Source organism: Modestobacter lapidis (assembly GCF_054780755.1).
This window is the reverse complement of sequence record NZ_BAAGVS010000032.1, coordinates 1-42,249: the sequence shown is the minus strand read 5'-3', so window position 1 is coordinate 42,249 and position 42,249 is coordinate 1. Positions and strand designations below refer to the sequence as shown.

The window sequence follows — 42,249 nt, the reverse complement described above, 5'->3', positions numbered from 1 at the left end:
GCCAGCTCGGCATCGATCCGGTTCTTCGCGGCCAGCAACTCCGCGGCACGATCCAACAGCTGCGGGCCGAACATCGGCTTCAGATCATCGGCCGCCAGCGCGTCCAGGGCCGAGGTCAACTCACCCATGACACCTCCCGCGGCATTCGAACTGATGTTCGAAGCATACCGCCAGGCAAAGCCCTGCACAAGCTGAAATAGCAGGTCAGCGCCTTGTTACGCGACCGCCACGCGCCGTCGCCAGCCTCTCCGGGCACGTGCGCGGGCCGGGGCTGCCCCCTTCGGTGGAGAAGCCGGCCAGGAGTGTCGGTGAGCAGTGGAGAATGCCTGCCATGACCCATGTGCTCGACCCCGACGCGCTGTCGCGCGAGAGCCGACCGGTCCCCGCGCCGCTGGAGCCGTTCGCCGACGTCACCCGCTCGGACGCCGCCTTCCGCGCCTTCCTGCACGGCCTGCCCGGGGTCGACCAGGTCGGCGCCGAGGCGCGCGCGAAGGTGCTCGGCACCCGCTCGATCAAGACGACGGCCAAGGCCTGGGCGATCGACACCGCGATCTCGATGGTCGACCTGACCACGCTGGAGGGGTCGGACACCCCCGGCAAGGTCCGCAGCCTGGCCGCCAAGGCCCGCCGCCCCGACCCGGCGGACCTGACCTGCCCGTCGGTCGCCGCGGTGTGCGTCTACGGCGACCTGGCCGGGATCGCGAAGGATGCGCTGGCCGGCACCGGCATCAACGTCGCCGCCGTCGCCACCGCCTTCCCCAGCGGCCGGGCGAGCCGGGCGGTCAAGCTCGCCGACGTCCGGGACGCCGTCGCGAACGGCGCCGACGAGATCGACATGGTCATCGACCGCGGCGCGTTCCTGGCCGGCCGCTACCTCGACGTGTTCGAGGAGATCGTCGCCGTCAAGGAGGTCTGCACGCGCCGAGAAGGGGGGTCCGCGCACCTCAAGGTCATCCTGGAGACCGGCGAGCTGGTCACCCTGGACAACGTCCGCCGCGCCTCCTGGCTGGCGATGCTCGCCGGCGGCGACTTCATCAAGACCTCCACCGGCAAGGTCTCCCCCGCGGCCACCCTGCCGGTCTGCCTGGTGATGCTCGAGGCGGTCCGCGACTTCCGCGCCGCCACCGGCCGGCAGGTCGGCGTCAAGCCCGCCGGCGGCATCCGGACGACGAAGGACGCCGTCAAGCACCTGGTGCTCATCAACGAGACCGCCGGCGCCGACTGGCTGTCCCCCGACTGGTTCCGGTTCGGCGCCTCCAGCCTGCTCAACGACCTGCTCCTGCAGCGGCAGAAGCTCCGCACCGGGCACTACAGCGGCCCCGACCACGTATCGGTGGACTGACCGATGACCAGCCCGTTCGAGTACGCCCCGGCCCCCGAGTCCCGCTCGATCCTCGACCTGAAGCCCAGCTACGGGCTGTTCGTCGACGGCGAGTTCACCGACGGCACCGGCGCTCCGATGAAAACCCTCAACCCGGCCACCGAGGAGGTGCTCGCCGAGGTCGCCACCGGCAGCGAGGCCGACGTCGACCGGGCGGTGCGCGCCGCCCGGCGGGCGTTCACCCGGGCGTGGGGCCCCATGCGGCCGGCCGACCGCGGCAAGTACCTGTTCCGCATCGCCCGGCTGCTGCAGGAACGCGCCCGCGAGTTCGCCGTCCTGGAGTCCCTGGACAACGGCAAGCCGATCCGCGAGTCCCGGGACGTCGACGTCCCGCTCGCCGCGGCGCACTTCTTCTACCACGCCGGCTGGGCCGACAAGCTCGAGCACGCGGGCCTCGGGCCGGCCCCGCGGCCGCTGGGCGTGGCCGGGCAGGTCATCCCCTGGAACTTCCCGCTGCTCATGCTGGCGTGGAAGATCGCCCCGGCGCTGGCCACCGGCAACACCGTCGTCCTCAAGCCGGCCGAGACCACCCCGCTGACCGCGCTGCTGTTCGCCGAGGTGTGCCAGCAGGCCGATCTCCCGCCGGGCGTGGTGAACATCGTGACCGGTGCCGGCGACACCGGCCGGGCCGTGATCAACCACCCGGACGTCGACAAGGTGGCCTTCACCGGCTCCACCGCGGTCGGCCAGTCGATCGCCCGGGCCGTCGCCGGAACGCACAAGCGGCTGACCCTGGAACTCGGCGGCAAGGCGGCGAACATCGTCTTCGACGACGCCCCGGTCGACCAGGCCGTCGAGGGCATCGTGCGCGGCATCTTCTTCAACCAGGGCCACGTGTGCTGCGCCGGCTCCCGGCTGCTGGTGCAGGAGTCGGTGCACGACGAGGTGGTGGCCTCGCTGCAGCGCCGGATCGGCACCCTGCGGGTCGGCGACCCGCTGGACAAGAACACCGATCTCGGCGCGATCAACTCCGCCGAGCAGCTGGAACGGATCCGGGAGCTGGTGGACGTCGGCGAGGCGGAGGGCGCGCACCGCTGGCAGCCGGACGGCGAGCTGCCCGACCGCGGATTCTGGTTCAAGCCCACCGTCTTCACCGATGTCTCCCCCGCCCACCGGATCGCCCGCGACGAGGTGTTCGGCCCGGTGCTGTCGGTGCTGACCTTCCGCACTCCCGACGAGGCCGTCGCGAAGGCCAACAACACCACCTACGGCCTGTCCGCGGGGGTCTGGTCGGAGAAGGGATCGCGCATCCTGGCGATCACCGACCAGCTGCGGGCCGGCGTCGTGTGGGCCAACACCTTCAACGAGTTCGACCCGACCTCGCCGTTCGGCGGCTACAAGCAGTCCGGCTACGGCCGCGAGGGCGGCCGGCAAGGCCTGGCGGCCTACCTCAAGGGAGCTGAGCAGTGAGCACCGACCGGCTTCCCGTGCGCAAGACCTACAAGCTGTACCTGGGTGGCGCCTTCCCCCGCTCGGAGTCCGGCCGCACGTACGAGGTGCACGACACCAAGGGGCACTTCCTGGCCAACGCCGCCCGGGCCTCCCGCAAGGATGCCCGGGACGCCGTCGTCGCCGCCCGCGGCGCCTTCTGGAAGTGGTCGGGCGCCACCGCCTACAACCGCGGCCAGGTGCTCTACCGGGTGGCGGAGGTGATGGAGGGCCGTGCGGCCCAGTTCGCCGAGGAGGTCGCCGCCGGCGAGGGCCTGTCGGCCACCCGGGCGCGGGCCGCCGTGGATGCCGCGATCGACCGGTGGGTCTGGTACGCGGGCTGGACCGACAAGCTCGCCGCCGTGCTGGGCAGCAGCAACCCGGTCGCCGGGCCGTACTTCGGCTTCTCGACGCCCGAGCCGACCGGGGTGGTCGCCGTCCTCGCCCCGCAGCGCAGCTCGCTGCTCGGCCTGGTCAGCGTGCTCGGCCCGGTGCTGGCCGGCGGCAACACCGCCGTCGTCGTCACGTCGAAGGACCGGCCGCTGCCGGCCGTCACCCTCGGTGAGGTGCTGGCCACCTCCGACGTCCCCGGCGGGGTGGTCAACCTGCTCACCGGGGACGCCGCGGAGATCGGCCCCTGGCTGGCCGAGCACGCCGACGTCGACGGCATCGACCTGGCCGGCACCACCGCCGGGGGGCTCGCCATGGAGCTGGAGCGATCGGCCGCCGGCACGGTCAAGCGGGTGCTGCGGGCGGCGGCCGAGGAGCCGGACTGGACCGCCGACCCGGGGCTGACCCGGATGACGCCGTTCCTGGAGACCAAGTCGGTGTGGCACCCGATCGGCGTGTGAACAGCAGGACCGGAACCGGCCTGCGAGCTTCCGGGCAGACCGGGCAGGATGGGCGGGTGGCCAGGCCCAGCATCGTCCCCATCGCCCTCACCCTCGACGACCGCACGGGCTACACGCTCTGGGCGCCGCCCTGGGAGGAGGACGGCGAGGAGTGGCAGGCGTTCCTCGGCAGCACCGACGAGGACGCCGAGAACGGACCCGTCGCGCGGGTCCACCTCTTCCCGTCGGTCTCCGCACTCGCCGCGTTCTGCCGGGTCAACACCGACCACGACCTGGCCGACCACCCGGTGTGGCCGGTCGTCACCGGCCTCGGCCCGGCCGACCTCACGCCCGACGAGGACCACCGCTACGACCTCGACGGGGTCTACGACATCGTCGCCGAGGCGCCCGACCGCTGGGCCGTCGACGAGCTGGCCGCCGTCCTGGACATCGTCGGCCGGCTGGCCGACTGCTGCGACACCAGCGACGACGAGGACGACGACGAGGACGACGAGGACGACAGCACCTTCGAGTCGGTCGCCGACCTGGTCGCCCGCCCCGAGGTGGCCGCGCTGGGCCTGGGCGTCGACGCCTTCGTCGGCCGCGACGGCGAGGAGAGCTGGTCCCGGCTGGGCACCGCCGTCGACGAGCTCTGGGAGGACGTGCTCGAGGAGCTCGACGAGCACCTCGACTGGACCGGGGCGGGCACCGTCACGGTCGCGGCCTACCCGTCGGCGGCCGAGGAGGCCGAGGCGCGCAGCGCGCTGTCCCGCGGGGACGACGACGAGGACGACGAGGACGACGACATCGAGATGGTCGACACCGCGGCCGCGCGGGGCGTGGCCCGGCCGGCCGGCGGCGCTCCCTCGGCCGTACCGGCCGACGCGGCCGCCGGGGGTACCAGCACCATCCGGGGCGCCAGCCGGCTCTCCGCCAGCCCCACCGCAGTCGCCGCGGCGCAGGAGTTCTGGGAGGCCGTCGGCATCCTGCCGGTCGAGCTGGTCGTGCCGGAGGGCGCCGGGCTCACCCTGCGCTGCTACGTGGAGGACCGGGCACGCTTCCTGGGCCGCGACGGCGAGGTGTTCCTGTTCGCCACCCCGGCGGAGCTCGCCCGCTTCTGCGCCGGCGACGAACCGCACGATCTCACCGAGATCGCCTCGTGGCCGGAGGTCGCCGACACCGACACCCTGCCGCTGCCGGCCGACCAGGACCGCTATGACCTCACCGAACTGGCCGACGTGCTGGGCGAGGTGGCCGACGGCGCGGGCGGCCTGGTACAGCACCGGTCCCTGCTGCAGCCGGTCGAGGGCGCCCGGGACCTGGCGGAGTACGCCGGGCTGACGCGGGTCGAGGGCCTGCTGGCTCCCGGCGCACCACTGGGGCAGGCGGTCACCCGCGCGGAGGCCGAGCCCACCGCGTCGCTGCGCGCCGAGGACGCCGCCGTCCTGGTCGGCGCCTGGGACGAGGTCGTCACCGAGGTCGGCACGGCGCTGGTCTTCCGCGACTGAAGAAGGACCCCGTCCCACCCACCCTTCGCAAGCTCAGGGCGGTGCCCTGGACGGGGCCTGACTGCCCCCCACCACTCGCACGCTCGCGGCGGGACCCTGCAGCGGGGCCGGAACGGCCAACGGCCGGCCCCCGCAGTGCGGGGGCCGGCCGTTGCCGTGGTGCCGTGCCGTCAGAAGGAGCGCGCGGGGCGCGGCGGGCGACCGCCGGACCCCTGGCCCCCGCGGTAGCCGCCGGAGCGACCCCCGGCCGGGGCGCGATCCCGGTCGCCGTAGGAACGCTCACCCGAGGGGCGGCTTCCGTACGAGCGATCGCGGTCGCTGAAGGTGCGCTCGCCGCCGGTGCGATCCCGGTCGCCGTAGGAGCGCTCGCCCGTGGGGCGGTCTCCGTACGTGCGATCGCGGTCGCCGGAGGGACGGCGCGGGCCGCTGCCGTAGCCGCCGGGGCGGTCACCGTCCCGACGGGGACGACGGACACCCGGACCACCGGCGCCCGCGGGCCGGCGCGACTCGCGCACCGGACGCACGACCGGCTCGACGAACGTGCCGCCGGCGACGAGCTCCGCGACCGGGGCGTCGCCCGGACGGATCCGCGTCACCGGGGTGTCGATGGCGGCCTGGCGGAACCGGCGCTTGGCCTGTCCCACCTGGTCGGGCAGCAGCAGGGAGACCACGACACCCGCGGCGCCGGCCCGGGCGGTACGGCCGGAGCGGTGCAGGTAGGTCTTGTGGTCTGCCGGCGGGTCGTAGTGCAGGACCAGCGAGACGTCGTCGACGTGGATGCCGCGGGCGGCGACGTCGGTGGCGACCAGCACCGGGCTGCGGGCGTCGGTGAACGCCTCCAGCGCGCGGCGGCGGGCCGCCTGCGGCAGGCCGCCGTGGATGGGCTCGGCGGCGATGCCGACGCGCTGCAGGTTGTCGGCCAGCCGGTCGGCGCCGTGCTGGGTGCGCACGAAGATGATGATCCGGCCCGGGCGGGCGGCCATCGCCTCGGTGACCTTCAGCTTGTCCGGGAAGGACACGCTGTAGGCCAGGTGCTCGGCCGGCGGCGCGGAGTCGGCGGCGGTGACCACCGAGTGCCGGGCCGGGTCCTTGAGGTAGCGACGGACCAGGCTGTCGACCTCGCCGTCCAGCGTGGCCGAGAAGAGCAGACGCTGACCGTCGTTGCGGGTCTGGTCGAGCAGCTCCTTGACCACCGGCAGGAAGCCGAGGTCGGACATGAAATCGGCCTCGTCGATGACCGACAGGCTGACCTCGTCCAGCGAGCACTCACGCTGGTTGATCAGGTCCTGCAGCCGGCCCGGGGTGGCGATGACGACGTCCACACCACGGCGCAGCTGCTGGATCTGGCGGTACATCGAGGCACCGCCGTACACCGCGGCCAACTGGACGCCGATGGACTGGCCGAGGGGGGCCAGCGCGTCGTGCACCTGCTGCGCGAGCTCCCGGGTCGGGACCAGGATCAGCCCGCGGGGGTTGCGCCGGCCCTGGCCGGGCTCGGCACCGAGGCGGGCGAGCAGCGGCAGGCCGAAGGCCAGCGTCTTGCCCGACCCGGTGGCCGCCTTGCCCAGCACGTCGCGCCCGGCGAGGGCGTCGGGCAGGGCGACGGTCTGGATGGCGAACGGGTGGCTGATCCCCTTGCGCTCCAGCGCGGTGACCAGCGGCTGGGGCAGGCCCAGCTGGGCGAAGCTCGGGCCCGTGGGCTCCGGGGCGACCTCGACGGCGGGCGCCTCGGCGGGAACGGCCGCGGAGGTGCGGGCCTCGGTGGTGTTCTGAGCGATGAACTGGGCGTCGACAGAGTCGAACGATGACAAGCGGGGACTCCGATACAGATCGGCGCGCGTCCCGTGGTGATGCTGGCGCCGGGTGCCCGGCGTCTTCACTGGAGATCGGCGGCGTCTGCAGTGACGCGTGATCTGCACGGATGCGCATGTGCCCGGACAGGACCGTCCGGGAGGATGACCGACATTCGCCGGTACGTCCAGATTAGCAGCGCCGGGCCCCACATGATTCCCCCACCGGAGGTGTGCGGCGTCACTGCTCCCCCGGCGTCAGTTCCGGAGGGCCGCGTACCCCGGGCGGACGACGTCGGCCAGCAGCCGCGCCCGCACGTCGGCGTCGACGAATGCCCCGGCCAGCGCCCGCTCGGTCACCGTCTGGACGTCGTTCCAGCCCCAGTGGAACGTCGCCGCCACATCGGCCAGCTCGCTGGTGGCCGACACCCCGCTCATCAGCCGGTTGTCGGTGTTGACCGTGACCGCGAAGCCGATCCGGTGCAGGCGGTCGACCGGGTGCGCGGCCAGCGAGGGGTAGGCGCCGGTCTGCACGTTGGACGACGGGGCGATCTCCAGCGGCACCTGCTCGTCCAGCACCCGCTGCGCGACCGCGCCGAGGCCGCCGTCCCCGCCCACCTCGTCGGCGATCCGCACGCCGTGGCCGAACCGCTCCGCCCGGGCGCCGTCCAGCGCCGCCCGGATCGAGGGGATGCCGGCGGCCTCCCCCGCGTGCACCGTGCGGTGCGCCCCTGCCCGGTCCAGCACGGCGATGGCCTCGGGGATGCGGTCGGGTGGGAAGCCGTCCTCCGGGCCGGCGAGGTCGAAGCCGACCACGCCGGCGTCCCGGTGCCGGACGACGGCCTCGGCCACCTCCACCCAGCGGTCGGTCTGGCGCATCGCGCACAGCAGCGTGCCGACGACGATCGGTCGGCCGGCCGCCGCGGCCTCCCGGCTGCCCTGCGCGTACCCGTCGAGCATCGCCTCGACGGCGGTGTCCAGGGGCATGGCCGTGAGCAGCTCCGGCGCCATGCGCACCTCGGCATAGACGACACCGTCGGCGGCCAGGTCGAGGGCGCACTCGCGGGCGACCCGCTGCACCGCCTCGGGCCGCTGCATCACCGCCACCGTGTGGGCGAACGTGAGCAGGTAGCGGTCCAGCGAGCCGGAGTCCGCCGAGGCCCGGAACCAGCGGCCGAGCTCGTCGGGGTCGGCGGTGGGCAGCTCGCGGTAGCCCGCCTCGTCGGCCAGCTCGAGGATCGTCCGCGGCCGCAGCCCGCCGTCCAGGTGGTCGTGCAGCAGCACCTTGGGCGCGGCGGCGAGAGAGGCGGCGTTGAGCGGAGCAGGCACGGACGAACGGTACTGACCGTTGCTACGGCACCACACGGCACGCCCGCAAGGGCGTTCCGTGGCGACGTCGCGGGGCCGGAGGCTCCCGACGGAGACGCGGGCAGCGGCTCAGCGCAAACCGGGCACGGCACCGCCCGGAACGGGCTCCGTGGCCAAGGCGCGGGGCCCGGAGGGCTCCCGCCGCGGACGCGGGAAACGGCTCAACGCCAACCGGGCACGGCACCTGGCGGCGGTGTCGTCCGGAGGGCGACGGCGTGCACCGCTCAGTCCTGCCACCGGAAGGTCCGCACGCACAGCACCAGCCCGACGACGCACCAGATGCCCAGCACCAGCGCGACCCGGCCCAGCTCCCAGCTGCCGGCCGGTTCCTGGGCGGCGAGTGCGTCGGGCAGGAACACCGACCGCAGGCCCTGGGCCATCCACTTCAGCGGGAACAACGCGGCCACCGTCTGCAGCCAGGTCGGGACCTCGCTGAACTGGAAGAAGACACCGGAGATGAACTGCAGCACCAGCGCGACAGGAGTGACCGTGGCCGAGGCCGACCGGCCGTTGCGGGCCAGACTGGAGATGGCGATGCCCAACAGCGTGCAGGCCGCCGAACCCAGCGCGGCGACCCAGGCGAAGGTCAGCCACTCGCTGCCTGTGGGCAGCGCGATGTCGTAGAACACCGTGCCGATGGCCAGCAGGATCACCACGATCGCCACCGTGACGACGAGGACCTGGACCACCTTGCCCACGAAGAAGGCGCTCTTCGGCATCGGGGTGCCGGCCAGGCCCTTCAGGGTGCCGTCCGAGCGCTCGGTGGCGATGCTGATCGCCATGTTCTGCAGGCTGGCCCCGAGGATCCCGGCGGCGATCACCCCGGCCATGAAGTACTGGGTGAACGAGACCCCGCTGCCCAGGTCGTAGTCGAGCACCGCCCCGAAGACCAGCAGCAGGATCACCGGGAACATCAGCGTGAAGACGACGGACTCCCGCTGCCGGAAGAACTCCTTGAGCTCCACCCCGGCGCGGGTGCGGCAGACGCTCGCCACCGACGGCAGCACCCGCCCGGTCACCGCGGTCATGAGAGGTCCTCCCCGATCATCCGCAGGTACACGTCTTCCAGGGTCGGCCGGGCGACCGCGAGGTCGGGCACCTCGCCCGGGAACCGGGTGGCCAGTTCACCGACGAACCCCGTCGGGGTGGCGGTCTCGGCGGTGCGCCGCACGCCGTGCTCGGTCCAGGTGACCACCGCCGGGGCCGAGCCGCGCCCACCGAGCTCGGCGGGCACGGCGACCTCGACCAGCCGGCCGCGGGCGATGACCCCCACCCGGTCGGCCAGCTCCTCGGCCTCGTCCAGGTAGTGGGTGGTCAGCAGCATCGTCGTCCCGAGGTCGCGCAGCGACCGGATCAGCGACCAGAACTGGCGGCGCGCCTCCGGGTCGAACCCGGTGGTCGGCTCGTCCAGGAACAGCAGCCGGGGGCGGCCGACGATGCCCAGCGCGACGTCCAGCCGGCGGCGCTGCCCGCCGGACAGGCTCCGGCCGCGCGCCCCGGCCTTCTCGGTGAGCCCCACGAGCTCGAGCACCTCGGCCGGGTCCCGCGGGTCGGCGTAGTAGGACGCCTGGGCCCGCAGCAGCTCCAGGCAGGTCAGCTGGCTGTCACCGGCCCCGGACTGCAGCACGATGCCGATGTCGGCCTTCCAGCGCCGCCCGCCGGTCGCCGGGTCGACGCCCAGCACCTGGACGTCGCCGCCGTCGCGCCGGCGGTACCCCTCGAGCACCTCAACGGTCGTCGTCTTGCCGGCGCCGTTGGGGCCGAGCAGCGCGAAGATCTCCCCGCGCCGGATGTCGAGGTCCACCCCGTCGACGGCGTTGCGGTCGCCGTAGCTCTTCACCAGGCCGCGGATGCTGATCGCGGCATCGGGGTCCAGCGGGGTGACGGCAGGCGCTGACACGGTCGACGGACGGCTCACGAGCCGACAGTCTCCTCCACCTGCCTGTGGCCCCCTCGCAGGGTCCCGCCGCGAGCCTGCGATTGGTGGGGGGCGAGGGGGTCCTTCCTCACGCCTCGATGCGGTCCAGCACCAGCGGCAGCGACTCGTCGTCGGTGTCGACGCCGACCGCGCCCTCCAGCGCCGCCAGGGCCCGCGGGATGCGGCCGGCGTCGTCGGTCTGCAGCTCCAGCAGCGGCTGCCCGGCGGTGACCTGGTCGCCCACCCCGGCGTGCCAGATCACGCCGGCCGCGGCCGAGACCGAATCCTCCTTGCGCGCCCGGCCGGCGCCCAGCCGCCACGCGGCCACGCCGAGCGCGTAGGCGTCCAGCCGGGTGAGCGTGCCGGTGGCCGGCGCGGGAACCACGTGCCGCTCGGCCGGCTGCGGCAGCGCGGCGTCCGGGTCGCCGCCCTGGGCGGCGATCATCGCCCGCCACACGTCCATCGCCCGGCCGTCGGCGAGCGCGTCGGCCGGGTCGACGTCGTCGCGCCCGACCCCGGCCAGCATCTCGCGGGCCAGCGCCAGGGTCAGCTCGACGACGTCGGCCGGCCCGCCGCCGGCCAGCACCTCCACCGACTCGGCCACCTCGACGGCGTTGCCGGCGGCCCGGCCCAGCGGCCGGTCCATCGCGGTGACCAGGGCCACGGTGCGCACCCCCGCCGCCTCGCCCAGCCCGACCATGGTCCGGGCCAGCTCGCGGGACAGGTCGGGCTGCTTCATGAACGCCCCGGACCCGGTCTTGACGTCCAGCACCAGGGCGTCGGCGCCCTCGGCGATCTTCTTGCTCATGATCGAGCTGGCGATCAGCGGGATCGACTCGACGGTGCCGGTGACGTCGCGCAGCGCGTAGAGCGCCTTGTCCGCCGGCGCGAGGTCCGACCCGGCCGCGCAGATGACGGCGCCTACCTCGCGCAGCTGACGCAGGTAGGCCTCGTCGTGCACCTCGGCCCGCCAGCCGGGGATGGCCTCGAGCTTGTCCAGCGTGCCCCCGGTGTGCCCCAGCCCGCGGCCGGACAGCTGCGGCACGGCCACCCCGCAGGCGGCGACCAGCGGCGCGAGCGGCAGCGTGATCTTGTCGCCGACGCCGCCGGTCGAGTGCTTGTCGGCGGTCGGCCGGCCCAGCGACGACAGGTCCTTGCGGACGCCGGAGTCGATCATGGCCTGGGTCCAGACGGCGAGCTCGTCGCCGTCCATGCCCCGGAAGAAGACCGCCATGAGCAGGGCGCTCATCTGCTCGTCGGGAACGGCGCCGGCGGTGTACGCCCCGATCACCCAGCGGATCTGGTCGGCGGTGAGGGGGACGCCGTCCCGCTTGGCCCGGATGACGTCGATCGCGTCGAACGGCGCGCTCATCGGGTTCCCTGGTCGTTCCCGCGGGCCGCGGCGAGCAGGTCCTCGGGCCCGAAGGCGTCGGGCAGCACCTCGCGCATCGGCACGATGCCGAGGGACACCGTCTCGATCAGCATCGCCGGGCCGCCGTGCTCCCACAGCAGCTGCCGGCACCGCCCGCACGGCATCAACGGCCGGCCGTCGCCACCGACGCAGGCCACCGCGACCAGCCGCCCGCCGCCGCTGCGCGCCAGGTCGCTGACCATGCCGCACTCGGCGCACAGCCCGAGGCCGTAGGAGGCGTTCTCCACGTTGCAGCCGGTGACCACCCGGCCGTCGTCCACCAGCCCGGCCACGCCCACCGGGAAGCGGGAGTACGGCGCGTAGGCGTGGGTCATCGCCTCCCGCGCGGCCGCCCGCAGCGCGTGCCAGTCGACGTCCACTGCGCTGATGGGCTCGCTCATGCGGCGCTCACTAGTTCTCCCCTCGTCGGTAGACCAGCCCGTCGGCCTTCGGCATGCGCAATCGCTGGGAGGCCAGCGACAGCACCAGCAGCGTGATCAGGTGCGGAGTGAAGGAGACGATGCCCTCGGGGAGCTCGTCGATGGTCAGGAAGCCGACCAGCCCGCCGGCGGCGAAGGCCGCGGCCAGCACCGCCTGCACCAGCTTCCGGCGGGTGGCCTGCCAGACGGCCACCCCGATCAGCAGCACCGCGATCAGCAGCAGCAGCGCGACCACCGCCTCCCGGCTGCGCAGCTGGAGTGCGTCGGCGAAGCCGAACAGCCCGGCGCCGGCGGCCAGCCCGCCCGGCCGCCAGTTGCCGAAGATCAGCGCGGCGAGGCCGATGAAGCCGCGGCCACCGGTCTGCCCCTCGCGGTAGATGTTGGCCACGAACACGAGGAACACCCCGCCGAGGCCGGCGAGCGCGCCGGAGATCAGCACGGCGATGTACTTCAGCCGGTACACCGGCACGCCGAGGGAGTCCGCCGCCGCCGGGTTCTCCCCGCAGGAGCGCAGCCGCAGCCCGAACGCCGTGCGCCACAGCAGGAGGTAGGTCGCCGGGATGAGCAGCACGGCCAGCACGGTGAGCACGCCCACGTCGTTGGTGACGCCCCGCAGCAGCCCGGCCAGGTCCGACAGCAGGAACCAGTGCCGGGATTCCAGGTCCCCGAGCAGATCGGGCCCGGAGGACAGCACCGGCAGGGAGAAGTCCGGTGGTCGGCTGGCCAGCGCCGGCGACTGGGTCACCCCGCCACCGGCCGGGTTGTCGGTGTAGACCAGTTCGGAGAGGAACCGCACGACGCCCTCGGCGAGGATGTTGATCGCCACCCCGGAGACCACGTGGTCGACCCCGAAGGTCACCGTGGCGACGGCGTGCACCAGGCCCCCGAGCGCGCCGAACACCGCGCCGCCGATGAGCGCTCCGGCCCAGCCCCACTGGTAGCCGGCCCAGCCGGCACCCCAGGTGCCCAGGACCATCATGCCCTCGAGGCCGATGTTGACCACGCCGGCACGTTCGGAGAACAACCCGCCCAGAGCCACCAGCGCCAGCGGCACGGCCAGCAGCAGCGCGGCGCTGAACGTCGAGGACGACGTCAGGGCCTGCTCACCCGAGATCACCCGGACCGCGGACAGCAGCACCAGCAGCCCGACGAGCACGTAGACCAGGCGGCGGGCGCGGTTGCCACCGAGCAGCCGCTCGGTGAGCCGGCCGCGGCCGGCGCCGGCCGAGGGTGGGACGGTCGCCGTGCTCATGCCCCTGCCCCCTGACGCGCGTCGCCGGACGCGTTGCGGACGCCGGTACCGGTTCCGATGCCGGTGGTCGGTCCGTCGTCGGGCGGCGGCCCGCCACCGGGGCGCTGTCCCCCGCCGGTGCTGCCGTTCCCGGTGGACGGCGGCGCGACGGCCTGCGCGCTGCCCCGCTCGGCCTGCCGGCGGGTGATCTGCCGGGCCACCTGGTTGGCGATGACCACGGCCAGCACGATCGTGCCCTGGATGATCGTGACCACCGAGGCGGGGATGCCCTCGAACTGCAGCGGGATGGCGGCCCGGTCCAGGAACCCGAACAGCAGCGCGGCCAGGGCGATCCCCAGGGGGCTGTTGCGGCCCAGCAGCGCCACCGCGATGCCGAGGAAACCCAGCCCGGTGGTGAACTCCGTGCCGTAGTGGTGCGAGGTGCCCAGCAGGTCCGGCAGTCCGATCAGCCCGGCGACCGCCCCGGAGATGAGCATCGTCTTCAGGACCATGCCCCGGGCGTCGACCCCGCTGGCGGTCGCGGCGGAGGGCGACAGGCCGGTGGCGCGCAGGTCGAACCCGAAGCGGGTGCGCTTGATCAGCACCGAGACCATCAGGCCGGCGACGACCGCGACCAGCAGGAAGCCGTACATCTCGGTCCGCGGCTCGGCCAGCCCGACGCCGGTGAGCAGCCCGTTCAGCCCGGGGACCCAGCCGGATTCGGGGATCTCCGCGGTGGTGATGATGGAGGCGCCCGGCGGGCTGCCCCGCAGCGGGCCGGTCAGCAGGTAGGACGCCAGTCCCAGGGCGATGAAGTTGAGCATGATCGAACTGATCACCTCGCTCACGCCCCGGGTCACCTTGAGCACCGCGACGATGCCGGCCCACAGCGCCCCCACGACCATCGCGACCACGATGATCAACAGCACGTGCAACGGCCCGGGCAGCGCGACGGCGGCACCCGCCGCGGCGGCCACGATGGTGGCCAGCCGGTACTGCCCCTCCACGCCGATGTTGAACAGCCCCATCCGGAAGGCGACCGAGACGGCCAGCCCGGCCAGGAACAGCGGGATCGCCCGGTTGACGATCACCACGATCGCCTGCGTCTGCTGGGCCGGGGTGTCCCCGAAGTCGAGCATGACGCGCAGGGCGGCGAACGGGCTCTCGCCGATGAGGACGATGACCAGGCCGGAGATCACCAGCGCGGTGACGATGGCCAGCAGCGGCGCGAGGAGCGCCGGACCGATCCGGCGGAGGGCCGTCACGCGTCCACCTCGCGGGCGCCGGTCATGTGCCCGCCGAGTTCCTCGGGAGTCAGCCGCGCCGGGTCGAGGGTGGCGACCAGAGCCCCGCGGAGCATCACGTGCAGCGTGTCCGAGAGGCCGATGAGCTCGTCGAGGTCGGCCGAGACCAGCACGATCCCCATCCCCTCCGCGCGCGCGTCCTTGAGCAGCTCCCAGATGACCGACTGGGCACCGACGTCGACGCCGCGGGTCGGATGGGCGGCGATCAGCAGCCGGGGCCGGGCGCTCATCTCCCGGCCGACGATCAGCTTCTGCTGGTTCCCGCCGGAGAGGGCGAGGGCGAGGGTGTCCGGGCCGGGCGCGCGGACGTCGTACTCGCGCATGATCCGGTCGGTGTCCTGCCGGGCGCCCTTGCGATCGATGAACAGGCCCTTCACCGACGGTGGGCGGGTCTGGTGGCCCAGGATCCGGTTCTCCCAGAGCGGCGCCTCCAGCAGTATCCCCTGCCGGTGGCGGTCCTCGGGGATGAAGCCCAGCCCCTCCTCCCGGCGGCGCCGGGTGCTCCAGCCGCTGATGTCCGCACCGGCCAGCGCGACGGCGCCGGACGTGGGCGGGCGCAAGCCCATGATCGCGTCGACGAGCTCGGCCTGGCCGTTGCCCTCGACGCCGGCGATGCCCACCACCTCGCCCTCGCGGACGGTCAGCGAGACGTCGTCCACCACGGACCGGCCGCCCGCGACCACGGTCAGGCCGCGCAGCTCCAGCACCGGGGTGTCGCGGACCGTGGAGTCGCGCTTCTGCGGGGTGGGCAGCTCCGCACCGACCATCAGCTCGGCCAGCTGCCCGGCCGTCGTCGTCCGCGGGTCGGCGGTGCCCACGGTGGTGCCGCGGCGGATCACGGTGATCGCGTCGGCGACCCGGCGGACCTCGTCCAGCTTGTGGGAGATGAAGATGACGGTGAGGCCCTCGCGCTTGAGCTCGGCCAGGTTGCCGAACAGCTCGTCGACCTCCTGGGGCACCAGCACGGCCGTGGGTTCGTCGAGGATGAGCGTGCGGGCCCCGCGGTAGAGCACCTTGGCGATCTCCACCCGCTGCCGGTCGCCGACACCCAGCTCCTCGACCAGGGTGTCGGGGTCGAGACCCAGCGCGTAGCTGTCGGAGATCTCGCGGATGCGGCGGCGGGCCGTGGTGCGGTCCAGCCGGCCACCCCGGGTCGGCTCGCTGCCCAGCACGACGTTCTCCAGCACGGTGAAGTTGTCGGCGAGCATGAAGTGCTGGTGGACCATGCCGATACCCGCGGCGATGGCGTCGGAGGGGCTGCGCAGGGTGACCGGCTTCCCGTCGAGCAGGATCTCGCCCTCGTCGGGCCGGTGCATGCCGTAGAGCGTCTTCATCAACGTCGACTTGCCGGCGCCGTTCTCACCGACGATGGCGTGCACCTCACCGCGCCGCACCCGCAGTGCGATGTCCCGGTTGGCCACCACACCCGGGAAGCGCTTGGTGATGCCGCGCAGCTCGACCGCCAGCGGTGCCGGCTCGTTCAACGGGGTCTCCTCGGGGCCGGTGCGGTGGGTGTCGCACGGGTTCGGCGAGCCGCCGGGTGCGGAGGTCGCCCGGTCCGGGGGCCGCTCCTCGGCGTCCTCTCCGACGTCGAGACGGTACACACGGAAAGCGGCGGGCCCGGGCGGTGTGTACCGCCCGGGCCCGCCGCCGTCCGGTGGTGCTCAGGACCGGTGGGTCACGGGGTCGTGGGAACCGTGATCTCGCCGTCGATGATCTTCTGGCGGTACTCGTCGATCGTGGCCTGGATGTCGTCGATGTAGCCACCGGAGGTCGACAGGCCGACACCCTCGGACTCCAGGTCGTAGACCACGTCCGTGCCGCCCTCGACCGAGCCGTCGGCGTAGGCGGTGATGAACTCCTCCACCGCGTTGTCGACCCGCTTGAGCATCGAGGTCATGATCACGGCCTGCTGATCCGGCGGAGCGGTCAGGTACTGGTCGGAGTCGACGCCGATGGCGCGCTTGCCGGCCTCGACCGCGGCCTCGAAGACGCCCACCCCGGAGCCACCGGCGGCGTGGAAGACGATGTCCGCACCGTTCTGGTACATCCCCTGGGCGACCAGCTTGCCCTTCTGCGGGTCACCGAAGCCGCTGAAGTCACCGGCCGGCGACAGGTAGGAGACGTCCACGACGATGTCCGGGTTGACCGCCTTGGCGCCCGCGACGTAGCCCGCCTCGAACTTCTCGATCAGCGGGCTCTCCACGCCACCGACGAAACCGATGTGGTCGGTCTCGGTCTTCGACGCGGCGGCGACCCCGGCGAGGAAAGAGCCCTGCTCCTCGGCGAACAGCAGGCCGGTGACGTTCTCACCCTTCGAGCCGTCGCTGTTGGCGCCGTCGACCTGGGCGAAGGTGGTGTCCGGGAAGTCGGCGGCGACGTCGCCGATGACCTCGTCGTAGTTGAACCCCACGGCCAGCACCGGGTCGAAGCCCTGCTGGGCGAGCTGGGTGAGGAGCTCCGCCCGGTTGGAGGCGTCGTCGTTCGGGGACAGCGTCTGGAGGTTCTCCTCGACGGTGCCGCCGAGCGCCTCGACGGCCGCCTCGGCGCCGGCGTAGGCGGAGTCGTTGAACGACTTGTCACCGAGGCCGCCGGTGTCGAACGCGAGACCGATCTTCAGCTCCTCGGCGCTGCTGCCGCCGCCGTTGCCACCGCCGGCCTCGGGCTCGTCGCTGGCACAGGCCGCGAGGGCCAAGCTGCCGGCCAGCAGCAGGGCCGCTGCCTTCATCCCACGCACACGGCGCAAGACGGTCTCCTCTCTCAGAGGGCGCCGGACGACGAGCGTCGCCCTCGCCCCAGTGGGTGTTCCGGGTCGATCGCGGATCCGCACACCGTCCGGCAGTTCGCGCTGAGGCGGCCCGGCCAGGCGGCGGTGACTCCGGCACGCTAACCGCGCGTCCGCTGCCACGGCCCCCTCCGGTCTGGTACCGATGCCGGATCGTTGCCTCGCCGCACCACCTGCCCCGCACCGGCGCCCCTGCGCCGAGTCCACCGCGCCACCCCGGGCCGAGCCGTGCCGCCTCCCGTCCGGACCCGGCGCACCGGTTAGCGTGTCGGTCCATGCGCCGGCTGCCCACCCGCGCCCGGCTGGCCGCAGCGCTGGCCGGTGCGCTCCTGCTCCTCGGCACGGCGTCGCCGGCGCTGGCCGAGGCCCCCCGCCCCACGGTCGACCCCGCGGCGCCGACCCCGACCGCGCCGTCGGCGGGCCCGCCACCGCAGGGCAGCGCCCCGGACGGCAGCACGGTCGGCGGCGAGGTGCTCGACACCCGCGGGCTGGTCACCGTGCCCGGGGCGCCACCCCTGCCCGAGGGCATCGACGCCCGCGGCTGGCTGGTCGCCGACGTCGGCACCGGCGCCGTCCTGGGCGCCCGGGACCCGCACGGCCGCTACTACCCGGCCAGCACGCTCAAGACGCTGACCCTGCTCACCCTCGCCCCGGTGCTGGACCCCGCCCTCGTGGTGGAGGGCACCGCCGAGGACGAGAACACCGAGGGCAGCCGGGTCGGGCTGGTCCGCGGCGGGCAGTACCCGGTGTCCCTGCTGTTCCAGGCGCTGATGATGCAGTCGGGGAACGACGCTGCCAACGCCCTGGCCCGGGCGGCCGGCGGGATGGAGTCGACGCTGGCCGCGATGAACGCCACGGCGCGGCGGCTGCGGGCCTTCGACACCGTGGCCGGCACCCCCTCGGGGCTGGACGTCGCCGGGCAGTCCTCCTCGCCCTACGACCTGGCGCTGTTCATCCGCGAACTGGTCGCCGACCCGGGAACGCGCGCGGTGCTGCAGACGCCGACCGCGCAGATGCCGCCGGTCCCCGGCCTCACCGAGGGCTACCAGATCCAGAACCAGAACAGCCTGCTGACCGAGTACCCGGGCACCCTGGGCGGCAAGAACGGGTTCACCGACGCCGCCCGGCACAGCTTCGTCGCGGCCGCCGAGCGGGACGGGCGGCGACTGGTGGTCAGCCTGATGCAGGCCGAGCGCCTGCCGGTGCCCGCTCCCGAGCAGGCCGAGCGGCTGCTCGACTGGGGGTTCGCCGTCCCCGCCGGTGCGACGGGCGCCGGCCGGCTGGTGGAGCCCGGCGAGGAGGACGCGGCGGAGCCGCCCTCGACGGTCCCGGCCGCGGACGGCACGCTCACCGCAGCCGACGCCACCGCAGCCGACGCCACCGCCGCCGACGTCACCGCGGCCGCCGCCACCCGCAGCGCCGGGACCGGGACGGCCGCGGCCGGCAGCGCTCCGGCCGCGGAGTCACCGCTGCTGCCGATCGGCCTCGGCGCGGGCGCGGTGGTGATCATCGTCGCGACCGTGATCGGACGGCGGCGCGCCCTGCGCCCGGTGCCGGTCGTCCCTCCGGTGCCGCCGGGCGCCGGCCCCGACCCGGACGCGGCGGTCAGGCGCCCGCCGCCCCGCCACCCGCCGGGTCCGTGACCCCCTCACCCCAGGCGGGCACGCTCGATCGCCGGGATGGTCGCCGTCCAGGAGGCGGTGTAGAAGGCGAAGCGGGCGACCACGTTGATCCACACCAGGACGCCGACGATGCCGCCCAGCGCCTGGGCCGTCACGTTGCTGTCGATGATCGACAGGTACCAGTTCCCCACCAGCTTCAGCACCTCGAAGCCGACCGCACCGAAGACCGCTCCGGGCAGCAGCTGCCGGATCCGGAACGGGTTGCCCGGCACACCCTTCAGCAGCCAGAGGAAGACCAGCACGTCACCGGCCACCGCCAGGGCGATGGCCACCCCGCCGGTGAGCAGGAAGAAGCCGGGCACCTCGGCGATGCCCAGCAGGTCGAGCAACCGGGACGAGGCGGTGGTGGCGGTGGTGGTCAGCGCGATGCTGGCCGCACCGGCGGCACCCAGGCCGAGCAGTGCGACCAGGTCCTTGAGCCGGTCGGCGAGGAAGTCCGGAGGATCCGGCCGACCGCGCCAGACGATGTCCATGCCGACCCGGACCTTGTCCATCGCGCCGAGGCCGACGAAGAGGAACCCGGCGAGCCCGATCAACCCGAAGGCCGTCGCGCTGGAGATCGCCCCGGTCACCTGCTCGGCGAGGTCGGCCCCGGTGGAGCCGGGCACCGCGTCCCGGACGGCGGTGGTCAGCTGCTCCTGCAGCAGCGGGTCGCCGCGCAGCACGAGGCCGGCGATCGAGGCCAGCAGCAGGAGCACCGGGAACAGCGCCAGGAAGACGTAGTACGTGACGCCGGAGGCCAGCAGATCGCCCTGCACGCGGTTGTAGTGACCACCGGCGTGCACCAGGTGATCCAGCCAGGAACGGCGCGCCCGCTGGCGGTGCAGCAGCCCTTTCGCCGCGGCGTTCGCACGGACGACCGGATTGCTCACCGGTGCGAGTGTGGCGGCTGCCGGACTCCACCGCAGGTCAGCGCGGCGGCCCGGTGAGCGGGTACTCGCGCACGACGGCCCAGGCGCCGTCGGGCTGCTGCTCGAACTCGGTGAAGGAGCCGACCCGGAACTCGGCGTGCAGCTCGGACAGCCCGGCGTAGGCGACGTCCAGCATCTCGGTGGAGACGTCGTGGGCCACGGTCACGTGCGGGTGGTACGGGAAGTTCAGCGGCCGGGCGAGCGGCCCGGTGCGGACGTCGTTCGCGATCAGCTCGCAGTCGGCGATGCCGAGGGCGACGGCGACGAAGACCACCTCGGACACCGGGCGGAAGGTGCCGGTGCCGGACAGGTGGACGGCGAAGGGCGGGTGCCGGCGGGCGACCGCGGCCAGGTGCTCGCTGATGGCGCCCCGGTCGCATTCCCGGACCTCGGTCGGGGGCAGCAGGGTCACGTGCGGCGGAACCAGCCGGGCCTGCGGGTCGCCGACCTTGGCGCGCCAGTCGACCAGCAGTTGCGCCCACGGCTCGGGTACCGACACCACCACCCCGAGAACGGCCGTGTCGGCGGGTGCCGGCGGCACACCACGCTGCGGGACGAACGTGAAGGTGTCCTCGTTGGTGCGCCCGGCGCCGCTCGTCACCGTGGTGCGCCCAGGGCCGGCGGGGGCAGGAACCCGATCCGGTCGTGGACCGTGGCCAGCGTGGCCGAGGCGACCTCACGGGCCCGGGCGGCGCCGTCGGCCAGCACCCGCTCCAGCTCTGCGGTGTCGGCCATCAGCTCGGCGGTGCGCTGCTGCACCGGCGCCAGGGCGTCGGTGACCACCTCGGCGAGCTCCTTCTTCAGGTCGCCGTAGCCGCGGCCGGCGAAGTGCTCCTGCAGCTCGGTGATGCTCCGGTCCGACAGCGCCGCGTGGATGCCCAGCAGGTTGGTGACGCCCGGCTTCGCCACCGGGTCGGCGACCACCTCGCGGCCGGTGTCGGTGACCGCCGAGCGGATCTTCTTCGCGGTGACCTTCGGGTCGTCGAGCAGGTTGATGCAGCCGGCCGGCGGCAGGCTCTTGCTCATCTTCTTGTCCGGCGACTGCAGGTCGAGGACCTTCGCCGCCCCCGGCGGGATGAACGCCTCGGGGACGGTGAAGGTGTCGCCGTACCGGCCGTTGAAGCGGTTGGCCAGGTCGCGGGTGAGCTCGAGGTGCTGCCGCTGGTCCTCCCCGACCGGCACCCGGTGCGCCTGGTAGAGCAGGATGTCGGCGGCCTGCAGGACCGGGTAGGTGAACAACCCGACCGACGTCGTCCCGGCACCCTCGCGGCTGCTCTTGTCCTTGAACTGGGTCATCCGGCCGGCCTCACCGAAGCCGGTCAGGCACTGCAGCACCCAGGCCAGCTGGGCGTGCTCGGGCACGTGGCTCTGCACGAACAGCTTGCTGCGGGCCGGGTCGACGCCGAGCGCCAGCAGCTGCGCGGCGGACACGAGGGTGCGATGACGCAGCACCGCCGGATCGGGCTGCTCGGCGGTGATGGCGTGCAGGTCGACGACGCAGTAGAAGGCGTCGTGGTCCTCCTGCAGGGACACCCACTGCTGCAACGCACCCAGGAGGTTGCCGAGGTGGAAGGAGTCCGCCGTCGGCTGGATGCCGGACAGCACGCGGGGAGCAGGCACGCCGTCCATCGAACCACGCGTCCCAGGTCGGGACGCTCAGGCTCCCGGCCTGCCGACGGCCGCGCTGGTCCACGGCGTGTCGGCACTCACCGTGTCGAGGACTTCATCGATGGCCGCCAGGAAGACGTCGTCCTCCTCTGGCGTGCCGACGGTGACCCGGACACCCTCGCCGGCGAAGGGGCGGGTGATGACCGCGCGGGCCTCCAGCTGCGCGGCGATCTCGACGGCCTGCCCACCGAGCGGCAGCCACAGGAAGTTGGCCTGGCTGTCGGCGACCGGCAGGCCGCGCTCCCGCACCGCCTCGGTCAGCCGGGCGCGCTCGGCGACGACGGCGGCGCACCGCTCCCGCACCTCGGCCTCGCTGGCCAGCGCGGCCACCGCAGCGGCCTGGGCGAGGCTGGAGACGCTGAACGGGACCTGGGTCTTGCGCACCGCCTCGGCCACCGCGGGATCCTCGGCGATCAGGTAGCCCACCCGCAGACCGGCCAGCCCCCATGCCTTGGAGAAGGTGCGCAGCACGGCCACGTTGGGCCGGCCCCGCATCAGCTCCAGGCCGTCCGGGACATCGGGGTCGGTGACGAACTCCCGGTAGGCCTCGTCGAGCACCACGAGGGTCCCGGCCGGGACGGCGTCGAGGAAGCGCTCCAGCTCGCCCCGGCGCACCGCCGTCCCGGTGGGGTTGTTCGGGTTGCAGACGAAGACCAGCCGGGTGGTGCCGTCGATCGCGGCGAGCAGGCCGTCCAGGTCGTGGGTGTCGGCCGGGCCACCGGGGGTGCCCGGGACGAGCGGGACCCGGACGTCGCGGGCACCGGCCACCTGCGCGAGCAGCGGGTACATCTCGAAGGAGCGCCAGGCGAAGGCGAGGCTGGTGCCCGGGTCGTTGTAGGCCTGGGCGAGCTGCTGGCAGACCGTGACGGCGCCGCAGCCGGTGGCCACCTGGGCCGGCCGCACGCCGTACCGCTCGGCCAGCGCGGCGGTGAGCACCGAGGCGCCGTTGTCGGGGTAGCGGTTCGTCTCCCCCGCCGTCGCCCCGATCGCCTCGAGCACTGCCGGCAGCGGCGGGAAGGCGACCTCGTTGCTGGCCAGCTTCACGGCCCGCTCGACACCGATCTCACGGGCGAGATCGGCCGGGTTGCGACCGGGTCTGTAGGCCGGCAGGGCCGTGACGACGGGGCGCGCGCTGACCACGACTGCTCCTCCCGCACCCGCCCGGGCCGTGGCACGGCGCAGGGCGGACGGCGTCTCTAGGGTGATGCGCATGCACGTACTCGTCGCCGGCGGTGCCGGCTACATCGGCAGCGTAGTCACCGCGGCACTGCTGGATTCCGGTCACCAGGTGACCGTGCTCGACGACCTGTCCACCGGCCACGCCGACGCCGTCCCCGCCGGGGCGGCCCTGGTGCGCGCCTCGTTGCACGATTCCGGGCCGGTGCTGGCCGACGTCCGGCCGGAAGCGGTGCTGCACTTCGCGGCCAAGAGCCTCGTCGGGGCCAGCCAGGTCACGCCGGAGGAGTACTGGCACACCAACGTGGGCGGTTCGCTGGCCCTGCTGGAGGCGATGCGAGCCGTCGACTGCCGGCGGATCGTCTTCTCCTCCACCGCGGCCACCTACGGCGAGCCCGACGAGGTACCCATCCGCGAGGACGCGCCGACCAGGCCGACCAACACCTACGGCGCCAGCAAGCTCGCCGTCGACCACATGCTCACGTCCTATGCGGTGGCGCACTCGTTCGCCGCGGTGAGCCTGCGGTACTTCAACGTCGCCGGCGCCGCCCACGGCTGCGGCGAGCGGCACGCCACCGAGACCCACGTCATCCCGATCGCCCTGCAGGTCGCCGCCGGAACCCGCGAGGCGATGACGGTGTTCGGCGAGGACTACCCGACCCCCGACGGCACCTGCATCCGCGACTACGTGCACGTGCACGACCTCGCCGCCGCGCACCTGCTGGCGCTGCCGGCACCCGCGCCGGGCGAGCACCGGGTCTACAACCTGGGCAACGGCACCGGCTTCTCCGTGCGCGAGGTCGTCGAGGCGGTGCGCACCGTCACCGGGCACCAGGTCCCGGTGGTGGTCGGCGAGCGCCGCGCCGGCGACCCGGCGCGGCTGGTGGCCAGCTCCGACCGGATCCGCGCCGACCTGGGCTGGGCTCCGCAGCACACCGACCTGGTCGGCATCGTGGGCGATGCGTGGGAATTCGCCCGGTAAGAGGACCCCCTTGCCCCCCGCCACTCGCGAGCTCGCAGCGGGCCCCTGCACGGGGGCCTAACCGGTGGCCGGCTCGGCGGGCACGTCGTCCGAGCCGGGCTCCGGCTGCGCGGCCGGCGAGACCGACAGCCGGGAGATGCGGCGTCCGTCGAGTTCGAGCACGGCCAGCTCCCGCCCCTCCACCGTCACCGTGTCGCCGAGGACCGGCAGCCTGCCCAGCGCCGCGAGCACGTAGCCGGCGGCGGTCTCGTAGGGACCCTCGGGCAGGTGCAGTCCGGTGGTCACCGCGAAATCGTCCAGGTTGAGCAGGCCGTCCACCTCGTGCGGGCCGCCGGCCGGCTCGTCGCTGTCCCGGGAAACCTCCTCGTCGTACTCGTCGTAGATCTCCCCGATGACCTCCTCGATGAGGTCCTCGAGGGTGACGATGCCGTCGGTGCCGCCGTACTCGTCGACGACGATCGCGAAGTGCGCGTTCTCCCGGCGCATCTCCGACAGCGCGGTGAGGACGCCGGCGGTGCCGGGGAGCTGCTTCACCTCGCGGGACAGGTCGCCGACGGTGGCCGCCCGGCCGGCCGGGTGGTTGGGCAGCAGCAGGTCACGGACGTGCACGAAGCCGATGACATCGTCCTCGCTGCGCCCCACCACGGGGTACCGCGACCGGCTGGACTCCGCGACCAGCTTGGCGGCCCGGCTGGCGGTCGTCGACGCGTCCAGGAAGTCGACCTCGGTCCGCGGGGTCATGACCTCGCGGACCTCTCGGTCCCGGGCCCGGAACACGTCGTCGATCAGCCGCCGCTCGTCGCTGCTCAAGGCCTCGTGCGCGGCCACCAGGTCGCGTAGCTCCTCCTCCCCGATCGACTCGCCGCTGGCCCGGGGGTCACCGCCGAGCAGGCGCACCAGCAGGTCGGTGGACCTCGACAGCACCCAGATGATCGGCCGGAACGCGGTCGCGATCCCGTTGAGCGGCGCGGCCACCAGCAGGGAGAAGCCCTCCGCCCGCTGCAGCGCCAGCCGCTTGGGCGTCAGCTCGCCGACCACCAGCGACAGGTAGCTGATCGCGATGGTGACCAGCACAAAGGCGACCGGGTCGGCCACCCCCGGCTCCACGCCCAGGCTCGTCAGCCAGTCGGCCAGCGGCCCGGACAGGGTGCTGGCGCCGAAGGCGGCCGAGAAGAACCCGGCCAGCGTGACGCCCACCTGCACCGCGGCGAGGAACCGGTTGGGCTCGGCAAGCAGCTTCGTGAGCGCCTTGCCGCGCCGTCCACCCGACTCCCCGAGCGAGCGGGCCTGGGACTCCCGGAGCGACACCAGGGCGATCTCCGCCCCGGCGAAGGTGCCCCCCAGCAGGACGAACCCGAAGACCATGACGATGTTGAGCCAGACGTCGCTCACCGGTGTACGTGCTCCTCCTCGGGTGGGGGCCTCGACACCGGGGCTCCCGCAGACGACCACGGTAGCCGGGCCCCGCGGGAGCTCGGGCCGCGCGGCACCGGTCACTCACCGCCCCTGAGCACCTTCCGTGCGTGAGCGAATACGGTTAGTCTCGGTCCCGTAACGATTCGTGATCTCCAAGGGACGTGCCCGTGCGCCACCGCCCCACATCTCCACCGCCGCTCGCGCCCGGACGGTTCCGGACGGCCGTCGCGGGGTGGGCCCGCCCCGCGTCGGGGGCGGACGACCCCGGCTGGGTGTCGTCCCTGGCGTTGACGGTGCTGATGACGCTCGCGCTGGTCGCGCCGCTGCTCGGTGGGGCGACCAGCCCGCTGCTCGACGGCGCCGGGCAGGGCGGGGCGGCCGCGGCGACGGTGGAGCCCGACGAGGAGGCCGACAGGGAGACCGACGGAAAGACCGGGGCGTCCGGCGTCCCGTCGTCGGTGGGCGGGACGCTGGTCGTGCCGCCGGCCCCGGTGGCGGAGCCGGCGGTCGCTGCGCCCGCGGCGCCCGGGACGGAGGTCCCGACCCCGGCCGTACCGGCGCCGGCCGACCCGTCCGCCGACGTCCCGTCCGCCGACGTCCCGCCCGCAACGACGCCCGCCACGACCCCCGGGCCGAAGGCGCCGCCGAAGCCCGCACCGGCACCGGCTCCCGCGCCGGCCCCCGCTCGAGTGCCGGCGCCGGCCCCTGCGCCCGCCGGTGACGATCAGAACCGGGTGCTCGCACTGGTCAACGAGGCCCGCGCCGCCGCCGGCTGCGGCGCGGTGACCGCCGACTCCGGGCTGGCCGGCGTCGCCCGGTCGCACAGTGCGGGGATGCGCGACCGCGGGTTCTTCGACCACACCGACCTCGACGGGCTCTCGCCGTTCGACCGCGCCGAGCGCGCCGGGGTGACCAACGCCCGGGCGGAGAACATCGCCCGCGGGCAGCAGGACGCCGCCGCGGTGGTGCAGGCCTGGCTGGACAGCCCCGGTCACCGGCAGAACATCCTCAACTGCGCCTACCGGACCATGGGCCTGGGGGTGGCCACCGGCAGCGGCGGACCCTGGTGGACCCAGCTGTTCGGCACCTGAGCGCCGCTACTGCCGAGATCGGGGATGTAGGGCTGTCAGCGCCCGGTCGAGTGCCCCACGACCCCGATCTCGGCGGCGGCCAGCAGTGCTCGCACCCGGGCGACCACCTCGCCGGGTCGGTGCAGGTCCGCGGCGGTCACGTAGAGCACCCGCCACCCCGCCTGGACCAGCGCGTTGATCCGCCGCCGGTCCCGGCCCAGCTCGCCGGGTGCGCCGTGCCAGGCACCGTCGTACTCCACGGCCACCTTCGCCGCCGGGTAGCCGAGGTCCACCCGGGCGATGAACACCCCGTCCGGCCGGCCGACCCGCCACTGCGGGACCGGTGGGAGACCGGCCAGGGTGAGCAGCACGCGCAACCGTGACTCCGGCGGGGACTCGGCCCGCTCGTCCGCCAGGGCCACCGCCTGCTGGGCGCGGCGACAGCCCCGACCCGTGGGTAGCGCGGTCGCGGCCGCCGTCAGCACGGAGTGGTCGACGACGGACCGGCCGAGCATCGCGTCGAGCAGCGGCACGGATTCGAGCAGGGGCTCCAGGCGGGCGACGTCCAGCGCGGTCCGCACCTCGCTGGTGCAGCGGTGGCGGCCTCTGCCGACCATGTCGGCGGCCGGTACGGGAGCCCGCCGGACCCGGAGCCCGGCGACCGGCCCGAACCGGCAGCCCGGCCGGATGGTCACCTCGACCGGGCTGGCCTCGTCCACCGCCTCGCGCAGGCCGAGCAGGTAGGCCGCCGACCGGCCCGACACGACGGCGTCCGGCGGAACGAGCAGCGCAGCGCCGGCCAGCCGCAGGCGGTGGTCGTCGGGCAGGGCCGCGTCTGCGTAGACGTCCCGGAAGAGCCGGCGCCAACACCGGCTGCGCAGAGCGTCGCGGGTCAGCAGCCCGCCGGCGATCGCTTCGGTGCCCCGGAAGACCCGGCCCACGAGCTGGGCGGGACGGGCAGGAGCGGGCACCGCGCCACCCTGCCGCACCGGCGACGTCCGTCCCTGTCGCCATCCACAGGCTGCCCAGATCGGGGATCTGGGGCCGCCAGTCGGCCACCTGCCGCCCCATGTCCCCGATCTCGCCCGGCCGATCCGCCCCGGAACGCAGACGGCCCCCTCGACGGTGCGTCGAGGAGGCCGGTGCGTTCAGCGAGGCGTCAGGCCACTGCTCAGGCCACTGCTCAGGCCATGGCCTTCTGCAGGTTGCCGTCGATGGCCGCCAGGAAGTCCTGGGTGGTCAGCCACGGGCTGTCCTTGGAGATCAGCAGCGCCAGGTCCTTGGTCATCTGACCGCTCTCGACGGTGTCGACGCAGACCTTCTCCAGCGTCTCGGCGAAGCGGGTCACCTCGGGGGTGTTGTCCAGCTTGCCGCGGTGGGCCAGCCCCCGGGTCCAGGCGAAGATCGACGCGATCGGGTTGGTCGAGGTCTCCTTGCCCTGCTGGTGCTGGCGGTAGTGCCGGGTGACCGTGCCGTGGGCGGCCTCGGCCTCGACCGTACGGCCGTCCGGGGTGGCCAGCACCGAGGTCATCAGGCCCAGCGAGCCGAAGCCCTGGGCGACGGTGTCGGACTGCACGTCGCCGTCGTAGTTCTTGCAGGCCCAGACGTAACCGCCCTCCCACTTCAGCGAGGCGGCCACCATGTCGTCGATCAGCCGGTGCTCGTACGTGATGCCGGCGGCCTTGAACTTCTCGGCGAACTCGGCCTGGTAGACCTCCTCGAAGATGTCCTTGAAGCGACCGTCGTAGGCCTTCAGGATCGTGTTCTTCGTGGACAGGTAGACCGGGTAGCCGCGGTCGAGGCCGTAGTTCAGCGAGGCCTGGGCGAAGTCGCGGATCGAGGCGTCGAGGTTGTACATCGACAGCGAGATGCCGGCGCCGGGCGCCTGGAAGACCTCGTGCTCGATCGGCTCGGAGCCGTCGTCGGGGGTGAAGGTGACCGTCAGCCGGCCCGCGGAGGGGAACTTGAAGTCGGTCGCGCGGTACTGGTCGCCGTAGGCGTGACGGCCGACGATGATCGGCTTGGTCCAGCCCGGCACCAGGCGGGGCACGTTGGCCATGATGATCGGCTCGCGGAAGATGACGCCGCCGAGGATGTTGCGGATCGTCCCGTTGGGCGAGCGGTACATGCGCTTGAGGCCGAACTCCTCGACCCGCGCCTCGTCCGGGGTGATGGTGGCGCACTTGACGCCCACGCCGTGCTGCTTGATGGCGTTGGCGGCGTCGACGGTGATCTGGTCGTCGGTGGCGTCGCGCGCCTCGATGCCGAGGTCGTAGTACTCCAGGTCCACATCGAGGTACGGCAGGATCAGCTGGTCCTTGATGAACTGCCAGATGATCCGGGTCATCTCGTCGCCGTCGAGCTCGACGACCTTGCCCTCTACCTTGATCTTGCTCACGTGTTCTCCTTTTGCGTTCATGGCCCCGTTGCAGGGCCCCGCCGCGAGCGTGCGAGCGGTGGGGGGCAGCGGGGTCCTTCCTCAGAGGTCGGCTACGTCGGACTGCTTCGCACGGACGGCTTCGGCCGCCTCGCGCAGACCTGCCAGCTCGCTCTCGGACAGGTCGGTCTCGACGACCTTCCGCACGCCCTCGCGGCCGATCTCGGCCTCGACGCCGAGGTAGACACCGGAGATGCCGTACTGGCCGTCGACCCAGGCGCACACCGGCATGCAGGCACCGGAGTCCTCGATGACCGCACGGGCCATCCGGGCGGCGGCCGCGGACGGGGCGAAGTAGGCCGAGCCGGTCTTGAGCAGCGCGACCACCTCGGCGCCGCCGTTGCGGGTGCGGGTGACCAGGTGCTCGATGCGGTCGGCGGGCAACACGTCGGCCAGCGGCCTGCCGTCGACGGTGCAGCGGGACGGCACCGGCACCATGGTGTCGCCGTGCGAGCCGAGGGTCAGCGTGCGCACCGAGGACACCGGGACGCCGAGCTCCCCGGCGATGTTGTTGGTGAAGCGGGCGGTGTCGAGCATCCCGGCCTGGCCCATCACCCGGCCCTTCGGGAATCCACTGGCCAGCTGGGCCAGCGCGGTCATCTCGTCCAGCGGGTTGGACACCACGATGAGCACGGCGTCGGGCGAGGTCTGCGCGATGCTCTCGGCGACCTGGCGGACGATGCCGGCGTTGGTCTCGATGAGGTCCATCCGGCTCATGCCGGGCTTGCGGGGCAGCCCCGCGGTGATGACGACGACGTCGGAGCCCTCGGTGCCCTCGTAGGAGCCGCCGCCGACGCCGACCACCGTCGTCTCGAAGCCCTCGATCGGCCGCGACTGGTTGATGTCCAGTGCCAGGCCCTCGGGCTTGCCCTCGATGATGTCGGTGAGCACGACGGTCTCGAAGACGTCGTACTCAGCGAGCCGAAGTGCGGTGGTGGAGCCGTAGAAGCCGGCGCCGACAACGGTGACCTTGCCCCTCCGAGCCTGCTCTGCCATGTCCGCCAACCTAGCGCCTTGCCGGCACCGGGCGCCCGCGCGGGTCAGTCGCTGGGCAGCGTGAGCGCGAGGACGGCGATGGTCAGACCGGCACCGGCGGTGAGGGTGACATCCATCGTCCGGCTGCGGACGGCGAGGAAGCCCAGCCGGGGCAGCGGGAGGAGCAGCCGGAACAGCGCGGCCACGGCGAGGGCCAGGCCGACGACGAGCAGGCCCCGCCGCCAGTGGTCGAGAGCGACCATCGCCAGCCCCACCCCGACGACGACGATCACCAGGAAGAGCGGCCACTGGCGGACCAGGCCGGCCACCAGCGGCCGCCGCACATAGAGCGGCGGCCGGCTGTCCGAGGACGGGGCGGCCGGGGAGCTCATGCGGTCAGCGCCTCGGCGCCCACGGCCTGCTCGGCGGCGAGGACCACGTTGGCCAGCAGCATCGCCCGGGTCATCGGGCCGACCCCACCGGGGTTGGGGGCCACGTGACCGGCGACCCCGGCGACGTCGGCAGCGACGTCCCCGGCGATCCTGCCGTCCACCCGGCTCACCCCGACGTCGAGGACGGCGGCGCCCGGCCTGACCATGTCTGCGGTGATCAGCCCGGGCACGCCGGCCGCGGCCACCACGACGTCGGCCGTGCGCGTGTGTGCGGCGAGGTCGCGGGTGGCGGTGTGGCACAGGGTCACGGTGGCGTTCTCGGTGCGCCGGGTCAGCAGCAGGCCCAGCGGCCGGCCGACGGTGATGCCGCGGCCGATCACCACCACCTCGGCGCCGGCGAGCGGCACGTCGTAGCGGCGCAGCAGCTCGACGATCCCCTGCGGGGTGCACGGCAGCGGCGCGGGGACGCCGAGGACGAGGCGGCCGAGGTTGACCGGGTGCAGGCCGTCGGCGTCCTTGGCCGGGTCCATCCGCTCGAGGACGACGCTCTCGTCCAGCCCCCGCGGGAGCGGCAGTTGCACGATGTAGCCGGTGCAGTCGGGGTCGGCGTTGAACTCGTCGACGACGGCCAGCACATCGGCGAGGTCGGCGGTGGCCGGCAGTTCCCGCTGCAGGCTGGCGATACCGACCTGCGCGCAGTCCTTGTGCTTGGCCGAGACGTACCAGCGGCTGCCCGGGTCGTCGCCGACCAGCAGGGTGCCCAGTCCGGGACGCCGTCCCGCCGCCGCGAGGGCCGTCACGCGCCCGGTGAGCTCGGCACGGATCGCTGCCGCGGTCGCCTTGCCGTCCAACGTCGTCGCCACCACGGCCCCAGTCTGCCCGACGTCCCGGTCCCGAGCCCCCGGCCACCCTAGGCTCGCAGCACCGACCGCCCCGTCTGCGCGCAGGAGAACTCCCGATGACCGATGCCGCCGGCAGCACCGGGCACGGCAGCACGGCGTACCGCGGTACGGCCGGGCAGCCGCTGGCCGACCAGCCGACCGAGGTGGTCCCGCTGGACCGGTACGAGATCCCGCACGAGACGTCGTACGACCCGGCGCACGCCACGCAGCGGTTCGATCCGCCGTCCTCGCGCCGGGACGACGACCACCTCGCCGACCTCCTCGGCGAGCCCGACGACACCGGCGACGGGGACGATGGCCGCGACGGCGACCAGGACTGGGCGCCCGACCACAGCACCGCCCCGGTGTCGGCCCGCCGGGCCGACACCCTGGCCGGGCTGCTGCTCCTGCTGGCCGGGATGGCCGCCGGGGTGAGCCTGCTCGTGGTCTGGGTGAACGGCGGCGGGACCGGGCTGGACCTGGTCCGCGCCGGCCTCGACGACGCCCGACAGGGTGCCGCGACGCTGGGCGGCACCGGATCGTGGCAGCCGCTGGCCGTCGTGGGCGGCGGCATCGCGCTGTTCGTGCTGGGCCTGCTCATGTACGCCCCGGCCCGCACCCACCGGTTCCTCGGCGTGCTGGCCCTGCTGGTGTCCCTCGTGGTCGCGGCCGGCGTCCTGGTGCCGCTGGCCGACGCGAACTGGAACCTCCCCCGCTGGGCCGTCGGCGCCTGGTTCACCGCCGCCGTCGCGGGTCTGGGCCTGCTGGGCGCCCTGAAGGCGCTCTCCACGGGTCCAAAACCGAGGTGACCGGGGTCGCGGTCCGGTAGGACCGCTGTGGTCTGACGGCGCGGGGGCCACCCTTCACCCGCTCCAGCTCGGCGCAGTCCCAGTCGACCCGAGCGAAATCCTCACCCTCCCAGGACGTGCCGGACTCCGGCGGGCCGACGTGCGGCCGGGTGTTCCGCATCAGAGCAGGCCTCGTCCTTCGTTCCTGGCCTCGCTGCAGGGCCCGCCGCGAGCCTGGTGACGTACTGGAACGGCCAGCCTTCAGGGTCCCGCGCCGAGCGTGCGAGGCGTGGGGGAAGGCTGGTCCTCTTTCAGTGGGCGAAGTGCCGGGTGCCGGTGAGATACAGGGTGATGCCGGCCGCGGCCGCGGCCTCGACCACCTCGGCGTCCCGCACCGACCCGCCCGGCTGGGCCACGGCCCGCACCCCGGCGTCCAGCAGCACCTGCAGGCCGTCGGCGAAGGGGAAGAAGGCGTCGGAGGCGGCCACCGACCCCGCGGCCCGCTCCCCCGCGCGCGCGACGGCCAGCCGGGCGGCGTCCACCCGGTTGACCTGGCCCATGCCGACGCCCACCGTCGCCCGGTCGCTGGCCAGCAGGATGGCGTTGCTGCGCACGGCCCGCACGCTGCGCCAGGCGAAGACCAGGTCGTCGAGCGCGGCGGCGTCCAGCGGCTCACCGCAGGCCAGCGCCCAGCTGGTCGGGTCGTCGCCGGGAGCGTCGATCCGGTCGGCGGTCTGCAGCAGCAGCCCGCCGCTGACCGCCCGCAGCTCCACCGACAGCCGCGGCGCCTCCGGCATGCGCAGCAGCCGGATGTTCTTCTTCCCGGTCAGCACGCCCAGCGCGTCCTCGGTGAACGAGGGGGCGACGACGACCTCGGTGAACACCTCGGAGATCTGCTCGGCCAGCGTCAGGTCGACCTCGCGGTTGGCCGCGATCACGCCGCCGAACGCCGAGACCGGGTCGCAGGCGTGCGCCTTGCGGTGCGCCGCGGCGATGTCGGCGCCGACCGCGATACCGCACGGGTTGGCGTGCTTGATGATCGCCACGCACGGGTCGGCGTGGTCGTGCGCGGCACGCCAGGCGGCGTCGGTGTCGACGTAGTTGTTGTAGGACATCTGCTTGCCGTGCAGCTGCTCGGCGTCGGCCAGCCCGGGCTGCCCGCTGCGGTACAGCGCCGCGCCCTGATGCGGGTTCTCGCCGTAGCGCAGCACGTCGGTGCGCTCCCAGCTGCCCCCGACCCACTCCGGGAAGCCGCTCTCGTCGTCGGGAGCCAGCACGTTGCCCATCCAGGAGGCGACGGCGACGTCGTAGGCCGCGGTGTGCCGGAACGCCTCGGCCGCCAGACCCTGCCGCTGGGCGAGGGTGAAGCCGCCCCCGGCCACGGCCGCGAGCACCTCGGCGTAGCGGCCCGGGTCGACGACGACGGCCACCGACGGATGGTTCTTCCCCGCCGCCCGGACCATCGCCGGGCCGCCGATGTCGATCTGCTCCACGCACTCGTCGGGCGTGGCACCCGAGGCCACCGTCTCGCTGAACGGGTAGAGGTTCACCACGACCAGGTCGAACGGCGTGATCCCGAGCTCGGCGAGCTGGCGGACGTGCTCGGGCCTGCGCCGGTCGGCGAGGATCCCGGCGTGCACCGACGGGTGCAGGGTCTTCACCCGCCCGTCGAGGCACTCGGGAAAGCCGGTCACTTGCTCCACCGGTGTGACGGGGATGCCGGCGGCGGCGATCCGGGCCGCGGTGGCGCCGGTGCTCACCAGCTCCACGCCGGCCTCGGCCAGCCCGCGGGCGAGCTCCTCGACGCCGCTCTTGTCGTAGACGCCCAGCAGGGCCCGGCGTACGGGGGTGCGCTCGCTCATCGACTGGTCTCCTCTGTTCCGGTTCGGGTGGTCTGGGGGCGGGCGGCCGGCGCGGCCGCGGGGCCGGTGGTGGCCAGGCTCGCCACCGTGGCGACCAGGAGGTCACGCTCCACGATCTTGATGCGCTCGTGCAGCTGCGGCTCGTCGTCCCCGGGCCGGATCGGCACCGGCCGCTGGGCGAGCAGCGGCCCGGTGTCGACCCCGGCATCGACCACGTGGACGGTGGCGCCGGTGCGCGGGACGCCGGCGGCGAGGGCGTCCCGGACGGCGTGCGCCCCGGGGAAGGCGGGCAGCAGGGCGGGGTGGGTGTTGACGACCCGGCCGGCGAAGGCCGCCAACACCGCCGGGCCCAGCAGTTTCATGAAGCCGGCGCAGACCACCCAGTCGGGCCGGTGGACGGCGAGCTCCACGGCCAGCGCGCGGTCCCAGGCGGCCCGGTCGGGGTGCTCCCGCAGCGGCGTCACGAACGTGGTCAGGCCGCGGGACCTGGCCGCGTCCAGGCCGGGGGCGGCCCGGTCGGAACCGACGGCGACGACCTCGGCGGGGTACCGCGGGTCATCGGCCGCGGCGAGCAGCGCGGCACAGAGCGTGCCGGCCCCGGACAGCAGCACGACCACGCGGGCCCGCGGAACGGCGGGCGCAGCGGCGGGCACCGCCCGACCCTATCGGCCGCCCGGGCCCGTCCGGCGGGGTGCGTCACCCCCCGCGGTCACCCGCGCGACCGCCACCGGCTGACGGCGGCGGCCGGCGCGGCGGCCAGACCTGCCTGGGCGGCGACCGACAGCCCGGTGGCCAGCGCCGGCGCGCCCACCTCCGCGAGCCCGGCGTCGCCCAGCTGCCCTCCACCCAGGAGCACGAACACGCCGGCGAGCAGCCCGACGCCGATCCCGGCGACGATGCCCCAGAGCGCGGCGGTGACCGTGCCGCCGTCGGCATCGCCCATCCGGCGGCCCAGCGCGGTCCCGACGCCCAGACCGGCGAGGACGGGCAGCGCCTGGGAGACGAAGGCCAGCAGTGGCACGGCCTGGGTGTCGGGCAGCGCGGCGACCAGCGGTAGCGCCGGGACACCGCCGAGCGTGACGCCCCCGACGGAGATCACGGTGCCGGCGCCGACCAGGAAGCCGGGCCCGGCGGCCAGGCCGATGACGGCGGCGGTGGCGTTGGGTAGCAGCAGGAGACTGAGCCCCACCTGACCCGCGGCGCCGGCGCCGGCGCCGCCCAGCCCGGTGGTCAGCGCCGCCACGCCCTCGATGTCGACGGCCAGCGCGACCGCGACGACGGCGGTGCAGCCGGCGGCCAGCCACCACGCGCCGGCCAGCGCCGCCCGGCACACCGCCGTCGCCGGGCCGGGGAACCGGTCGAGCACCGCGGCGCCCAGTTCCGACTCCCGGAGCACGCCCAGCCCTCCGGCGACGAGCGCCAGCACGGCCGCTCCGGCCGCCGGCCGGAGGAGCCCGATCGACGCTCCGGCCGCGGTCACCAGCGCGGCCACGGCCACGGTGAGCGCGGTGTGCACGCCGACGAGCACCGCCACGGCGCCGGCGACAGCCCCCGGCTCGTGCAGTTCCCGGAGCGCGACGACGGACCGGCCGGCGCGGCTGAGCCCCCACGCGACGCCCAGGGTGAGCAGCAGCGGGGCGATGCGTAGCGGGCCGGACGCCACGTGCAGCTCCGCTCCGTGCGCGAGCAACCACAGCTGTCCGGCGACCTGACCCGAGGAGGACAACGGCAGGCCACCGGCCGGGTCGAGCTGCTGGACGACGACCAGCGCCAGGAGCAGGGCGAGCAGCCCGGTTCCCGTGACGGCGAGCCCCGTCGCGGCGGCCACCCATCCGGTGCCCGGGCCCCACGGCTCCCCCGGCCGGCGCTGCGCCGTGCGGGGCAGGCGAGGCAGCAGGGACGTCACTCCTCCACTCTCGCAAGCCCAGCGGACGGACGCCCGCCGCACGCGCCGGGCGTCGGGCGAGTTCCCGGTCGCACCGCGCGGGCCGGTGGTCAGCCGCCCGCGGCGGGCGGGTCACCGGGGACGGGGTCGTGCGCGACCGGATCCGGCCGGCCGGCACCGGCGGCCGCCCGCAGCTCCGGCAGCAACGCCCGCGCCGCCGAGACCGCGACCGCGACCGTCACCAGCAGGGCGAGCAGCGGAACGGGCTCGAAGCCGTAGTCGGTGCTGCGCAGCCAGGTGACCAGGGTGAGCAGGAACGCGGGCGCGGCGAGCCCGAGGGTGACGCCGCTACGGGGAAACGGCACCGGCACCGCGACGACGGCGGTGAGCAGCGCCCAGGCCCCGGCGGCGACCAGCAGGACCGCGCCGATGGGCACCAGGACGGAGAAGCCGTAGCCACTGGCCGAGATCCGGCCGAGCACGTCGAGGGTGACCGCGGCCCAGGGCAGGAGGCCGAGCACCACGTACAGCAGTGCGCCGGCCGCGGGGACCAGGTCGTGCACTGCCGGCCGGCGGGTGGCCGACCCCTTCCGGGCCCGGGGCTGCTCGTCGGGCGTCATGCCCGCCATCCTCCCCGTCGTCCGGTCGCCCGCGGCGGTCGTGGCGGCCGCACCGCCCGGTGCGACAGCACCGGGACAGCACCGGAGACGCCGCTGCCCGGCGCCCCGTACGGGGCACCGGGCAGCGGTGCGGCCCTCCTGCAGGGGCCCGCCGCGCAGTGGCCGCGTCCAGAGGCTCGCCCTGAGCTTGCGAAGGGTGAGCGGACGCGGTCCTTCTTCAGCCTCCGACGATCTCCCGCATGAGGCGGGCGGCCTCCGACGGGGTCTTCCCGACCTTCACGCCGGCGGCCTCGAGGGCCTCCTGCTTGGCGGCCGCCGTCCCGGCCGAGCCCGAGACGATCGCGCCCGCGTGGCCCATCGTCTTCCCCTCCGGTGCGGTGAAGCCGGCGACGTAGCCGACGACGGGCTTGGTCACGTTGGCCTTGATGAAGTCGGCGGCGCGCTCCTCGGCGTCCCCACCGATCTCACCGATCATCACGATGGCCTCGGTCTCCGGGTCGTCCTGGAAGGCCTGCAGACAGTCGATGTGCGTCGTCCCGATGACCGGGTCGCCGCCGATGCCCACGGCGGTGGAGAAACCGATGTCCCGGAGCTCGTACATCATCTGGTAGGTCAGCGTGCCGGACTTGCTGACCAGCCCGATCTTCCCGGCCTGGGTGATGTTGGCCGGGATGATGCCGGCGTTGGAGCGTCCGGGGCTGATCAGTCCCGGGCAGTTGGGGCCGATGATCCGGGTCGAACCGCCCTGGGCGTGCGCCCAGAAGTAGGTCGAGTCGTGCACCGGGATGCCCTCGGTGATGACCACGCACATCCCGATTCGCGCATCCACGGCCTCCAGGACGGCGCCCTTGGCGAACTTCGGCGGCACGAAGACGACGCTGACGTCGGCCCCGGTCTCCTTCATCGCGTCGGCCACGGAGCCGAAGACGGGCACCGAGGCGCCGTCGAACTCGACGCTCTGGCCGGCCTTGCTGGGGTTGACGCCACCGACGACGGCGGTGCCGGAGGCGAGCATGCGCTGGGTGTGCTTGCGCCCCTCGGAACCGGTCATGCCCTGGACGATGACCTTGCTGTTCTCGGTGAGGAAGATCGACATGTTGTTCAGTCCGTTCTTGGCGAGCCGCCGGTACGGCCCCTTCAGGGGCCCGCGCCGAGCTTGCGAGGTGTGGGGGAAGGGGGTCCTTCTGTTACGCGGCGAGCTCGGCGGCCCGGCGGGCGGCACCGTCCATCGTGTCGACCACGGTCACCAGCGGGTGGGCGGCCTCGGCGAGGATCCGCCGGCCCTCCTCCACGTTGTTGCCGTCGAGGCGGACGACCAGGGGCTTGGTGGCCTCGTCGCCGAGGATGCCCAGCGCGTGCACGATGCCGTTGGCCACCTCGTCGCAGGCGGTGATCCCGCCGAAGACGTTGACGAAGACGCTCTTCACGGCCGGGTCGGACAGGATGATGCCCAGCCCGTCGGCCATGACCTGCGCGGAGGCGCCGCCACCGATGTCGAGGAAGTTGGCCGGGCGCACGCCGCCGAACTCCTCGCCGGCGTAGGCGACGACGTCCAAGGTGCTCATGACCAGCCCGGCACCGTTGCCGATGATCCCGACCGAGCCCTCGAGCTTGACGTAGTTGAGGTCCTTCTCCTTGGCCGCCGCCTCCAGCGGATCGGCGGCGCCGGCGTCCTCGAGGGCATCGTGCTCGCCGTGCCGGAAGCCGGCGTTCTCGTCGAGGGTGACCTTGGCGTCCAGCGCGAGCACGGTGCCGTCGGGCGCCTTCGCCAGCGGGTTCACCTCGACCAGCGTGGCGTCCTCCTTGGCGAACACGTCCCAGAGCTGGACGGCGATGGCGATGACCTGGTCGCGGACCTCGGCGGGGAACCCGGCGGCGTCGACGATCTCAGTGGCCTTCTGGGTGTCGACGCCGACCGTGGCGTCGATCGGGATGCGGGCCAGCGCCTCGGGCTTGGTGACCGCGATCTCCTCGATCTCCATGCCACCCTCGACCGACGCCATGGCCAGGAAGGTGCGGTTGGACCGGTCGAGCAGGTAGGAGAAGTAGTACTCCTCGGCGATGTCGCTGGCCTGCGCGACCATCACCCGGTGGGTGATGTGGCCCTTGATGTCCAGCCCGAGGATGTCCTGGGCGCGCGCCCGGGCGGTCTCCGGGTCGTCGGCGAGCTTCACGCCGCCGGCCTTGCCGCGGCCACCGACCTTCACCTGCGCCTTGACGACGACGGGCGCGGCGATCTCGCGCGCGATCGCCTCGGCCTGCTCGGGTGTCTCGGCGACGCCGCCGGGGAGCACGGGCACACCGTGCGAGGCCAACAGGTCACGGGCCTGGTACTCGAAGAGATCCACGAGCAGGGACCGTAGCCCGCCCGTCACCGCCCTGTCTCATGCGCCTCCGCCAGCGTGGGGCGTCTCACAGCGGCGCAGGGTCGTTGTACCCGGCCCCGGGCCGCGCCCGGGGCTCAGCGACGGGTGCGCGCGGCCCGGCCGCCGGGCCGCCACCGCCAGGCCAGCACGGTCACGCCGGCCGACGCCACCGCCAGGACCAGCAGGCCGATCCCGGGCACCGTCCAGTCGACGTCGGCGCTGCGGGCGGCATCGCGCGCACCGGCCAGGCCGGTGGCGAGCAGGGAGACGGTCACCGCCAGCAGGCCGCCGACCGCACCCAGCCGGGGGCGCAGCGACGGCGCGATCACCGAGCACAGCAGCAGCGCGCCGGCCAGCAGCAGCCCACCGAGCAACGCCAGCCCGGGCCGTTCCAGCAGCGCCTGCGGGCCTTCCACGGTCACCACGGTCTCGAGCCCGGTGACGGGGTCGACCGCGACCTGGTCGGGCACGTCGGCGGCGGGCAGGGCCAGGCAGAGGACGGCGCCCACCCCGATGAGCGCGGCCAGCGCGGCCAGCGCGGGCCGCAGCGGATCCAGCGAGCCGCCGTCCTCCATCACCGTGCGGCTCCAGGCCACCAGCGCGATCAGCCCGGCCAGCACGGTGACGGTCAGCGCGGCGACGCCGAGCACCCAGCCGGCCCCGGTGTCCACGGAGCTGGTGAGCACCCGTTCCCCCGCCAGCACCTCGACCGCGGGGCGGGCCGTGGAGCCGTGGCCCTGGTAGAGCTCGATCAGCAGCCGGCCGACGGCGAGCGTGCCGGTCACCGCGGCGTACGCCAGCCCCAGCCGCGGCACCCGGCCCAGCGCCAGTCCGGTGCCGACGACGACGGCGGCCACCGGTGCGACCAGGGCCACCAGCGCCTCCAGCGGGCCGGTGACCAGCGCGACGGGCTCCCCGCCGACGACGAGGTAGGTCGGAAAGACCGCGGCCGCGCCGAGCAGGCCGGCCAGGGCCAGCAGCACGCCGGCCGCCCGCGCGGTCACCGGGACGGCGCCGACGACGACGACGTCGGTCCGGTCGGGGAGGGGCGCGGTGCCGGCGCCGGGACCCGCAGCCCTACCGGCCCGGGCGGCGGAGCGCCGGGCCGTCGCGGCGGTCCGGCCGGACTCGGAGGCGCGGTTCCGGGTGGGCACGGGTCCCCTTCCATCGGGTGGCGGTCTGCAGCGGTGGGGCAGGCACCGGGTCGCCCCCCTCGACCCGTCGGCCGGCAGCCCCGGCAGGGTTCCGTCGGCGCCCGATGGTGCCGATGTGTGATGTCAGACACACCCGGGCATCACATCCGCCACGGCGAGCACACCTCCGGGGCGCGCCCACCGGTGCGGGACCGGACTCGACGGGAGGGAGACGCGGTGACCAGCACCGACCCGCCCTCGCTCCCAGGGTGGCACGCCGGCGCATCCGGAGCCGGGAGCGACGTACCGGCCGGACCGGTTCCCTCGGTCCGGGCCGGGCTCCGCTCGCTCCTCTCCCCCACCGGCCTGACCGGCGGGCTCACCGAGCTCGCCTGGGTCGGGGCCCACGCCCTGCTCTACCCCCTCGGCACCCGCACCGAGCGGCTGCGCCCCGATGGCCGGTACCGGCCGGGCGCCCAGGCCCCCGGCGTCCGGGCGCTGTTCGCCGACGACCCGCTCGCCGCCCGGATCCCCGTCGTCCTGGTGCACGGGCTGGTCGACAACCGCTCGGTCTTCGCCGTGATGCGCCGCAGCCTGCGCCGACGCGGTTTCGCCCAGGTGTGCTCCTGGAACTACAGCCCGTTCCTGCGGGACGTCGAGAGCGCCGCGGCCGCCCTGGGGGCGCACGTCGAGCGGGTCTGCCAGTCGACCGGCCACGACCGGGTGCACGTCGTCGGGCACAGCCTCGGCGGACTCGTCGCCCGCTACCTGGTGCAACGGCTGGACGGAGATCGGCGGATCGATTCCCTCGTCACCCTCGGGACCCCGCACGCCGGCACCCTGTGGGCACATCTGCTGCCCACCGGGCTGGTCGGCCAACTACGACCCGGCTCGCCGTTGATCCGGGAGCTCGCCGAGCCCGCGCCGGCCTGCCGGACCCGGATCACCGCCGTCTACAGCAACCTGGACCAGCTGCTGGTCCCCTCGGCCGTCGGCCGCTGCGAGCACCCCGACCTCCGGGCCCGCAACGTGCTCGTCCGCGGGGTGGGGCACATGTCCCTGCCCATCCACCGGGCCGTCGTGGCCGAGGTCGCCGCCACGCTGGCCGGCCGGCGGACGACCGTCGACGCCCCACCGACCGAGACGGCAGTCGCCTGAAACGACCAGATCGTGGGACTCGTGGGATGCATGTTGTTGACGGAACGCAATGACAACGACACACCCCGTCAAGTGATTGGTCGCCTTCGAGCGGCTGCATAGCGTGCGGGACGGCGCCTGAGGGAGCAGTCCGGGGGCGCCGCGCACAACTGATGTGCACGCACCAGTTCCCGCCCGCGGCGAGTTGGTGCCCGTTCAGCACCGCGGCTCCCCCCGTGGCGCTGCGCTCGGAAGGTGCTGCGGTGTACCGCCAGGATGATCTCGTGGGTCGATCGTGGCCCGACGTCGCCACGTCATCGCGACCGGCCATCGGCCTGGGCACCACCTCGGTGCCCCCGCTGCCGCGCACCGAGGGTCCCGCCGCCACCGACGCCCGGGAGACCGGCCGCATCACGCTCGACGAGCTCCCCCGGCCGACCGCCCGGCCCGCATCGCCGCGCCCGTCCGTGCCCTCCCCCCGCACGGCGGCCGACGACAGCATTCCCGACGACACCACCGCCGCCGACCTCGGCGCCACGGACGACACCGACGACACCGGCGACCCGGCCGGGAACTCCACCGCGGCGCACACCGGCACCCGCCTCGGCCGGGCCCGGGGCCGCCGCCGGCTCCCCATGGCGCCCGGCCGCAGACCCGCCCTCCTGCTGGCCGCCCTGGTCGTCGGCGCGCTGATCGCCGCCCTGCCCGGCGGCACCGACCCCGACGCCGCGGCCGCTGCGTCGGGGCTGGACTACGGCCTGGGCATGGACGCCGACATCGGGTTCGCCGGCGGGGTGGATCTCGCCGGCGCCCGCGGCGAGATCAGCCAGGCCGAGGCCGAGGCGCGACTCAACGAGATCGCCGCCTCGCGGGCCGCCCGCCAGCCGAAGTTCGTGCTGCCCACGCAGGGCCGGATGACCACCTGCTTCTGCATGCGCTGGGGCAGCATGCACTGGGGCCTGGACCTCGCCGCCCCGATGGGCACGCCCATCCTGGCCGCCTCGGACGGCGTCGTCCTGCGCGCCGGTGCCGCCTCCGGGTACGGCAAGGCCATCTACATCCAGGACGCCGACGGCAACGTGCACGTCTACGGCCACATGCGGCACCTCTACGTCGAGGCCGGCGACGCCGTCACCGCCGGCGACCTGATCGCCAAGGTGGGCAGCGAGGGGCAGTCGACCGGCCCCCACCTGCACTACGAGATCCACAAGGGCGGCATCAACGGCAAGCCCACCGACCCCGAGGACTGGCTCGCCGCCCGCGGCATCACTCTGTGATCTGTCGTCCTCACGGACGACACCGCGGCCAGGTGATGCTCCTATAGATGGTCAAGCCGCTTTTTCAAGATCTTTGCCGGCTGCGGTGGAGACGAGGGCGGAGTAGATTTCGCGGACGAGGTAGCGCTTGAGGCAGCGGATGATCTCGGTCTTGGACAGGCCTTGAGCGGTGCGGCGTTCGACGTAGTCGCGGGTGG

General features: G+C 74.0%; 37 protein-coding genes. 10 read left to right on the top strand and 27 right to left on the bottom strand.

The genetic code is table 11. From position 1 onward, the window contains the following. Nucleotides 1–331 precede the first annotated feature (331 nt). The 4 genes from deoC to ACYVG5_RS20420 are packed head-to-tail and all read left to right on the top strand — an operon-like array spanning nt 332 to nt 5,147. Complete coding sequence (gene deoC, locus ACYVG5_RS20435; protein WP_222050459.1) at nt 332–1,342, top strand: deoxyribose-phosphate aldolase; 1,011 nt, start codon at nt 332–334, stop codon at nt 1,340–1,342. Nucleotides 1,343–1,345: 3 nt separating this feature from the next. Further along, a complete protein-coding gene (locus ACYVG5_RS20430) occupies nt 1,346–2,791 on the top strand; it encodes an aldehyde dehydrogenase family protein (RefSeq protein ID WP_222050460.1) in 1,446 nt (481 codons plus the stop codon). Further along, on the top strand, nt 2,788–3,660 hold the full coding sequence (locus tag ACYVG5_RS20425) for an aldehyde dehydrogenase family protein (RefSeq protein ID WP_222050461.1): 873 nt from the start codon (nt 2,788–2,790) through the stop codon (nt 3,658–3,660). The genes ACYVG5_RS20430 and ACYVG5_RS20425 overlap by 4 nt, the downstream gene beginning before the upstream one ends. Before the next feature lie 56 nt (nt 3,661–3,716). Then, complete coding sequence (locus ACYVG5_RS20420; RefSeq protein WP_222050462.1) at nt 3,717–5,147, top strand: hypothetical protein; 1,431 nt, start codon at nt 3,717–3,719, stop codon at nt 5,145–5,147. Between the two features lie 170 nt (nt 5,148–5,317). Here the strand turns inward: ACYVG5_RS20420 and ACYVG5_RS20415 are convergent, their stop codons facing one another. The 10 genes from ACYVG5_RS20415 to ACYVG5_RS20370 form a co-directional block, all read right to left on the bottom strand. After that, the gene (locus ACYVG5_RS20415; protein WP_222050463.1) at nt 5,318–6,958 is read right to left on the bottom strand and encodes a DEAD/DEAH box helicase; all 1,641 of its coding nucleotides are present in this window, start codon (nt 6,956–6,958) and stop codon (nt 5,318–5,320) included. A 237-nt stretch (nt 6,959–7,195) separates the two neighbouring features. Continuing rightward, entirely contained in the window at nt 7,196–8,266 is a 1,071-nt protein-coding gene (locus ACYVG5_RS20410; protein ID WP_222050464.1) for an adenosine deaminase, read from the bottom strand. 263 nt (nt 8,267–8,529) lie between these two features. Then, the gene (locus tag ACYVG5_RS20405) at nt 8,530–9,333 is read right to left on the bottom strand and encodes an ABC transporter permease (RefSeq protein WP_222050465.1); all 804 of its coding nucleotides are present in this window, start codon (nt 9,331–9,333) and stop codon (nt 8,530–8,532) included. Then, nucleotides 9,330–10,223: an ABC transporter ATP-binding protein gene (locus tag ACYVG5_RS20400; RefSeq protein WP_460683495.1), complete on the bottom strand. Its 894-nt coding sequence runs from the start codon at nt 10,221–10,223 to the stop codon at nt 9,330–9,332. Before ACYVG5_RS20400 ends, ACYVG5_RS20405 begins: the two co-directional genes overlap by 4 nt. Before the next feature lie 88 nt (nt 10,224–10,311). Beyond that, nucleotides 10,312–11,595 (bottom strand): thymidine phosphorylase, encoded by a 1,284-nt coding sequence (locus ACYVG5_RS20395; protein WP_222050466.1) that lies wholly within the window; start codon nt 11,593–11,595, stop codon nt 10,312–10,314. Continuing rightward, entirely contained in the window at nt 11,592–12,035 is a 444-nt protein-coding gene (locus tag ACYVG5_RS20390; RefSeq protein ID WP_246631060.1) for a cytidine deaminase, read from the bottom strand. The genes ACYVG5_RS20395 and ACYVG5_RS20390 overlap by 4 nt, the downstream gene beginning before the upstream one ends. A gap of 10 nt (nt 12,036–12,045) precedes the next feature. Continuing rightward, complete coding sequence (locus ACYVG5_RS20385) at nt 12,046–13,326, bottom strand: ABC transporter permease (protein WP_222050467.1); 1,281 nt, start codon at nt 13,324–13,326, stop codon at nt 12,046–12,048. Continuing rightward, complete coding sequence (locus ACYVG5_RS20380) at nt 13,323–14,570, bottom strand: ABC transporter permease (protein WP_222050468.1); 1,248 nt, start codon at nt 14,568–14,570, stop codon at nt 13,323–13,325. The genes ACYVG5_RS20385 and ACYVG5_RS20380 overlap by 4 nt, the downstream gene beginning before the upstream one ends. Beyond that, the gene (locus tag ACYVG5_RS20375; protein ID WP_222050488.1) at nt 14,567–16,093 is read right to left on the bottom strand and encodes an ABC transporter ATP-binding protein; all 1,527 of its coding nucleotides are present in this window, start codon (nt 16,091–16,093) and stop codon (nt 14,567–14,569) included. Before ACYVG5_RS20375 ends, ACYVG5_RS20380 begins: the two co-directional genes overlap by 4 nt. A 194-nt stretch (nt 16,094–16,287) precedes the next feature. Continuing rightward, nucleotides 16,288–17,346 carry a BMP family lipoprotein gene (locus ACYVG5_RS20370; protein ID WP_460683496.1) on the bottom strand — a complete coding sequence of 353 codons (1,059 nt, stop codon included), beginning with the start codon at nt 17,344–17,346 and terminating at the stop codon, nt 16,288–16,290. Between the two features lie 323 nt (nt 17,347–17,669). Here ACYVG5_RS20370 and ACYVG5_RS20365 point away from each other — a divergent pair, with 323 nt between their 5' ends. Then, a complete protein-coding gene (locus ACYVG5_RS20365) occupies nt 17,670–19,037 on the top strand; it encodes a D-alanyl-D-alanine carboxypeptidase family protein (protein ID WP_222050469.1) in 1,368 nt (455 codons plus the stop codon). Between the two features lie 5 nt (nt 19,038–19,042). On the opposite strand, the gene ACYVG5_RS20360 is transcribed toward ACYVG5_RS20365, so the two are convergent. The 4 genes from ACYVG5_RS20360 to hisC are packed head-to-tail and all read right to left on the bottom strand — an operon-like array spanning nt 19,043 to nt 22,795. Beyond that, on the bottom strand, nt 19,043–19,948 hold the full coding sequence (locus ACYVG5_RS20360; protein ID WP_222050470.1) for a YihY/virulence factor BrkB family protein: 906 nt from the start codon (nt 19,946–19,948) through the stop codon (nt 19,043–19,045). Between the two features lie 37 nt (nt 19,949–19,985). Continuing rightward, nucleotides 19,986–20,588, bottom strand: coding sequence for a 2'-5' RNA ligase family protein (locus ACYVG5_RS20355; RefSeq protein WP_222050471.1), 603 nt, complete (start codon nt 20,586–20,588; stop codon nt 19,986–19,988). Next, nucleotides 20,585–21,607, bottom strand: coding sequence for a tryptophan--tRNA ligase (gene trpS / locus ACYVG5_RS20350; RefSeq protein ID WP_460683494.1), 1,023 nt, complete (start codon nt 21,605–21,607; stop codon nt 20,585–20,587). The genes ACYVG5_RS20355 and trpS overlap by 4 nt, the downstream gene beginning before the upstream one ends. 36 nt (nt 21,608–21,643) lie before the next feature. Continuing rightward, nucleotides 21,644–22,795, bottom strand: coding sequence for a histidinol-phosphate transaminase (gene hisC, locus ACYVG5_RS20345; protein WP_460683493.1), 1,152 nt, complete (start codon nt 22,793–22,795; stop codon nt 21,644–21,646). Nucleotides 22,796–22,865: 70 nt separating this feature from the next. On the opposite strand from hisC, the gene galE reads away from it, so the two are divergent. After that, on the top strand, nt 22,866–23,813 hold the full coding sequence (galE, locus tag ACYVG5_RS20340; protein WP_222050473.1) for a UDP-glucose 4-epimerase GalE: 948 nt from the start codon (nt 22,866–22,868) through the stop codon (nt 23,811–23,813). Between the two features lie 57 nt (nt 23,814–23,870). Here the strand turns inward: galE and ACYVG5_RS20335 are convergent, their stop codons facing one another. Next, nucleotides 23,871–25,205 carry a hemolysin family protein gene (locus ACYVG5_RS20335; RefSeq protein WP_222050474.1) on the bottom strand — a complete coding sequence of 445 codons (1,335 nt, stop codon included), beginning with the start codon at nt 25,203–25,205 and terminating at the stop codon, nt 23,871–23,873. Between the two features lie 296 nt (nt 25,206–25,501). On the opposite strand from ACYVG5_RS20335, the gene ACYVG5_RS20330 reads away from it, so the two are divergent. After that, complete coding sequence (locus tag ACYVG5_RS20330) at nt 25,502–26,320, top strand: CAP domain-containing protein (RefSeq protein ID WP_460683492.1); 819 nt, start codon at nt 25,502–25,504, stop codon at nt 26,318–26,320. Between the two features lie 35 nt (nt 26,321–26,355). Here the strand turns inward: ACYVG5_RS20330 and ACYVG5_RS20325 are convergent, their stop codons facing one another. The 5 genes from ACYVG5_RS20325 to ACYVG5_RS20305 all read right to left on the bottom strand — a co-directional run bounded on the left by ACYVG5_RS20325 (nt 26,356) and on the right by ACYVG5_RS20305 (nt 30,969). Continuing rightward, nucleotides 26,356–27,270: an endonuclease domain-containing protein gene (locus tag ACYVG5_RS20325; RefSeq protein ID WP_222050475.1), complete on the bottom strand. Its 915-nt coding sequence runs from the start codon at nt 27,268–27,270 to the stop codon at nt 26,356–26,358. A gap of 212 nt (nt 27,271–27,482) precedes the next feature. After that, nucleotides 27,483–28,697, bottom strand: a complete 1,215-nt coding sequence (locus ACYVG5_RS20320) for an NADP-dependent isocitrate dehydrogenase (RefSeq protein WP_222050476.1) — start codon at nt 28,695–28,697, stop codon at nt 27,483–27,485. An 81-nt stretch (nt 28,698–28,778) separates the two neighbouring features. Next, the gene (mdh, locus tag ACYVG5_RS20315) at nt 28,779–29,732 is read right to left on the bottom strand and encodes a malate dehydrogenase (protein ID WP_222050477.1); all 954 of its coding nucleotides are present in this window, start codon (nt 29,730–29,732) and stop codon (nt 28,779–28,781) included. Nucleotides 29,733–29,776: 44 nt separating this feature from the next. Further along, nucleotides 29,777–30,103 (bottom strand): DUF3017 domain-containing protein, encoded by a 327-nt coding sequence (locus tag ACYVG5_RS20310; RefSeq protein ID WP_222050478.1) that lies wholly within the window; start codon nt 30,101–30,103, stop codon nt 29,777–29,779. Beyond that, complete coding sequence (locus ACYVG5_RS20305) at nt 30,100–30,969, bottom strand: bifunctional methylenetetrahydrofolate dehydrogenase/methenyltetrahydrofolate cyclohydrolase (RefSeq protein ID WP_460683491.1); 870 nt, start codon at nt 30,967–30,969, stop codon at nt 30,100–30,102. The genes ACYVG5_RS20310 and ACYVG5_RS20305 overlap by 4 nt, the downstream gene beginning before the upstream one ends. Before the next feature lie 92 nt (nt 30,970–31,061). Here ACYVG5_RS20305 and ACYVG5_RS20300 point away from each other — a divergent pair, with 92 nt between their 5' ends. Continuing rightward, entirely contained in the window at nt 31,062–31,793 is a 732-nt protein-coding gene (locus ACYVG5_RS20300; RefSeq protein ID WP_246631062.1) for a hypothetical protein, read from the top strand. Nucleotides 31,794–32,083: 290 nt separating this feature from the next. Here the strand turns inward: ACYVG5_RS20300 and purH are convergent, their stop codons facing one another. From purH to ACYVG5_RS20265, 7 genes are all read right to left on the bottom strand, one after another. Next, the gene (purH, locus tag ACYVG5_RS20295) at nt 32,084–33,634 is read right to left on the bottom strand and encodes a bifunctional phosphoribosylaminoimidazolecarboxamide formyltransferase/IMP cyclohydrolase (RefSeq protein ID WP_222050479.1); all 1,551 of its coding nucleotides are present in this window, start codon (nt 33,632–33,634) and stop codon (nt 32,084–32,086) included. Beyond that, complete coding sequence (gene purN, locus ACYVG5_RS20290) at nt 33,631–34,287, bottom strand: phosphoribosylglycinamide formyltransferase (RefSeq protein WP_222050480.1); 657 nt, start codon at nt 34,285–34,287, stop codon at nt 33,631–33,633. Before purN ends, purH begins: the two co-directional genes overlap by 4 nt. Nucleotides 34,288–34,343: 56 nt before the next feature. Continuing rightward, nucleotides 34,344–35,540 (bottom strand): cell division protein PerM, encoded by a 1,197-nt coding sequence (locus ACYVG5_RS20285; protein ID WP_222050481.1) that lies wholly within the window; start codon nt 35,538–35,540, stop codon nt 34,344–34,346. Between the two features lie 89 nt (nt 35,541–35,629). After that, complete coding sequence (locus tag ACYVG5_RS20280) at nt 35,630–36,139, bottom strand: hypothetical protein (protein WP_222050482.1); 510 nt, start codon at nt 36,137–36,139, stop codon at nt 35,630–35,632. A 217-nt stretch (nt 36,140–36,356) separates the two neighbouring features. Next, complete coding sequence (gene sucD, locus ACYVG5_RS20275) at nt 36,357–37,235, bottom strand: succinate--CoA ligase subunit alpha (protein WP_222050483.1); 879 nt, start codon at nt 37,233–37,235, stop codon at nt 36,357–36,359. Nucleotides 37,236–37,326: 91 nt separating this feature from the next. Continuing rightward, nucleotides 37,327–38,487, bottom strand: coding sequence for an ADP-forming succinate--CoA ligase subunit beta (gene sucC / locus ACYVG5_RS20270; RefSeq protein ID WP_222050484.1), 1,161 nt, complete (start codon nt 38,485–38,487; stop codon nt 37,327–37,329). A 113-nt stretch (nt 38,488–38,600) separates the two neighbouring features. Then, nucleotides 38,601–39,659: a hypothetical protein gene (locus ACYVG5_RS20265; protein WP_460683490.1), complete on the bottom strand. Its 1,059-nt coding sequence runs from the start codon at nt 39,657–39,659 to the stop codon at nt 38,601–38,603. A gap of 216 nt (nt 39,660–39,875) precedes the next feature. Here ACYVG5_RS20265 and ACYVG5_RS20260 point away from each other — a divergent pair, with 216 nt between their 5' ends. Further along, a complete protein-coding gene (locus tag ACYVG5_RS20260) occupies nt 39,876–40,796 on the top strand; it encodes an esterase/lipase family protein (RefSeq protein ID WP_460683489.1) in 921 nt (306 codons plus the stop codon). 263 nt (nt 40,797–41,059) lie between these two features. Beyond that, nucleotides 41,060–42,052 (top strand): M23 family metallopeptidase, encoded by a 993-nt coding sequence (locus tag ACYVG5_RS20255; protein WP_460683488.1) that lies wholly within the window; start codon nt 41,060–41,062, stop codon nt 42,050–42,052. The last annotated feature ends 197 nt before the right edge of the window (nt 42,053–42,249 follow it).

What these genes read in the sequence shown, in the direction of transcription:
- purH (WP_222050479.1), bottom strand. Translation starts at nt 33,634, where the DNA reads ATGAGCGAGCGCACCCCCGTACGCCGGGCCCTGCTGGGCGTCTACGAC.
- ACYVG5_RS20280 (WP_222050482.1), bottom strand. Translation starts at nt 36,139, where the DNA reads ATGACGCCCGACGAGCAGCCCCGGGCCCGGAAGGGGTCGGCCACCCGC.
- ACYVG5_RS20430 (WP_222050460.1), top strand. Translation starts at nt 1,346, where the DNA reads ATGACCAGCCCGTTCGAGTACGCCCCGGCCCCCGAGTCCCGCTCGATC.
- ACYVG5_RS20365 (WP_222050469.1), top strand. Translation starts at nt 17,670, where the DNA reads ATGCGCCGGCTGCCCACCCGCGCCCGGCTGGCCGCAGCGCTGGCCGGT.
- ACYVG5_RS20385 (WP_222050467.1), bottom strand. Translation starts at nt 13,326, where the DNA reads ATGAGCACGGCGACCGTCCCACCCTCGGCCGGCGCCGGCCGCGGCCGG.
- ACYVG5_RS20395 (WP_222050466.1), bottom strand. Translation starts at nt 11,595, where the DNA reads ATGAGCGCGCCGTTCGACGCGATCGACGTCATCCGGGCCAAGCGGGAC.
- ACYVG5_RS20390 (WP_246631060.1), bottom strand. Translation starts at nt 12,035, where the DNA reads ATGAGCGAGCCCATCAGCGCAGTGGACGTCGACTGGCACGCGCTGCGG.
- sucD (WP_222050483.1), bottom strand. Translation starts at nt 37,235, where the DNA reads ATGTCGATCTTCCTCACCGAGAACAGCAAGGTCATCGTCCAGGGCATG.
- ACYVG5_RS20405 (WP_222050465.1), bottom strand. Translation starts at nt 9,333, where the DNA reads ATGACCGCGGTGACCGGGCGGGTGCTGCCGTCGGTGGCGAGCGTCTGC.
- galE (WP_222050473.1), top strand. Translation starts at nt 22,866, where the DNA reads ATGCACGTACTCGTCGCCGGCGGTGCCGGCTACATCGGCAGCGTAGTC.
- mdh (WP_222050477.1), bottom strand. Translation starts at nt 29,732, where the DNA reads ATGGCAGAGCAGGCTCGGAGGGGCAAGGTCACCGTTGTCGGCGCCGGC.
- ACYVG5_RS20300 (WP_246631062.1), top strand. Translation starts at nt 31,062, where the DNA reads ATGACCGATGCCGCCGGCAGCACCGGGCACGGCAGCACGGCGTACCGC.
- deoC (WP_222050459.1), top strand. Translation starts at nt 332, where the DNA reads ATGACCCATGTGCTCGACCCCGACGCGCTGTCGCGCGAGAGCCGACCG.
- ACYVG5_RS20310 (WP_222050478.1), bottom strand. Translation starts at nt 30,103, where the DNA reads ATGAGCTCCCCGGCCGCCCCGTCCTCGGACAGCCGGCCGCCGCTCTAT.